Genomic DNA, 57,671 nt, shown 5'->3' with positions numbered 1-57,671 from the left:
CACCAAATTCATTGCCGGTCATGGCACCTCGGTTGGCGGCATCGTGGTTGATTCGGGCAAGTTTGATTGGGAAAAGCACGCCAAGCGCTTCCCGCTTCTTAATGAACCGGACCCCAGCTATCACGGTGCCATCTGGACCGAGGCTGTCAAACCAATCGGCCCGGTGGCATACGCGATCAAACTGCGCTGCACGTTGCTGCGCGATGTTGGTGCGGCAGCCTCCCCGTTCAATTCCTTCCAGACCATTCAGGGTATGGAAACCTTGCCGCTGCGTATGGAACGCCATTGCGAAAACGCGCTCAAGGTTGCCGACTTCCTGGCATCCCACCCGAAGGTCACCAAGGTCATCCATCCCAGCAAACAGGATGGCGAAGCCCGCCGTCGTGCGGACAAATACCTTAACGGTGGTCTGGGCTCTTTGATGGGCTTTGAACTGGCTGGCGGCAAAGATGCCGGCGAGAAATTCATCAACTCGCTGGAGCTGTTCTATCACGTGGCCAATATCGGTGACACGCGGTCGCTTGCCATTCACCCGGCCACCACGACTCACAGCCAGCTCTCAGAGGAAGATCGCCTGTCATCAGGCGTGACCGATGGCTATGTCCGTCTGTCGATTGGCATCGAACATATTGATGACATTCTGGCGGATTTGACCCAGGCGCTTGATAAAGCCTGATAAACCACCGAATGCTGCTTTGCTGCAAAACCGGTCAGACCTTCGTCTGGCCGGTTTTTCTATTGACGATTTTGTATGTCCGGGCTAACCAATATCGGCAATACATGCACAACATGCAAAACAGGCATATCGATGTCGAGCGTTTCAAGCCGTCAGGACGAAATCCAGAAACTTCTGCGCAGCCAGGGCACGGTTCATATCCACGATCTGGCCGCCCTGTTTCACGCATCCCTTGATACCATCCGCCGCGATCTGCGCCAGATGGAAGAAGAGGGTTATTTGCGCCGCATTCATGGGGGTGCCGTCCTGCCCAATTCGGCACAGGAAAGTTACGCGGAACGTGCGCAGGAACTGCAACCCGAACGGACTGCCATCGCCCAAAAGGCCGCACGCGAACTGATCCCCGATGATTGCGTGGCGTTTTTCGATAGCGGCACCACCGTTTGTGAAGTTGCACGCAACCTCAAACCATCCTTTCGCGGCACGGTGATTACCGTCAATCCGATGATCGCGGTCGAACTCGCCAGTCATCCGAACGCCGAAGTCATCATGCTCGGCGGCACGCTTCGCAAAACAGATATGGCGGTTTGCGGTCCGACGACCCTTGATCAACTCAGGAACTTTAATGCCGATATCGCACTGCTTGGCACCTGCGCGCTTCACCCCGAGGCAGGCCTTTCGACCAGCAGCACCGAAGAACGCGCCACCAAGGCGGCCATGATCGCCCAATCGGCCGAGGTCATTGCCATCACCACCGCCGACAAACTTGAAACCAGTTTGCCGCACCGGGTCTGCGACATTGATGCGATTTCCCATCTCGTTACCGGGCGCAAACTTTCAACTGGCTATCTTGCCAATTACACCCGGCGTGGTTTGAACGTCATTCAGGCCTGAACGCCTGCCCTCGCCTTGTGGAGAAACTTGTTAAATGCAAACCCACGCCACTGCCCATAACCGGGTGCGCGCCATCTTCTTTTTGCATGGTGCCGCATTTTCAAGTTGGGTGCCGCATATCCCGCTGGTGCAGGAACGTCTTGGCCTTGGCCATGACGAACTTGGTGGCATTTTGCTGGCGGCGGCCATCGGGGTGCTTGCCGTGATGCCGGTCGCCGGAAGGCTGGCCGACCGGTTTGGCAGCGAACGCGTGGTGCGCTATTCTGGGCTGTTTTATTTCGTCGCGGTTGGTGTGCCCGCGTTCATGCCCGATTATCTCAGCATTTCGATCGCGATGTTCGCCCTTGGCTTTTCCGGTGCCTTTCTGGATGTCGCGATGAATGCCAATGGCCTGCAAGTCGAACGCGTCAAGGGCCGCAGCATCATGTCCGGTTTACATGGTTTCTGGAGTCTCGGCGGTTTTGTCGGAGCGGGGATTGCCGCCGCCTGGTTCGCCCTGCCCATTGGCAATGAATTCCATCTGCCAATCGTTCTCTCGCTGTTTCTGGTCGCGCACATCATCGCACAAGCGGGACTGCTGTCGGATCAGGCGGCTTCGGGACATCTGTCTGGCCCAAAGGATGCCAGCAAAACCACGGTGGCAAAGACCAAGGATCGCAATCTGTTCCTGATGCTGTTGCCGTTCGGGGTCTGCGCCTTTATTGGCCAGTTCGGGGAAGGTGTCCTGACCGACTGGGCGACGGTGTTTATGAATTCCGAACTGTCGTCCGGCCCGACATTGGCCGCCGTCGGCTTTGCCATCTATTCCTTTGCCATGGCCGCCACCCGCTTGTCCGGTGATGCACTGGTGACCCGGTATGGTCGCGTGCCGGTATTGCTGACAAGTTCGGTACTGGCATCCCTTGGTACCCTTGTTTTGACCCTGTCTCCCAATATCGTTGTCGCCTGGATCGGCTGCGGGATTGCCGGCATGGGGCTTGCGGTGATCCTGCCGCTGTTGCTATCTGCGGCATCTCAGACAACGGGCAAAGGTGGCGGTGCGGTTGTTTCGATCATTGCCGCAACCGGCTATTCCGCGATCATGGCCGGGCCACCAGTGATCGGTGCCATTGGTGAAGCCCTCGGACTGGTCACAGCCTTTGCCCTGACATCGGCATTCCTTGCCATGATTATCCCGGTTTACCTGTTAACCATGCGCAGGCGTTTGCAAATTGCGGCCAATGGTTGATCAACGGCGCAATCTGTCCCATAAATTGCCCAGCCTCACAGTATAGAGAATAGATCATGGTCAACAAATTCGCCTATGGCACCTTCCCCAGCACCCGGCAGCGCCGCAACCGCATGACCGACTGGTCGCGTCGCATGGTCGCGGAAACGCGGTTGACCTCCCACGATCTGATCCTGCCTGTCTTTGTCATTGATGGCAAAAACGAACGCACACCGATCCCGTCCATGCCCGGCGTTGAACGCCAGTCGGTCGATATTTTGGTCGAAACCGCCAAACATGCCGAAAAGCTTGGCATTCCGGCCCTTGCCCTGTTCCCCTATATCGATGCCAGCCTGAAAACCAAGGACGCCCGCGAAGCCTATAACCCCGACAACGTCGTGTGCCGCGCGGTCAAGGCCATCAAAGACGCCTGCCCCAATCTCGGTGTCATCACCGATGTCGCGCTTGATCCCTTCAACGCCGACGGACAGGACGGCATTGTTGTCGATGGTCAGATCCTCAATGACGAAACGACCGAGGCCCTTGTCCGTCAGGCCCTTGTTCAGGCGCAGGCAGGCTGTGACGTGGTTGCACCGTCCGACATGATGGATGGTCGCATCGGTGCGATCCGCAAGATTCTTGAGGAAGCAAACCTCAAAAACGTTCAGATCATGGCCTATTCGGCCAAATATGCATCAGCCTTCTATGGTCCGTTCCGTGATGCGATTGGTTCGGCCAGCGCGCTTGGCAAGGCCGACAAGAAAACCTATCAGCTGGATCCGGCCAACAGTGATGAGGCGATGCGCGAAGTCGCCTATGACCTTGATGAAGGCGCAGACTCGGTCATCGTCAAACCGGGCCTGCCCTATCTTGATGTGCTTTATCGCGTCAAACAGGAATTCGGTGTGCCGGTCTTCGCCTATCAGGTATCTGGCGAATACGCGATGATGCGTGCGGCTGGTCAGAATGGCTGGCTTGATTATATCGGCTGCGCCATTGAAACCCTGTCGTGTTTCAAGCGTGCCGGCGCATCCGGTGTTCTGACCTATAGCGCGATTGAAGTTGCCGAGGCACTGGAAGGCTGATTTCACCGCCACCACGACAAGCAATAAAAAAGGGCCTCAATCGAGGCCCTTTTGTTTTGTTAAACACGCATCAAATCATGCGGACTTTGCCGCAATGCCATCCGCATCATCTTCTATGCCATGGCCAATCGCCCGCGCGCAGAAATGCGGACGCAGGCCGGATCGGGCAAACACGCCTTCAATATCCTGCCCATCAAGGAACCCGCCCTGATGGACCAAAAGGGTTTTGATGCCTGACGCCAACCCACCCAGCACATCGGTATGCACCGTATCGCCAACCATCAGCACACGGCTGCGATCAACACCGGGATGGCGTTTCAGGACTTCCTCAAACACGTGGTGATACGGTTTGCCAACGCATTGCGGCATGACACCGGATGCATCGCCTGCCAGATGCGCGAAGTACCCCGACTCAACCGACAGGAAATCACCCATCGGCGCACAGATATCGGGATTACCGACCAGAACCGGCCGCGGACTATCCTTAAGGCTCTGCTCCAGAAGCGCTTGCTGGGTATCGGTCCAACTATCGGAGTCAATCAACAGGAAGCCACCAACCGCATCGTAAAGCGCGCTGTCACTGCCAAGCGGCTCGACCCGGCCGGGCAGAATGTCAAACGGCCAGTCGGTCGGCGCCATTGCGCCCCAATGAGTGATGTCGGCATATTCGCCCATCAGCGGGGCGACAAACTGCTGGCTGCTGATCAGGCTGTTATTGTCGAAATCAAAGCCGCGTTTGCGATGACGCGCCAGAATAGCCTCGCCCGAGCTTGAGGCATCATTGGTGACAACCGCAATCTTCTTGCCCATTTCCTGAAGGGTCGCGACCGTCTTCACCGCACCGGGAATGGCACTTTGTCCGCTATTTAGCACACCAAAGGCATCAAACACGATCAGATCAAACTGATCGGCAATCGCCAAAAGATTATCGACATAATCGGTTGCTTTGGGCACGGCATCGGGTGCGACCTGTGGCAGACGTGGTGCATAGCGCAAATAGGCATCCAGGGCCTGCGCAAAATCCAGTTGCAACCGATTGGCACTCATCGTCATTTCTCCCACACGAACGGCACGTTATTAAAATTCCGGCGTATTCAAACCGATTAGCGCGTTAATTACACCCAAAATTATTCGCAACACCACAAACGCGGATAATCAACCAGAACACATCACGCAACTTCATTACCTATGCGCCATACGCATAGCAATAAAAAGCATCAAATCTGCGTCAGTCATCCACTTTAGAACAGTTAACGAGAGATTTCAGGGATTTCTGCGCTTTTCAATCCGCAGACATGCAAAAAACGCATTGGATTATATCCGCAATCACCCTTAGATTGCCTTCACGAAATGAATAGGACGTATCGACTGATGAATGCGCCACCAAGCAGTTGATCATTCGATACATCCCATGCAAACCGACACGTCAAACCAGCTAACTATTCCTGTGCGGAATATCTCGGTGAGAACATGCCGGTTAACTGAACAGACGCCGAATAATCGGCCGGTTTGAAATAGGTGATGAAATGATCGTAACCAAGATTTTTGCTTTCCTTCGCGCTCTGCGCGTTCAGTACCAGACCCAGACTGCGCTGCGTAAGCTTGACCCGCGCGAACTGGCAGACATCGGTCTGAACCGCGACATGATCGACGATGTAGCACACCGTGTTGCTTTCGGTCGCTAAGCCACGACCGTAGCGTCCATGAGGAAGACCCCGACAGTATCTGTCGGGGTTTTTCTTTGTCCGGATTCTGGGATCGCCGCTAAAAGATCCGCTTTCCCTGCTTCGTCTTAGTTGGCAAACAGGGCCTTGTGCTCTTCACGAAGCACATTCTTCTGCACCTTGCCCATCGCATTACGCGGCAATTCATCGACAAAGAACACGCGCTTGGGCACCTTGAAGTTGGCAAGCTCCGACTTGATCGCACCAATCACGCCCTCTTCGCTTAAGCCACCTTTTACTTCCGGCACGATCACGGCTACAACCGCCTCGCCAAAGTCGGGATGTTGAACGCCAATCACGGCACTTTCAACAACGCCTTCCATCTTGTCGATCAGGGTTTCGATTTCCTTGGGATAAACGTTAAACCCGCCGGAAATGACCAGATCCTTGGCACGCCCGACAATATGGACATAGCCCTTTGCGTCGATCTTGGCGATATCACCGGTGATAAAGAACCCGTCTTTGCGGAATTCCTCGGCGGTTTTTTCGGGCATCTGCCAGTAACCGGCAAAAACGTTCGGCCCGCGGGCTTCCAGCACGCCAATCTCATCCGTACCCAGGACATTGCCGTCTTCATCACACACGCGCACTTCGACGTCTGGCAATGCCGGGCCGACGGTGTGAACGATGCGTTCACCGTCGAGCGGATTGGACGTCGCCATACCCATTTCCGTCATACCATAGCGCTCCAAAAGCGCCTTGCCTGTCCGCTCCTTAAAGGCCGTAAAGGTCTCTGGCAGAAGCGGGGCTGATCCGGAAATGAACAGACGCATGTTTGCGGTGACATCCTTGGTGAAATCATCGCCCGACAACAGACGCACATAGAACGTCGGAACGCCCATCATCACCGTACTGCGCGGTAAAAGCCCCATCACCTCGTCACGATCAAACTTCGGCAGGAAGAACATCTTCGATCCCGACAGCATCACACAATGACAGGCAATGAAAAGCCCATGGGTATGGAAGATCGGCAAGGCATGAAGCAGGCTATCGTTGCCCTTAAAGCCCCACAGCTTTTCAAGCGTTGATGCATTGGACCACAGGTTCATCTGGGTCATCATCGCACCCTTGGGCTTGCCCGTTGTACCCGACGTATAAAGAATAGCCGCCAATTCATCGTCTTCGCACGCGACCGGCGCAAAGTCCGATGCTTGCGATGCCGCCCCGTCCATCAGACTGCCTTCGGCGTTCATGCCGAGCGTCAGAACATGCGCAACGCCCTGCTCGTCCGCAATGGCCTTGACCTCATCTTCGCGATGGGGCTGGCAGATGAAAATCACCGGCGACGCGTTATCCATGAAATAGGCAAGCTCGCCCGCCTGATACGCGGTATTAAGCGGCAAATAAACAAGGCCGGCACGAATGCAGCCAAGATAAAGAAACAGTGCTTCGGGGGATTTATCGACCTGAACGGCAACCCTGTCGCCCTTTTTCGCACCCAGCGACGTCAGAAGACCGGCAATGCGTGCCGATGCTGTGTCGGCATCGCCATAGCTATAGGTCTTGCCATCAGGCGTCTCAATCAGAACTGATGACAGATCGGCCGGAAACCGGTCGCGGATGCGCATGAAAAGGCTGTTGGTCACTGTACTGCTTCCCCGAGAATTCGTTTTGACCGGCAGGTTTCCCCTGCCGGTCTTTTCTGCGGGCAGCATAGTGCAACCAACCATTATAGGTAAACAAGTACCTTTTTACCGCAATGATCGATTTTGTCTGTCAATCAGACTGTGTTGGCCTTGTGACGCTAGTCCAGCGCAACCGACGGGAACTCCCCGTCAATATACGGGAACGCTTCACTGACAGTTACCTGCACCTCGGGGTGGAAGCCGTTGAAATGGGTGGCCAGCGCATTGCTATATGCCCCGATGTGACCAAACTCGATCCAGTCGCCTTCACGGATATCGGCAGGCAAGGTCACGGTCGCCGGCAAGACATCCATATTGTCGCAGGTCGGCCCATAGATGGTGAATTCCAGCGTTTCTTCCGGATCGAAATCACCCTCAATGCGCAGCGGACGCACCGGATAACGCAATTGCCCGGTCACGGTTTCCGACAGGCTGCCGTAAACACCGTCATTAATGAATAGCGTATCTTCCTTGCGCAGGTGAACCTGCGTGATCAGGGAAATACCGCTCGATACCAGCGCCCTGCCCGGTTCGCACATATAGGTCGTATCCGGCATATCAAGCCAACGGATACAATCCTTGATCTCGTCCATGAACTCTTCAAGGCTGGCACCACGCTGGTTCATATACTGGCCGGGGAAACCGCCACCAACGTCGATATGCTTGACCTTCACACCCGAAAAATCAACGACCTGACGGATAAGCTCGACCGCGATCCGATACCCGGTGGGTGTCGTGCATTGCGACCCGACATGGAAACACAGGCCCGCATGGTAACCGTATTCATCAACCTTCTTCAAAAGCTCGGCTGCCACCATCGGACGCGCACCAAACTTGGCTGACAGGTTATAGGTCGCACCGGCGGGCGGGGTCGCAAGGCGCACATGGATCACCAGGTTCGTGTCGCCCTCGGTTTCCTCGCGGATTTTCTCAAGCTCTTCGGCGGTATCGATCACATAGTGATCAATTCCGAACACCCGATAGGCATTGCGGATGGCATCGCGGCTTTTGACCGGATGCATGAAATAGGCCTTCATCCCCGGGAATTGGCGCCGCACGATAGAAATTTCCTCAGGCGAAGCGGTGTCAAAATGACGCACCCCGCCTTCGTGAAGATATCGCATGACCTCCGGATGCGGATTGCATTTCACCGCATACAGGACGTCTCCCGGGAACATTTCGACAAAGCGCTGCGCTGTTTCTCGAAGAATATTGGGTCTAAGGCAATACACCGGATAGGAAGGCTTGAGTTCCTTAACAACATCGAACGTCGTATCGAAATGACGTGGCACAATATACTCCATCGTTTACCAATATCAGGCGCCCAGACACGCACCGCCGCCGGGCTGGCCTTTGAGTTAGGGTAACAGCCCTCTTGCCGCCTGTCATGCGACTTGCATGTGCACGACACCGATTAGGGTACTAATTGCGCTTGATATTGCATCGCCCTGCCGATAATTTGGTAAACCAATACCAAATAACCAATATCGTGCGCCCCGCGCGGTTTACCGCAGATGCACGCCAACCCACAGGGAGCCTGAAATGCCCATCGATCCGATCCTTGATCCATCCGTTCTGGCCAAGGAGCTGTCCGGTTATCATCTGATCAACGGTAAACTTGTCGCCCCGAAAAACGGCAAAACCTTTGATGTTCTTAATCCTGCCACGGGCAAGGTCATCGGTCAGGCAGCCGACGGTGACGCCGATGACGTCGCGATTGCAGTCGCCGCCGCCAAGGCCGCCCAGAAGGACTGGACCGAACGCCCGGCGCGTGAACGCGGCAAGCTGTTGGCCGAATGCGGTCGTATCCTGATGTCACATGCCGAGGAATTGGGACGTCTGGTCGCCCTTGAATCGGGCAAGGCCCTTCGCACCGAAAGCCGGGTTGAGGCATCGGTTCTGGCCGATATGTTCGTCTTTTTCGGCGGACTGGCTTCCGAGCTTAAAGGTGAAACAGTTCCGTTTAACCCGAACATGATGACCCTGACCACCCGCGAGGCCGTTGGCGTTGTCGGCGCGATCATTCCGTGGAACGTTCCGATGATGCTGATGGCGATCAAGGTTGCCCCGGCACTGGTTGCCGGTAACGCAGTCGTCGTCAAATCCGCCGAAGACACCCCGCTTGCGGTTCTGCGCGTGTGTCAGATCATGCAGGAAGTTCTCCCGGCTGGCGTCTTTAACATCCTGTCGGGCTTTGGCCCGTCTTGTGGCGGCCCGCTGGTTGAACACAAGGATGTCAAAAAGGTTTCCTTCACCGGATCGGTTGAAACCGGCCGCACGGTCTATCGCGCAGCTGCCGAAAAACTCATTCCGGTCACCCTTGAACTGGGTGGCAAATCCCCGATGATCGTCATGGGTGATGCCGACCTTGATAAGGCGATTGCCGGTGCGATTGGTGGCATGCGCTTCACCCGTCAGGGGCAAAGCTGCACGGCGGCGTCACGCATGTTGGTGCATGAAAGCCTGCATGACGAATTCGTCAAACGCCTGATTGATAAGGTCAACACCCTTAAAATGGGTGATCCGCTGGATGAAGAAACCGACATCGGCACGATCATCAACCGCAAACAGTTCGACAAGGTCTGTGGCTATATCGAAGTCGGCGAAAAAGAAGGTGCGACCAAAAATGAATTAAGCGCCCTTCCCACCGACAGCACCCTTTCCGATGGCCTGTTTGTCCGTCCGGTGATCTTCACCAATGTCGATCCGAATGCGCGGATTGCCCGTGAAGAAATCTTTGGCCCTGTTGCCTGCGTGTTCAAGTTCAAAACCTTTGAAGAGGCCCTTGAACTTGCCAATGACAGCGACTTTGGTCTGGCGGCGACGGTCTGGACGACGGACCTTAAAACTGCACTTGTTGCCACCAAGCGCCTCGAAGCCGGTTTCGTTCAGGTCAACCAGAACCTTGTTGTCCAGCCGAACCTGTCATATGGCGGTATCAAGCTTTCCGGTCTGGGCAAGGAAGCATCGCTTGAAAGCATGCTCGAACACTTCACCTACAAGAAGACCATTATCCTGAACATGGAATAACCTGTCTGTCGCTTGACACAATTGATTTCAAAAGACCGGGTTGCACGTGACGCAACCCGGTTTTTCTTTTCCGATGCTTGACCTTGCGCGCGCAATCCGCAAAGGTGCGTTTCTCAAACTCATCGAAACCCGGAAAGTACATGGCTATGTCTGCAGCTACTGACATCCCCGCATCACACTCTTGCCCGCCTCTTCGTGCCGGTGTGATCGCCATGATTATGGGTTTTTCCGACCTGCGAATGTGATCCCTGTCATCTGCGGATGACAGGACCGGTTTAATACCGCTATTCACGCCATAAAATATTACTATAGCCATCGCATCAGATTGCGGATGGCCGCAGGAGTACGGAAATCATGACTGTTTCCTATCACGATATTGTTCGCGCCTCGGGCTTGCTCGAAGGCATTGTTGCGAAAACCCCACTGGTCAAATCCTTAACGCTATCAAACATTTGCCAGGCGGATGTTTATCTGAAACTTGAAAATCAGCAATATACCGCGTCGTTCAAGGAACGTGGCGCCTATGTCAAACTGGCAAGCCTGACTCCCAAAGAACGCGAAAAAGGTGTTATCGCCGTATCGGCTGGCAACCACGCACAGGGTGTTGCCTATAACGCCAAACGACTTGGTATTCCGGCCACCATCGTGATGCCGAAAAACACCCCCTACACCAAGGTTCACCACACGCGCTCACACGGTGCCGAAGTTGTTCTGACCGGCAACGTCTTTGCCGAAAGCCTTGAGGCCGCCGGCCGCATCCAGCAAGAACGCGGCCTGACCTTCGTCCATCCGTTTGATGATCCACATATCATCGCAGGCCAGGGCACTGTCGGGCTCGAAATCCTTGATGAAAACAAAGACATCGACACGGTTGTCGTGCCGATCGGCGGTGGCGGACTGGCATCGGGCGTCGTCACCGCGATCAAGTCGCGCCGGCCCGACATCGAAGTGATCGGGGTTGAGACCAAGCTTTACCCGTCCATGTATGAAGGCATACACGGCAAAGAATTCACCGGCGGTGGCGTCACCATTGCCGAAGGCATCGCTGTCAAACAGCCCGGCGGCCTGACGCTTGAAATCTGCAAGGAAAAACTCGATGACGTCGTTCTGGTCGAAGAAAGCTCGATCGAACGCTCCATCCAGATGATGATCGAGATCGAGAAAAGCGTTGTCGAAGGTGCCGGTGCGGCCCCGCTTGCCGCCCTGCTCGATCACCCGGATCGCTTCAAGGGTAAGAAAGTCTGCCTGATTATCAGTGGCGGCAACATTGATACCCGCCTGCTGGCACAGGTTCTGATGCGCGGCATGGCCCGTGAAGGCCGCCTTGTTCGTGTCCGGATCGAAATTCCGGATGTGCCGGGCGCACTTTCAACGATCAGTGCCTTGATCGGCGAAGAAGACGCTAACATCATTGAAGTCTATCACCAGCGTCATTTCTATGATGTCCCGGCAAAACAGACCGATGTCGACATGGTGCTTGAAGTGCGCGACACACAGCATGGGCAACAGGTGATCGACCGCCTGATCAAGGAAGGATTCGGTGGCCGCCTGCTTGGCAACACGTCCCTCGACTAGGGCCCCCTGCATCTAAAAACGACAAAGGGCCGCTGGTGTTTCACCACGGCCCTTTTCTTTTGTGAACTACATCACATCGCAACTGACAAAGTTATTCACCCAGCGTGCGATACCGCCCACCATAATACAGCAACGGCGCACCGGTTTCGCCCATCACCAGTTCCTGAACATGACCAACGATGATGCTGTGATCACCGCCTTCATGCAGGGCGTGACGTTCGCAAGTCAGGGCTGCAACACTGCCTTTGAGGCGCGGCATGCCAAGGCTGTCATCTTCATATGCGACCTTGTCCCAACCATCCTGCCCGGGGGCTGAAAACAGCTCGGACACCTGCTTTTGGCTTTGGCTCAGGATATTGATGCAAAATCGTTTGGCATCCCCCGTGAAGAGCGCGTGAGTCGCCGCACGGTGATCAACCGAAAACAAAACCAGCGCTGGATCAAGCGACACCGAGGCAAAGCTGTTGATGGTAATGCCCGCTTTTGCGCCATCTTGGGCGCGGGTGGTTACAACGGCAACGCCGGTTGTGAATTGACCAAGGCAATCGCGAAAATCGCGCGCAGAGAAAGACATATTGAAGGAAGCTCTCGTATACCAATATGGATGGGTGACGCGTCCCGAATGGAGCTTGGGGAAAATGGCGTCTATTCACCGCGCTGTCAAACCTAACTCGCAGCTAATTTAAACGCGATGTTAATAAGATTAAAACTTAATAAGAGCATATAGATATCAGAAACACGTTCTGCACTGCCGCAGAAGGCAGATGTTTCGATGAACTCGGGGTTGATCGTTCAGGTATCTGGCTTGGGGTAGCGGAGAAGAAAAAAGAATGTTCTTGATCATTGGTTATATCGTCGTAGTCGGCTCTGTCTTGGGTGGCTATCTGCCGCATGGCGACTTTGGCATTCTTGTGCAACCGCTTGAAGTTCTGATCATTTTCGGGGCTGCGTTTGGTGCCTATTTGACTGCCAACCCGCTTGGCATCGTGAAGAAATCCTTCACCTACACCATTCGCGCCATGAAAGGCCCGAAGAAAAAGGCCGCCTATCTGGAACTCCTGATCTGCCTTTATGCGATCTTCCGTCTTGCGAAATCCAAAGGCGATCTTGCGCTTGAAAGCCACGTTGAAAACCCGGAAAGCTCCAGTCTGTTTTCCAGTTTCCCGATGCTGATGAAAGATCATCATGCGATGGAATTCATGTGCGACTATCTGCGCCTGCTCACCCTTGGCACGACCAACGCCTATGAACTTGAAGCCGTGATGGATCAGGAACTTGAAACCCATCACGAAGAAGAACACGCAGTTGCCTCTGCTGTGCAAACGGCTGGTGACGGCCTTCCGGCACTTGGCATTGTTGCCGCTGTTCTTGGCGTTATCGTTACCATGAGCTCGGTGACAGAACCGCCTGAAATTCTTGGTGGCCTGATTGCAGCGGCCCTTGTCGGTACCTTCCTTGGTATTCTTGGTGCCTATGGCTTTGTCGGCCCGACCGCATCGATCATCAAGAATACTGTGGACGCAGACGGCAAATATTACAGCTGCATCAAAGCCGCCCTGGTTGGTCACATGCAGGGCTATGCCCCGCAGGTATCGGTGGAGTTCGCCCGTAAAACCCTCCCGCATAATCTTCGACCCAGCTTCAAAGAGCTTGACGAAGCGCTGCAAGACGCGCCCACGGCTTGATTTTCCGATAAAAGATCTGGTTTAGAGGACAACGCAGCAAATGCCCGATATCGTCATAAAAAAGATCAAAAAAGGTGGGCACGGGCATCATGGTGGTGCCTGGAAAGTTGCCTATGCCGACTTTGTGACGGCGATGATGGCATTCTTCCTGTTGCTGTGGCTGCTTTCCAGCGCGACCGAGGAACAACTGCAAGGCGTGTCGATGTATTTCACGCCCGAAACCATCTCGCAAAATGAATCGGGTTCTGGCGGATTACTGGGCGGCACCAGCCTGGCCGAAGAAGGTGCGCTGCGTTCCGAATTCGGATCACCATCCATCAGCATGGAAATCCCGCCGGTCGAAACACCGGAAGAACGCGAAGCCATCCGTGTTGCCCAGGTGGAAGAACAGGAATTCAACGAGGCACAGGAAGAACTCCTGAAGGCAATCGAAGCCAACGAGGAACTTCAGGGCCTTGAAAAGAACATCCGCATCGAAAACACCGATGAAGGCCTTCGCATCCAGATCCTTGACGAAGACGGCACCGCCATGTTCCCGAGCGGCAGTGCCGCCATGGCCGATCATACCCGCCTTCTGCTGCAACAGGTCGCTGGCGTGATTGAAAACATGCCACAGGATGTCTCGATCGAAGGCCATACCGATGCCGTGCCGTTCAACCGCACGGACGGATATTCCAACTGGGAACTGTCAGCCGATCGTGCGCTGGCGACCCGTCGTGCGCTTGAAGACATGGGGCTTGAAACCGGACGCTTTGCCAAGGTTGCCGGTCTGTCGGATACCGACCCGCTCCTGCCCGAGGCACCGGAAAATGAAAGCAACCGCCGCATCAGCATCACCCTGCTGCGTGGTACCGGCGAACGTTCCGGGCTTGAAGGCACCGGCGAAGCTGGCCAAAACGGACAAACTGCACCGACAGGTGCAGCACCCGCTGGCCCGGCACCATCGCCTGCACAACAACCGTCACAGGGTGAAAACCAGCGCCGCCCGACCTTCTCGGTTCCGTCACAACGGTGATTTGAAATCCGGCAACAGAAATCGGTGCCCTTTTGACCGTCAGGCCTTTAAACTGTCATAAACAACACCTAATCTCATAGAATAGTTCTCTTTGATGTGACCGGGACTGATCGGATCAAATGACAGTTAATCAGCGGCGCTTGACACAGCACTATTTTATGACCGCACCGATGCCGTGCCCTTACCTGCCCGGCCGGTTCGAACGTAAACTGGTCACGGAGTTGCGCGGGCCCGAGGCCAACAACGTCCATGATCTTCTGTCGCGTGCTGGCTTTCGCCGCAGCCACTCCATCGCCTATCTGCCGGCCTGCAGCGATTGCAATGCCTGCGTTCCGGTTCGGGTCCGCTGTGACGGGTTCGAACCCAGCCGGTCTTTCCGCCGCATCAAAAACAGAAACAGTGATCTTGTCCGCAAGGTGATGCCCCCGTCCGCGACACAGGAACAATATCAGCTGTTTAGCACCTATCAGGATGCCCGACATGGCAATGGTGACATGGCGCGCATGGATGCCCGTGATTACCGTGCAATGATCGAAGACAGCACTGTGGAAACCTCGATCTTCGAATATCGCCGGGATGATGACAGCCTGATTGCTGTGGCGCTGGTTGATATTCTGGCCGACGGACTGTCTGCTGTTTACAGCTTCTTTGACCCGGAAGAAGACCGTCGCGGACTGGGCACTTACATCGTGCTTGATCTGATCGACGAAGCCAGAATGCTCTCTCTTCCGCATGTCTATCTCGGCTACTGGATCGGCGATTGCCGCAAGATGTCGTATAAGATGCGCTTCCAGCCCCTTGAAGGATTCCGCGACGGTCAGTGGATCTCGATGGAAGACGCCGATAGCGACGCCGACTAAGCTGTAAAAGTTCGCGTTCTGCACCAATTGCGCGAACCACTTTCCCCAATTAGACTAAAGTACCATACAACAACTCGATCCTCGGTTGCCTGCCCGTAAAGACGCATATAAGCTTCGTCTCAAAGCTGATCATCCAGCTTTTACAGATAAATCATGAGCTTGCATCTTTGGGAGGTTGTAACCAATGAAACGTCGCCAATTTCTTTCCGGCGCTGCCGTAGCAGGTGCGACTGCTGCTGCCGCGTCAACTTTCGCCAAACCGGCAATTGCCCAGGACGTCCGCGAATGGCGGATGGTCACCACCTGGCCGAAAAACTTTCCGGGCCTTGGCACCGGCGCAAACCTTCTTGCTGAATACATCACCAAGGCATCCGAAGGTCGCCTGAAAGTTACCGTTTTTGGCGCAGGTGAAATTGTTCCGGCATTCGAAGCCATCGACGCTGTTGGCAACGGCACCGTCGAAATGGGCCACGGCGCGCCTTACTACTGGAAAGGCAAAGTCGACGCGACCCAATATATCGCAGCAATGCCGTTCGGTCTGAACGCACAGGAACAGAATGCATGGTTCCAGTGGGGTGGCGGTCAGGAACTGGCCGATAAGGTCTATGCGGAACTGAACTGTAAGTTCTTCCCGTCGGGCAACACCGGCACCCAGATGGGCGGCTGGTTCAACAAGGAAATGAACACCATTGACGACTATAAAGGTCTGAAAATGCGTATTCCGGGCCTTGGTGGCGAAGTTGTCAAAGCTGCTGGTGCCAACGTTGTGAACCTTCCGGGTGGTGAAATTCCGCCGGCACTTCAGTCGGGCGCGATTGACGCAACCGAATGGGTTGGTCCGTATAACGATCTGGCCTTTGGTCTCTATAAATCGGCCAAATACTACTACTATCCGGGCTGGCACGAGCCGGCGACCGTTCTCGACAACTTCATCAACCTGGATGCATGGAATGCACTCCCGGATGATCTGAAAGCCATTGTCGAGCAGGCAAACCGCGCTGTGAACCAGATGGTTCTGTCCGAATTCACCGCACGTAACGTTCAGGCACTCGACACCCTGCGTAACAAGCATGGCGTTGATGTTCGTCCGTTCTCTGACGACATTCTGACCGGCCTTGGCAAACTGTCGGGCGAAGTTCTGCGTGATCTGGTTTCGTCGAACCCGCTGTCACAGGAAGTCTTCGAAAGCCTTATCGCCTTCCGTACCCAGTCGATCGCATGGTCGAAATTCTCGGAAGCGGCATTCGCACAGGCACGTGTCCTGCCGTTCAAATACTAAGTTCTCCGAATTCGGAAAACGACAAAGGGCTGGCAAATGCCAGCCCTTTTTATTTGCCTGCTCCGATCTGATCAGCGCGGATCACAGACATAAAAAAAGGCACCCATCACGGGTGCCTTTTTCTTTGATGATATGTCGCTGTCGTTCTTAGAACAGAACGCTCGGAAGCCAGGTTGCCAACCACGGGAAGGCAGCCACAAGGCACAGGCCAAGCATCTGGATAACCACGAACGGAACAATCCCGCGATAGATATCCCACGTCTTGATCGCCGCCGGGGCCACACCGCGCAGATAGAACAGCGCAAAGCCGAATGGCGGTGTCAGGAAGCTGGTCTGAAGGTTGATTGCAATCATCACACCCAGCCAGACCGGATCGACATCAAGCTTAAGCAGGATCGGGCCAACAATCGGGATCACAACAAACACGATTTCGATGAAGTCGAGGAAGAAGCCCATGACGAACATCAGCAACATCACGACCAGCATCGCACTGAACACACCACCCGGAAGGTTGTGCAGCAGTTCTTCAACCAGATGATCACCACCCAGACCACGGAACACCAGCGAGAACACCGACGCCCCCAGCAGGATGACAAACACCATCGCGCTGACCTGAACCGTCTGGCGCACCACATGGCGCAGCACAGGCATATCAAGACGGCGATAGAACGCAGCCAGAATGGTCGCACCGACCGAGCCGAATGCCGCGGATTCCGTCGGCGTTGCAATCCCGGTCAGGATGGAGCCCAGAACCGCCACGATCAGCAATGCCGGTGGCAGCAATGCACGCAGCACTTCACCCCAAAGACCTGCCGGGCGTTTGCCTTCGACCAGTGCGGGTGCTGATTTCGGATCAATCAGGGATTTGATGATGATCCAGCCGATATAAAGCCCAACCAGCATAATTCCAGGAATGAAGGCACCGGCAAACAGATCCATCACCGAAATCGGTTCCGGTGCCCAGTTGCCCAGCGCACGCTGCGCTTCGGCATAGGCCCCCTGCAGGATATCACCCAGCAGAACCAGAACGATCGACGGCGGAATGATCTGACCCAGCGTACCCGATGCACAGATCACACCGGTCGACAGTTTCGGATCATAACCGGCTTTTTGCATCGCCGGCAGGCTGAGCAAGCCCATGGTCACAACCGTCGCACCGACAATACCGGTGGATGCAGCCAGCAACATACCGACGATCACGACCGAAATACCAAGGCCGCCACGCATGGTGCCAAACAGCATGCCCATGGTGGTCAGAAGTTTCTCGGCGATCCGTGCGCGTTCAAGCATCACGCCCATGAACACGAATAACGGGATCGCAACATAAAGCTCGTTGGTCATCACACCGAAATAGCGTGACGGCAAAGAGCCCAGAAGCGGCATATCGAATGTGCCCATGGCGTTGCCAATAAGCGCAAAAGCAAGACCGGTGCCTGCAAGTGAGAAAGCAACCGGAAAACCAAGAAGAAGCACACCGCAAGCTACGGCGAACATCACCAGGCTAAGAATTTCCCCCGTCATCAGACGCCCTCGTGCTCTTCTTCTTTGATTTCAAACTCTTTGTGACCGGTCAGGACCAGAACACTGCGCGCTGCCAAAGACAGCCCCTGCAGCAGCATCAGGACACCAAAGACCAAAATCACAGACTTATACAGGAACAGTCCCGGAAGCCCGCCGGTTTCATGCGATCCTTCCAGACGGTGCCAGCTCGTGACAACGTAAGGATAGCTGTACATCAGGATCATGATAACCACTGGCGCAAGCAGGAACAGGGAACCAAAAAGGTCTACCCATGCCTTGTAGCGCGCAGATGCCGGACGATAGAAAACGTCAACACGCACATGCCCCCCATGCAGCAGCGTGTAACCCGCGCCGACCATGAACATGATGCCGTAAAGCCACATATAGCTTTCCTGCATCGACACCCAGCCGACCGCAAAGCCATAACGCAACGTTGCCACCAAAAATGTGATCACCACCATGGGGATCACCAGCCAGGCTACTCCGCGTCCGATCCAGTCATTAAGACTGTCGACGGCGCGGACGAAATTTCCCAGAAACTTCACTTTTCACTCCCAAGCCCTTTTTTGAATCTCACAGGAAAATTGCGGGCTTCCTGTTAAACAGGTTGGGAAGTTACAGATTAACCACCGAAAACGCTATATCTTTTGCACCGAATTTCGGCCATTTCTGCCGGGAAATGCAACAAATCACAGGTAGTGCATCAATTTTCGTCATTCAGGCAAAGAAAAAGCCGGATGGCTTGGCACCACCCGGCTTTTATCAAGGCGTTTTAACACCCGTTATTCAAACTTGTTGGACCGCGGGAAGCCATTTGGCGGCAGGCGCCCTGCCCCGGCCCGTTTGCCAATCCATTCGGCCAATTCGGTGACTGTGCGGGTACGACCTTCGCTGCCACCCATCGTCCAGCTGAGACCTTCTTCAAGGTTAAACAAGATAAGGTCCGAAAGCCCGCCCTGACGGTATTTCTGCAGGATCACACCGCGGCCACGCGTCATTTCCGGAATTTCCGAAACCGGATAAATCAGCAATTTGCGATTATCGCCCAGAACGGCAACATGATCTTGCTCAACCGGCAGGAAGATTTTGGCAACTTCACCAGTTCCAAGGTTAAGCACCTGCTTGCCGTTTTTGGTCTGGGCAACCACTTCTTTCTCGGCAACCAGGAAGCCGCGTCCACCGGAACTTGCCACCAGAAGGTTTCGGCCTTCCTTGTGCACCACCATCGAAACAATGTCATGTTCCTGCGGCAGATCGATGGAAAGACGGATCGGCTCCCCATGACCACGCCCGCCCGGCAGTTTGTCACACGACATGGTGTAACAACGCCCGGCCGTCGACAGGATCAGAAGCTTGTCAGTGGTGAATGCCTTCAGCGCAAAGCGATGCTCGTCACCATCCTTGAACTTCAGGTCGCTGATATCAGCAACATGGCCCTTAAGCGCACGCACCCAGCCCATTTTCGAACAGATGACCGTAATCGGTTCACGTTCGATCAATGCTTCCAGCGGAACTTCGATTTCTTCCGGTGCATCGCCAATTTCGGTGCGGCGTTTGCCAATGGCAGTCTTCTTGCCAAAGTTTTCACGCATCACCTCGATCTCGTCGCGGATTTTCTCCCAACGCAGGCTCTCGCTGGCCAGAAGTGCTTCAAGGCCCTGCTTTTCTTCGGTCAGCTTGGCATGCTCGTTCTTGATTTCCATCTCTTCGAGCTTGCGCAACGACCGCAGACGCATGTTAAGGATCGCATCGGCCTGCACTTCGGTCAGGTCAAACGCCTTCATCAGGGCGTTTTTCGGCTCATCCTCAAAACGGATGATCCGGATCACTTCATCAAGGTTCAGATAGGCAACAAGATAGCCTTCCAACACCTCAAGGCGATGATTGATCTTGGCCAGCCGATGGTTGGAACGACGGATCAAAACGTCCTGACGATGTGCGAGGAATGCGCGCAGAACTTCGCGCAAGTTCATCACACGTGGCGTGTTGTCGCCATCCAGAACGTTCATGTTCAAACCAAACCGGATTTCCAGTTCGGTATTCTTGAACAGCATTTCCATCAAGTGTTCCGGCTCAACCGCACGGGTACGTGGTTCCAGAACCAGACGAATGATATCGGTCGACTCATCGCGCACATCATTCAAAAGCGGCAATTTCTTTGCCACCATCAGATCGGCGATACGTTCAACCAGCTTGGCTTTCTGAACCTGATAGGGAATTTCGGTAATCACGACCTGATAAAGACCGTGGCTAAGCTTTTCGACTTCCCATTTCGCACGCAGGCGGAATGATCCACGCCCGGTCGCATAGGCTTCCAGAATGTTTTCACGCGGCTCGACCAGAACACCACCGGTCGGGAAATCCGGACCCGGCACGCAACGCACAAGCTGCGCGATCGAGGTTTCCGGATCATCAATCAGTTTGATCAGTGCCGTGCAAAGCTCACCGGCATTATGCGGCGGAATGTTGGTCGCCATACCCACGGCAATACCCGAGGCCCCATTGGCCAAAAGGTTCGGGAAAGCAGCCGGCATCACAACCGGTTCTTTTTCCTCGCCGTCATAGGTCGGGCGAAAATCAACGGCATCTTCGTCAAGGCCATCCATCAACGCCGCGGCAACCGCTGTCATGCGGGCCTCGGTGTAACGCATGGCGGCTGCGTTATCGCCGTCAATGTTGCCGAAGTTGCCCTGACCATCAACAAGCGGATAACGAACCGCAAAATCCTGTGCCAGACGTACCAGCGCGTCATAGACCGACTGATCACCATGCGGGTGATATTTACCGATCACGTCACCGACAACACGCGCACATTTCTTGAACCCCTGTTCCGGGTTCAGTTTAAGCTGACGCATGGCGTAAAGAAGACGACGATGCACTGGCTTAAGGCCATCACGCACATCAGGCAGGGAACGCGACATGATTGTCGACATCGCATAGGCGAGATATCGTTCGCTCAGCGCGTCTGCAAGCCGGGTTTCCCGGATTTGTCCGGCACTGGCCGGATCGGAAGTCTTGGTGCTCATGAACGATTTTTCTTGTTGCTTGTCAAAATGGACATGTGCAAGTGCGTTCGAACCCGAACACCTTACGTTATTGGCAACATACTACGCCGGGCATGGTCTTGGTCAACATATGGCGCGCAAATTGCCTAATTTATTTTTCTGCTCCGATATCCGTGCGCCAGACATGGCTGACAAGCCGGTCGCGCGCAGCAACAGGTTTGATGCCTTTTGCCTCGAAAATATCGCGGTGAATGAAAAAACCGGTCAGTTTCAGACCATCGCGCAATTGTTCCAATAAAGACATTTCCTTGCGCGATTGAGACGCCCGACCAGAAGCAAGAAAGGCCGGCAACGGCAACATGCGGTCACGATACGCCTGCCCTGATGCCTCACCAACGGCACGCCCGCTTTTGGGGGATACAAAGGCAAGGTTTTCGGTCTCGTTGGTCGCGGCACATCGATCCAGTGCCAAGCCGTAACCGAGCTCTTCCAGTAACCCGACTTCCCAACGGATATAGGCAGGCAACCATTGCTCGGACTTAAGGGCCGACATCAACGCGACGGTTCCGCGATAAAGATCAGGATGGGCTTCGCGTTCCGGAAGCGTCGCATCAAGCATCGCACAGGCCGAACTCATCGCCATCAAGGGACCCGCATGCAACAAAAGGTCTGCGGCATGCGCGCCGGTCAGTTCACAGCGAAATTGCCCAAGATGTTCGGCCAACCGGGCGGACCACCCCACCCTGATTTCATTGCCGGGCTCAAGGGTGCCACGCATGGATTTGCTGGTAGCACCCCGCACCAGACCGGCATGGCGGCCATAATCACGGGTCAGGACAGAAAGGCGTACCGAATTTTCGCCCAGCTTGCGTGTCGAAAGAACGATACCGTCATCCCGCCAATCCATCAGCGTGCCTTAGAAAAAACCGCTGGGTACAATTAGGCGGGTGACAAGGAAGAAGAACCCGAGCAGGCAGGACGCAAGACTGAACAACGCCAGACCGAACACAACCTTGCGCAGGATCGGGCGGTTCGGGATTTCTTCGATGGCATCAGAAAGCGGATCAGATGAGTCATTGCGCATTAGGTCGGGCCTCCACCCGTCATGCGCCAGAACAGGCCCAGCACAAAGACGGCGATCGCAATCAGAAGTGCAATCAGGTTAAGTGGTTTGTGCAGGAACGATTTTTCACGTTGCACAGACGCACTGGAATTGCGGTTGCGGAACGGACGTCTGGCGACGCGCGCAACAATCATTGCGGCAGCAGCGCCAACAATGATCATGACAATTCCCCAGACGGATCCGATTTCCATTACTTACCCGGCAATTTGTGGTCACGCAGCATGGGACCAGGCAACGCGATCAGGCGTTGTGATCAAGACCCCACATGGCAAAGCGGTTGGGATCATCGCCCCAGTTTTCACGCACCTTCACGAACAGGAACAAATGTACCCGGCGTTCGAAAATGGCTTCAAGTTCCTTGCGGGCATCGCTGCCAAGCGCCTTGATACGTTTGCCACCCTTGCCAAGGATGATCGCCTTCTGGCCTTCACGCTCGACAAAGATGGTCTGTTCAAGCTTGACCGATCCATCCTTGCGCTCTTCCCAAAGCTCGGTCTCGACCGTTGCCGAATAAGGAAGTTCCTGCTGAAGCTGGTAATAAAGCTTTTCACGGGTAATTTCAGCCGCAAGCAGTCGCAGCGGCATATCCGAAACATCGTCTTCCGGGAACATCCACGGGCCATCGGGCATCTTGGCGGCAAGGAAATTCACCAGATCCTGCGTACCCGCACCCTTTTTGGCCGAAATCATGAAGACGTCGGTAAAGACTTCGTGGGCAAACAGGTCCTGGGACAGACGCAGAAGCTTTTCCTTGTCCGATACCTTGTCGACCTTGTTCAACGCCAGGATCGCCTTGCGGTTCTGTTCCTTAAGCGTCTTGATGATGGCCAGGTCTTCGTCCGTGATGCCGCTTCCGGCATCAATCACCAGAACAACAAGGTCCGCGTCATCTGCCCCATTCCAGGCGGCCTTGACCATCGCACGGTCAAGACGGCGTTTGGGTGCAAAGATGCCCGGCGTATCAATGAAAACAATCTGCGCGTCTTCGGTCATGACAATACCGCGCACGCGCGTTCGTGTCGTCTGGACCTTCGGCGAGACGATGGACACTTTCGTACCAACCAACTGGTTCAAAAGTGTCGATTTGCCGGCATTCGGCGCACCAACGAGGGCCACAAAGCCACAACGTTGCTGATAAGGTAATCTGTCTTCGGCCACCGGTGTGGGAACCTCATTCATCACTAAGTTTATCCAACATCAATTTTGCGGCGAGTTGTTCCGCTTCGCGTTTAGATTTGCCTTCGGCACTGACACTGTCACCGTCGCCGGTCGTCAGTTCGATGGTAAATAACGGCGCGTGGGCCGGGCCTTCACGCCCAACCATCTCGTATTTCGGTAACGGCTTGCCCCGCCCTTGCAGCCATTCCTGCAATTGCGTTTTGGCATCCTGTGGCGGCTTGTTGGCTTCATCCAAAAGCGGCGTCCACAGCTTTTCAATAAAACGCCGTGCCGGTTCAAGACCACCATCAAGATAGAGTGCGGCAATCACCGCCTCCATGCAATCAGATAAAATCGCCGGATTGGTATCCGCCCCTGCTGCACGTTCACCCTTGGCCATCTGGATGTGTTCACCCAGTTTGATCTGTTCTGCCACGCGCGCCAAAGTCTCGCGGCGCACCAGTGCGACAAACCGTTTGGCCATGGCACCTTCGCGCTCGCGCCCGAACCGGGTATAAAGCATCTCTGCCACGACAAGACCCAGCACACGGTCGCCAAGAAACTCAAGGCGTTCGTTGCCGCCGCTTAGCATATCCTTGCCCTTGGCGGCACTGCGATGGGTCAGTGCCACACGCAAAAGGTCGGGATCTGAAAAACCGTGATCAATCTCGGCGATCACCGGCAGGCCGTCGCTCATCAGTTAACCCCCTGAAACAGGCGATCAAATCGGATGCTGCCAAGGTCATAAACCGGCTTGGAGCTGTCCTTGGAATAGAACAGGAATTCTGCACGACCGACCAGGTTTTCAATCGGAACAAACCGGAAGCGCGACGGGAACGCACGGCTGTCTGCCGAATTGTCGCGGTTATCACCCATCATGAAGAAATGACCTTCGGGAACGGTGAAAGCTTCGGTGTTGTCGCTCGGTCCCTGATCGCCAAACATCTCAAGAATGCGATGCACACGGCCATTGGGCAGGGTTTCGATATATTGCGGCACTGCTGCCGATCGCCCGCCACCATCGGTCAGGATGTAATCCTCAATGCGCTCACGCTCGATCATCTTGTTGTTGATGTAAAGGCGGCCCTCTTTAACCTGAACGGTATCGCCCGGCAGGCCGATCACACGCTTGATATAATCCTGCGAGGTATCAGACGGCAGTTTGAAGACAACCACATCGCCACGTTCCGGCTCGCTTTCAAATACACGGCCCGGAATGATCGGCAGGCTGAACGGCATGCTGTGCTTCGAATACCCATAAGAGAATTTCGACACAAACAGGTAATCCCCTACCAGCAAGGTCGGGATCATCGAGCCAGACGGAATATTGAACGGTTCGAAAGCAAAGGTCCGAACCATAAGTGCAATGACAATGGCCCAGAAAACGGTCTTCAAGGTGTCGAGCAAACCACCCGTTTTCTTCTTATGCACAAGCTTTTCCATTCCGTGTTCAACCAATCAATTTTTGTCAATCTGCCGAAATCACAACGACCGCATTGGCCATCGGATATTCGTCCGTCAGGGTCACATACACAGAGGCAGTTTTCCCATCCGGGGTCAATTCTTCAAGTCGTGCTTGCGCACCTTCAATCAAAACCATATCGGGCTTGCCGCTGGGCTGATGTACCACACCCATGGTGTTATGATAAACACCGCGACGAAAACCTGTCCCAAGCGCCTTTGAACAGGCTTCCTTGGCGGCAAACGCCATTGCCAGCGACGAGGCAGTCCGGTGCGGCTTGCGTTTGGCACGCGCAATCTCGATATCGGTAAAGACACGCTTCATGAAACGCTCACCATGGCGTTCAAGAGCAGCCTCTATCCGACGGATATCGCATAAATCTGTGCCAATCCCAATGATCATTTACGCATAACCTGCCTGCGTGCGTGCTTCATCCATCAAACGGCGCATTTCGGCAATCGCCGCTTCAAGCCCGACAAACACCGCCTCACCAATCAGGAAATGCCCGATATTAAGCTCGGCAATTTCCGGCATGGCGGCAATCGGCTTGACGGATTCGAAATTCAAACCGTGACCTGCATGAATTTCAAGTCCGATCCCTGCCCCATATTGCACAGCATGGCGGATACGGTCCAGTTCGCGGGAGCGTTCTTCGTCGGTCTTCGCATCGCAATAGGCCCCGGTATGGATTTCCACCACCGGAGCACCAAGGCTTTTGGCGGCATCAAGCTGTGCTTCGGATGCCTCGATAAACAGTGAAACGCGAATGCCGGCATCACCCAGATCCGAGACAAAACGTTTCAGATGATTATGCCCACCGGCAACATCCAGCCCGCCTTCGGTGGTGCGTTCTTCGCGTTTTTCCGGCACCAGGCAAACCGCGTGCGGCTTGGTCTGAATTGCGATGGCCAGCATTTCATCGGTTGCCGCCATCTCGAAATTCAGCGGCAAATCAACTTCTTCGCGCAGGCGCTGCATATCCGCATCACGGATATGGCGACGGTCTTCGCGCAAATGTGCAGTGATTCCATCCGCACCAGCCGCCTTTGCAAGGGCCGCTGCCCGCACCGGGTCGGGCAAATCGCCGCCGCGGGCGTTTCGAATGGTCGCAACATGGTCAATATTGACCCCGAGGCGCAGCTTCGCATTCATGATGTTTCATCCTGCTTTTTGGTGGCGTGCTTTGCGGCGGTTCCGATCTTTTCCTTGGCACTTTCAAGCATCGGGCCAAGGCCATGACGATCCGTCTTTTTCATCCGTCGCAAGATGCGGTTATGGCGATAAATCACAACCGCACGGCGGATCGGGAAGTAAAACAGTATCCAGATAACAATCGTTGTCGGAATACAGCCAACCACCATCGGCCAGATGATATCAACAATGCTGGCCCAAAGTTGCCCCAGCGCCTGCTGATCGCTGACATCCCAATTACCGAAAATAAGCCCGCCGCCGACATAGTTCAGCCCTAGGACAACAAATTCCCACAGCACGGCCATATCGAAATGCACCGTCGAACTTGCCGAATGCGCGCCAAGGATCCAGTTGCCGCAGGTATAAAGCCACAACCAGATAAACGGAAACGTCCAGGGATTGCCAACCACCGTCCCCAACAGGGATGCCACCACGTTACTGCGCGTCAAAAGGCTCAGCAGTGTCGAGATAACAAAGTGGAACCCGATAAACGGCGTGAAAGACACCGCCGCCCCGATCGCAAAACCCGATGCGATGCTATAGGGCGATCCGGGCAAACGGGCGACACGATGGGCAAAATACTGCGACGAACGACGCCATCCGCCGCGCGGCCATACCACGTTGCGTACACGCTGAAAGGATGAAGGTTTGCTGCGGCGCCGAAACATGCGGGGTCAGTTCTGGATCTAATCACGTAATGCTGTAAAATCTTGAAGCATATGCGTAAGTGCTGACTGCGCGATTGGCAAGGCTTTTGCGCCAAATTCGCCTAAAAGGTGAAGGCGTTTACAGTTCGCCGTCACCCGCGCGCGCGTTCAACGGCATTGACCACCGGTGTGGCACGCAATGCGGCAATGATATTGGTCAGGTGTTTGACATCGACAACATCGATATCAATCAGCATTTCAAAGAAGTCTGTCGTGCGATTGGTAAAGCGCAGATTGGTGATGTTGCCATGGTTCTTGGCAATCACACTGGTGATTGAACTAAGCGCCCCCTGCTCATGCCCCACGGTCAATCCAAGGCGGCCGATGAAGTGTTCCGGTTCGCCCTCATTATCCCACCCGACATCAAGCCAGCGTTCCGGCTGCTCGGTAAAGGTTTCCAGCGTATCGCAATCAATCGTATGGATCGTCACACCCTTGCCGGTTGTAACAATCCCGACAATCCGGTCCCCCGGCAAAGGATGACAACAGCCGGCATAATGCACGGCCATACCCGGAATAAGGCCCTTGATCGGGATGGCGTGATCATGTTTGCGGGCGCGCACCTTATCCAGCGGCACAACCTTGCGCGCCGTTTCCTTGTCCTTGGTGCCCGGGAACACGGCATGAACAACTTCACGCCCGGTATGATGCCCGGCCCCGACAAGGGTCAAAAGCGCATCAACCGACGGCTGCTTGAAGATTTTAAGAACCCCTTCAAGCGCCTTGTCGGAATAGTCATAGCCTTCCTGACGGAATGCCTTTTGCAAGATCGCCTTGCCAAGATCCTTGTACTGGTCTTCCTGCTGCTGGCGGATAAAGCGGCGAATTCGTGCCCGCGCCTTGCCGGTAACAACAAACCGTTCCCAAGTCGGATTCGGCGTTTGCGCCTTGGAGGTGACAATCTCGACCTGATCACCGTTATTGAGCACCGTGCGCAACGGCACCATCGCCCCATTGACCTTGGCCCCGACACAGGTATCCCCTATGTGGGTATGGATCATATAGGCGAAATCGACCGGGGTTGCGCGGGCAGGAAGGGCGATCACATCGCCCTTCGGGCTAAAGCAGAACACCTGATCCTGGAACATCGCAAGCTTGGTATGCTCAAGGAATTCTTCCGGTTCGGACGCATGTTCCAGAATATCAAGAAGGTCACGCAGCCAACGATACTGCACCCCTTCCTTCTGCTGTCCGGTCGGTGCTTCCTGTTTATAGGCCCAGTGCGCGGCCACACCGTTTTCGTTGACCTCATGCATCTGGCGGGTGCGGATCTGCACCTCGATCCGGTGGTTTTCCGGGCCGAGCACCGTGGTATGGATCGAACGATATCCGTTGGGTTTGGGCGTCGAGATATAATCCTTGAACCGGCCCGGAACCACTTTGTAATTGGCGTGCAGATAGCCCAGCACTTCATAGCAATTGGGCATGTCATCGACGAGCACGCGAAACGCCATGATGTCAGACAGCTCACCAAAGGTGATGTTCTTGCGCTGCATCTTCTGCCAGATCGAATAGGGCCGCTTTTCGCGCCCGTAAATGTCGACCTTAAGCCCCTGACGCGAAATGACTTCGGTCAGTTCGGAAACAATCCGGCTGACGACGTTGTCGTCCTTCTCACGCAGGAATTCCAGACGGGCAAGGATCGAATCACGTGCTTCGGGATTGATATGCTGGAAGGCCAGATCTTCAAGCTCTTCCTTGATGTCATGCATACCGATGCGCTCGGCAAGCGGGGCATAAATCTCAAGCGTTTCAGCAGCGATCCGCACGCGCTTTTCCGGCTTGGAGATATAATGCAACGTCCGCATGTTGTGCAGTCGGTCGGCCAGCTTGACCAGCAACACACGAATGTCTTCGGACATCGCCAAAAGCAGCTTGCGGAAGTTTTCCGCCTGCTTGGAATCAGCGGACTTCAGCTCGATCTGGGTCAGCTTGGTCACACCATCGACCAGCTTCATGATGTTGGTCCCGAAAAGCTTGGTGATCTCTTCGGGCGTCGCATCGGTATCTTCGATGGTGTCGTGCAGAAGGGCCGTGATGATCGTGTCGCAATCAAGCTTGTAATTGGTCAGAATGCCTGCGACTTCAATCGGATGGGAAAAATACGGGTCACCGGATGCGCGCTTTTGCGAACCGTGTTTCTGGGTCGCATAGACATAGGCCCGGTTCAGCGTGGTTTCGCACGCATCGGGGTCGTATGCCTTAACCCGTTCAACAAGTTCGTATTGCCGCATCATTCAGGGGCGTCTCCGCAGTTTCTAGGGTCCAAACTCATTCACATAATCGCTCCGGTCTCCCGGATTTGTGCGGATACGCGAAGCAAAACTGCAGAAAGATATACATCTTTCAAGGTTTTGCGACAAAGTAACCCGTGCAAATCCGGGAGATCCGAAGGACAACTGATATGAGAGAAAGCCTCTGCGTCAAATCCCTTGATCGGGGATCACCCCGTTCTGCGGGCTTTTCCTAGCTTTTTCTCTCATATCAGTTGCCGGATCGGTCATGTGAATGAGTTTCGACCCTAAGGGGATATAATCCATCCCCTTTCATAAGATAGTACGATCTGGACAAAAAAAAGCCACGGAAGATAAACACCGTGGCTCTTCTTTTGGAAAGGTTCAGATCAAAACCAGTCTGACCTTATTCTTCTTCCGACGGAGCAACAACGCCAGCGGAAGCTTCTTCAACAGCTTCAGCAACCAGTTTCGGACCGAAATCGTCTTCGGTTTCTTCCGGCTCATCGGCTTCAACATGCCGCTGCAGACCCTGCACCATGCCATTGCGCAGATCGTCAAAATCAACCGTTACTTCGGCGATTTCACGCAGCGCAACAACCGGGTTCTTGTCGTTGTCACGATCAATGGTCAGTTCTGCACCGGCCGAGATGTTGCGTGCACGCTGAGCTGCAAGCATTACAAGCTCAAAGCGGTTCGGAATCTTGTCAACGCAATCTTCGACGGTAACGCGCGCCATAAATGTCTCCAGAAATACTTTTGGGGTGTCCAGACCGAGCTTTATAGCCTCGGATCACGTGTGTTGCAACAGCGAAACCACTCTTTCGATCAGGTTTTCGCATGCTTTATCAGCCATTCGTTTGTTTGCGAATCTGCTGATCGGCTGGCAGATCCGAAATCAGATCGTCTACTGTGCGGTTCAAAACCGGGTGAACCCAGTCGGCAACCACATCCCGCAAGGGCAGCAAGACAAACGCCCGCTCCGCCATCCGTGGGTGCGGCACCTGAATGCCGCCCTCCTCGCGCACCAGTTCCTGGCCATAGGCAATCAGGTCAAGGTCAATGACGCGCGCGGCATTGCGTTCCCGCCGGACACGCCCGAATTCGGCCTCAACTTCGTGCAAACGTTCAAGCAGATCGTGCGCAGACAGTTCCGTCGAAATGCGTGCAACACCGTTAACGTACCAGGGCTGATCAGAAATCGGCACCGGTGCGGTTTCATAAAACGATGATACCTGATCGATCGAAATGTCGCCATTTTCGGCCAATCGACGCAGTGCGGCTTTCAATGTTTGTGCAGGCGCACCATATTCTTCGGTAGGCAAATTTGCACCGAAAGCAATCAGGATAGCGTCATCCGCGATCATGCTGGTGTCTGACGGTGAAGAATTGCGCACAAAGAAGACCTTCGGTTCGGTGATTGGGCGTATGACAAGGTTCGGAAAGACGGCATATCTAAGGGAGCCACCCTGCTCTGTCCACGATATTTTCGCCTTTCTTTGTCCCGGCGCCCACGGTAAACATGAAAGGTCTGTATTTGAAAGTTCCGTATTTTAGGAACTGCATAATTAAATTTGATGTTTGAGGAATTTAACGATGATTTTTTACCCGCAAGAACGCATCGGGTTATTTATCGACGGCTCCAATCTTTATGCCGCTGCCCGTGCCCTTGGTTTTGACATTGATTACAAACGTCTTTTGGATCTTTTTGCCCAGAAAGGTCAGCTGATCCGGGCCTTCTACTACACCGCCCTGATTGAAGATCAGGAATATTCCCCGATCCGCCCGCTTGTCGATTGGCTGGACTATAACGGCTACACCATGGTCACCAAACCGACCAAGGAATTTACCGATGCCGCCGGTCGCCGCAAGATCAAGGGCAACATGGATATCGAGTTGGCAATTGACGTCATGGAAATGGCGCAGCACCTTGATCATGTTGTTATTTTCTCGGGCGATGGTGATTTCCGCCGTCTGGTTGACGCCGTGCAGCGCAAAGGTGTGCGCGTCACTGTTGTTTCGACCGTCAAATCAAACCCGCCGATGGTTGCCGACGAATTGCGCCGTCAGGCCGATAACTTTATCGAACTGACCGCCCTTGAAGGCACGATTGCGCGCAAGGTTCAGCAACGCCGCGACGACGATCACCCCGATATCGACGATCATCCTGAACATCCCGATCTCGAAGAATTCGATTACGATTGATCGCGACACCGCGTCGCCCGTCACCCTGCCCTGATCACCACCGGTTACAGCCCGCACTGTAACCGGCAAAACGTCAGACTTGCCATGACCGCCTATCAGCAACCCGATATCGATTGTCAGCTTTGCCCGCGCCTTGTTGAATTCCGCCGCAAGAATCAGGAAAAATTTCCCGAATTCTACAACGGGCCGGTGCGTCCGTTCGGGCCGCTTGATGCGCGTCTTCTGATTGTCGGCCTTGCCCCCGGGCTTAAGGGGGCTAATGCCACTGGTCGCCCTTTCACCGGCGATTACGCTGGTGATCTTTTGTACGACACGCTTAAAAAATTCGGTTTTGCAAAGGGCACTTATGACAAACGCCCGGATGACGGCCTTGAACTGCTTGATTGCCGCATCACCAATGCGGTGAAATGCGTGCCCCCGGAAAACAAACCCACCGGGCCAGAGGCCAATACCTGCCGCCCGTTCCTGATTAGCGAATTTGACGCCATGAAGAACCTGTCGGCCATTCTTTGCCTTGGACAGGTAGCCCATCAGGCGATGCTACGCACCTTCGGGCTCAAGCTTTCATCGCTGAAATTTGGCCATGGCGCATCGCATAAAATGGAAAATGGCATCACATTGTTTGATAGCTATCACTGTTCGCGCTACAACACCCAGACCTATCGCCTGACGCCAGAGATGTTTGAAAACGTCTTTGCCGGAATTCGTGCACATCTGGACGGTTAATTTGCCCGATACATTGCCCATGCCCGACCTTCTCGACCGACCTGTACAACGTCAGCCGATTGACGTTCTGCAAGAAGTGTTCGGCTATGACAGCTTTCGTGGCCAACAGGCTGAAATCATTGATCATGTCATAGCTGGAAATGATGCACTGGTCCTGATGCCGACCGGTGGCGGCAAGTCGCTTTGCTATCAGGTTCCTGCCCTGTGCCGTCCGGGAACGGCTGTTGTCGTATCCCCCCTGATCGCGCTTATGAAGGATCAGGTCGATGCGCTTAATCAGCTGGGCGTCAAAGCCGCCTTTATCAATTCGACCCTTGCCCCCGATGCCGCGCGCGAAATTGAAACGCGTGCCGTCGATGGTGATATCGATCTTCTTTATGTGGCGCCGGAACGTTTTGCCTCTGACCGGTTCTTGAACCTGCTCGACCGGATCAGCATTTCACTGTTCGCGATTGATGAAGCTCACTGCGTGTCGCAATGGGGCCATGATTTCCGCCCGGAATATCGCCGCCTTGATTTGCTGCCAACACGCTTTGCCCATGTGCCGCGCATTGCGCTGACGGCAACGGCGGATACACCGACCCGCAAAGACATTGCCGAAAACCTGCATCTGACCGATGCACAGTGCTTTATCACCGGCTTTGACCGCCCGAACATCACCTATCGCATTGAAACCAAGGGCAATGCCAAGCAACGCCTGCTGTCGTTCCTTAATCGCGAACATGCCGAGGACGCCGGGATTGTCTATTGCCTGTCACGACGCAAAACCGAAGACGTCGCGCAATGGCTTTCGGAAAATGGTCGACCGGCCCTGCCGTATCACGCGGGTCTGGCACAGGAAACACGCCAACTTCATCAAGACCGCTTCCTGCGTGAAGACGGGCTGATCATCTGTGCCACTGTGGCCTTTGGCATGGGGATCGACAAACCCAATGTCCGCTTTGTCGCCCACCTCAACCTGCCCAAAAGCATGGAAGCCTATTATCAGGAAACCGGGCGTGCCGGGCGTGATGGACTGCCGGCCAATGCCTGGATGAATTACGATCTGTCCGATATTGTTTCGATCCGAAGCATGGTGGCAGGTTCCGACGCCCCCGAAGCCCAGAAACGCATTGAATCGCGAAAACTTGATGCGCTGGTTGGTCTTGCGGAAACCACCCGTTGCCGCCGTCAGGTGATCCTGTCCTATTTTGGTGAAGATCGCCACGAACCCTGCGGCAACTGCGACACCTGCCTTGAACCGGTTGATACCTGGGATGCAACCCAGGCCTCGCGCAAGGCGCTGTCGGCGGTGTATCGCACCGGCCAACGCTTTGGCCCGGCGCATGTGATCGAAGTCCTGATGGGCCGCAAGACCGAAAAAATCCGCCAAAACGGCCATGACAAGCTTTCGGTCTATGCCATTGGCAAGGATATCGCCCAGCCACAATGGCGCTCGGTCTTCCGACAGCTCCTAGCCATGGGATATCTCGAAGTCGATGTCGAAGGACATGGTGGCGTCTATCTGACCGAGGAGTCCCGACCGGTTCTGCGCGGCGAAAAAGTCGTCGAAATGCGCAAGGATCCCGGCGAAAGCAAACGCGCCATGACCAAGCGTCTGCGCGATTTTGATACAGAGTTCGAAAACGAGGAAGACCGCGATCTTTGGGAACGTTTGCGCACGCTCCGCCGCGAACTGGCCACCAGCCAGAATGTGCCGCCCTATGTGATCTTCAGCGACCGGACACTTTGGGAAATGGTGCGTTTCAAGCCCCGCACCCTTGAAGATATGGCATCCATCAATGGTGTCGGCGTCAAAAAGCTTGATCAGTACGGATTGGCATTTCTTGATGTCATGGACGGACGGCGGTAACCCGCCGTCCCGTCATCAAATCGTCTTTTGGCAGTTTTGCCCTAAAGGCTTGCGCGAATGGCGCTGACAATTTCCTCATCTTCCGGCTTGGTACGGCTGTCAAAGCTTTGAATAAGCTTGCCATCGCGGCCAATCAGATATTTGTGGAAATTCCATTGCGGGGCGTTTTCAGCGCCCAATTCCTGCTCTGCCCATTTATAGAACGGGTGCGCATCCGGGCCCTTGACCGTGGTTTTTGATGTCAGCGGGAAGTCGACATCAAAATTGACCTCACAGAAATCAAGGATATCGGCATCCTCGCTATATTCCTGTCCGCCAAAATCGGCCGACGGTACGCCAAGGACAACAAGCCCCTCGTCACGGTAGTCTTCCCACAGTTTCTGCAGGCCGGTATATTGTGGCGTAAACCCGCACATCGAGGCGGTATTTACCAGCAAAACGACTTTGTCGTTATACTCTGAAAGATGGATTTCACCGGCATCAATCGCCGGGAAAGAAAAGTCGTATGCAGATGGCGCATCATCCGATGCCATTGTCTCCCTCCAGGACAAACTCACGACAACAATAGTAAAGACAAAGAATACAACGAATTGCCGCCTATTCATAGCGCTCCTCCGTCCATGGGTCGGCATTGTTGTGATATCCGCGTTCTTCCCAGAAACCCGGCTTGTCATCACGGGCAAAGGTGATCTTTTTTACCCATTTGGCACTTTTCCAGAAATAAAGCTTCGGGATCACAACACGCAGCGGCCCGCCATGCTCTTCACTCAGCGGCTCGCCTTCCCAATGATGGGCCAACAGCACGTCATCATCCAGAAACTGTTCGATCCGGACATTGGTCGTATAGCCGTCATGGGCGGTAAACAGGACGTGACGCGCAGCGGGTAATGGATCAACAAGCTCTGCCAGCGTTGTGGCCAACACGCCCTGCCAGTGATTTTCGTATCGCGACCAACTGGTCACACAGTGAATGTCGTTTTTGGCCGTCACATGTGGCAAATCAAGCAGATCGGAAAAGCTCAATGTCATCGGCTTTCTGACCTGCCCGTTAATTTCAAGCTGATAGTCATCCGCTGACACATGCGGCGTGATGCCAAGATCCAGAACCGGCCAATCCGTGACAAGGCGCTGGCCCGGCGGCAAACGGTTCGCACGCTCAGTATCCGGTGCGCCGGTCATCAAGCGCCCGTCTTCGGCCCACTTGCGCTTGGCCGCGATCAGTTTGTCTTTGATCTTGCCTGAAAAGCTCTCGGTCACTGGATATTCCTTGGTTGATGATCGACATACGAAAAATGGCGCCAACACGTTCACCATGTCAGCGCCATTTAATCTCTTTTCACAGGGCCACGGCAAGTCACATGCCCGCGACCGATCTTTCAATCAGCCAAAGTCGCGCATCAAACGCGCCTTGTCGCGCTGCCAGTCACGCTCTTTGACCGCTTCACGCTTGTCAGCCTTCTTCTTGCCCTCGGCAATGGCGAGTTCAAGTTTCGCAATACCGCGTTCATTGAAATACAGCTTGACCGGTACAAGGGTGAACCCCTTCTTGTTCAGGGCATCATGCATCTTGGTGATTTCACGCTTATGCAAAAGCAGCTTGCGCGGTCGGCGTTCTTCGTGGCCGAACGGCATTTTGCTTTGATATTCAGGGATATAAGCGTTGATCAGCCACACTTCGCCGTTCTTCGCTTCGGCATAGGATTCCTGAATATTTCCTTTGCCATCGCGCAGCGATTTAACTTCGGTACCACGCAGGGCGATGCCGGCTTCAAACGTTTCCGTCAGGAAAAAGTCAAAGCGGGCCCGCCGGTTCTGCGCGACAATCTTGTTGTTACTTGTTTCTTTCTTGGGTGCCATAAGACGCTTGTTATCGCTTACTGGCCGAGAATACCAGCATTCTTAAGTGCGGCTTCGACCTTGCGTTTGGATTCTTCGGCAATCTCGACCATCGGCAAACGCATATGGCTGCCACACAGGCCAAGAAGCTCTGCTGCGTATTTCACCGGTCCGGGGCTGGATTCACAGAACATCGCCTTGTGAACCGGCATCAGTCGATAGTTCAACTCCTGAACCTTCGAAATGTTCCCCGCAGCCCAGGCCGCATGCAGATCAGCACACAATTTCGGCGCGATGTTCGAAGTCACAGAAATGCAGCCATGACCACCCTGTGCCAGGAACGGCACAATCGTACCGTCTTCACCCGACAGCTGGCAGAAATCGGCACCCGCCGCCAGGCGGGTCAATGCCGGACGTTCCAGATCGCTGGTCGCATCTTTAACACCGACAATGCGCGGTAATTTGGCCAACTGCGCCATGGTATCAACATGCATATCGACGATCGAGCGGCCCGGAATGTTGTAAATCACAATCGGGATATCGGTCGCGTCATGAATTGCCTTGTAATGCGCATACAGGCCTTTCTGGGTCGGCTTGTTGTAATACGGCGTTACCACAAGTGCTGCATCCGCACCGGCATTCTGCGCATGACGGGTCAGCGACACCGCTTCTGCGGTCGAATTCGAACCCGTGCCCGCAATCACAGGACCGCGGCCTTTGGCAACTTCAAGTGCCAGTTCGACAACGCGATGATGCTCGGCATGGCTAAGCGTCGGAGATTCACCGGTGGTTCCGACAGGCACAACACCTGTCGTGCCCTGTTTAAGCTGCCAATCCACAAAAGACTGGAACGCCTTTTCATCAATCGCACCATCTTGCGTGAATGGTGTGATCAAAGCTGTGATTGAACCCTTAAACATAGAGATCTCCAAATTCGGGATATATTGAAAGCGGTCGCGAAAATAGCCGCTGTTGGGGTTTCCCGCAAGCACTGTATCCAATAATCCGGGCGATCCGGGATCGGGTCTGAAAATTCCCGTCAGGACTGTTTGGCTTTTATCAATTTCGCTGCCATAATGCCCGGCTCGAGAGAGCATTCGTTGCCGCAAGGCACAAGGGGAACATCACATGGCGCAAGCGTCTTTCCGCAAGATTTCGATCTGCGCATTGGCACTGGGCTTTTCGATCTTGATACCAGGCAGTTATCAGGTGCAGGCCGCAACGAATGAAGACAACGTTCTTCAGACGCAGCCGCCCTCGCCGCTGTATTCTGCTGTCAGCCGGGCGCGCCTGAACGCCTTTCTGGACGCGGTTGAAGATGGCAAGACCGACATTTTCGAACAACTCCTGACCAACTTCGATGATCCCCTGCTGCAAAAGGCAGCGGAATGGATGCTGCTGACCGCCCCCAATTCCGGGCACAGCTTTGAAGAAATCACCGCCTTCATCGATGCCCATCCGAAATGGCCCAATCAGGCACTGCTGCGACAGCGCGCCGAAGAAGCCATGACCGATGCCGTGCCCGATGACGAAATCCTGGCCTGGTTCAAACGATCCGCCCCCGTGACTGCTGATGGCGCAACGCGCCAGATCAAGGCGTTGCTGGGTGCTGGACAGGAATCGGCGGCCATCGCACTGGTCCGTCACAGCTGGATTAACGAGAATTTCGGCAGCGGTCAGGAACGCCGCTTCCTTGATCGCTATGGCCATTACATTGATCAGGAAACCCATCAACAGCGCCTTGATCGCCTGTTATGGGAAGGTCGCCTGACGACTGCCGCGCGCATGATGAAATATGTCAGCGACGATTACCGTCGCCTGGCCGAGGCCCGCGCAGCCCTTCGCGCCATGAGTGGCGGCGTTGACGGTGCGATCAATCGTGTTCCGGAAAAATACCGCGACGATCCCGGCCTGATTTACGAACGTGTGCGCTGGCGCCGCAAGAAGGACCGCGATCAGGATGCGCGTGATCTTCTGCTCTCGCAGGCCAATGATCTCGCCTATATCTCGATCCGCCCGCAATACTGGTGGCTGGAAAAGGCCATTCTGGCCCGCCGTGCCCTGCAAAAGGGCCATATTACCGATGCCTATCGCCTTGTCGCCAACCACGGGCAGGTTGATCCGGGCGATATCGCCGAGGCCGAATGGTATGCCGGCTGGATCGCGCTTGAATTTTTGGGTGATGCCGACATCGCGCTGACCCATTTCCAAAACCTTTATGATGTCGTTCAATATCCGATCAGCCTGTCGCGCGGTTCTTACTGGGCCGGGCGCGCCAACGAGGCGCTTGGCGATCAGAAACGCGCCAAGGAATGGTACGCAATCGCGGCCGAACATGCCCATACCTTCTATGGGCAGCTTGCCATAGACAAACTGGGCAGCAAACCATCCTATTCGGTTGAACAACCGGTCCCGACCGCCGAACAACGCGCCGAATTCGAAGCACAGGAACTGACCCAGGTCGTTCGCAAGCTCGGCGCAATGGGCCTTGGCAATATCATCCGTCCGTTCATCATGGCCTTGGTTTACGAACATGATGAACCGGAATACCTCGCCATGGCGACCGATCTGGCGCGCGAATATGGTCGCACCGATCTGGGCATCCTTGCCGCCAAACGCAGCATCCGGACTGGCAGTGGCTATCTTGATGCCGCCTACCCGATCCATGAACAGGTCCCGCTGGGCCGCGCCCCTGATCCGGCGCTGGTCCATGCGATCATGCGTCAGGAAAGCCTGTTTAACCCGCAGGCGGTCTCGTCTGCTGGCGCACGTGGATTGATGCAGCTGATGCCCGCGACGGCAAAACGCATGGCACAGTCGCTCAAGCTTGATTACGACACCGATCGCCTGATCGAAGATCCGTCCTTCAACATCGCAGTTGGCCGCGCGTATCTCAGCCGCCTTCTTGATCGTTGGGATGGTCAGGAAGTCCTGACGATTGCCAGCTACAATGCCGGGCCGACCCGTGTGCGCCAATGGATCAACGAATATGGCGATCCGCGCGACCCGGATGTCGATCTGGTCGACTGGATCGAAATGATCCCCTATAGCGAAACCCGAAATTACGTTCAGCGTGTGATGGAAGGAACTTATGTCTATCGCCGGCGTTTTGCCCGGGACGAGATCGCAATGGGCCAAAGCGACGCAGCACAGGATACCGAATAAGGACAGCCGGGGGTATCTTCCGCCTGTCCTGATTTGCGCCTGCGCGCAATTGCCCCATATTTGATCAACACTGCTTGTCAGAAGAGGTCAGCAATATGTCCGATAACGCACTGTCTTCCTGCCGTGCTTTTGTTTTCGATGCCTATGGCACCCTGTTTGATGTCGGCTCTGCCGTTGCCAAATTGCGCGACAGCGTCGGCGACGAGGCAGACCGCCTTTCATCCCTCTGGCGACAAAAGCAACTTGAATACACCTGGCTGCGCAGTCTGATGGGGGACTTTGCCGATTTCTGGACTGTGACAGGTGATGCGCTCGATTATGCGCTCGATCAGATTGGCAAAAAGGATCCGGTTCTGCGTGCCAAGCTGATGGAAACCTATCTGTCGCTTGATACCTTCCCGGAAGTGGTCGAAACGCTGAAAACCCTGAAAAGTCAGGGCCACAAGCTTGCGATCCTGTCCAATGGTGCCAAGCATATGCTGATCTCGGCGGCCAAATCGTCGGGCATTCTGTCGCTGTTTGATCAGATCATATGTGTCGATGATCTTAAAACCTACAAACCGCATCCGGATGTCTATCAGCTTGCCGTCGACAAGCTTGAAGTCGAACCGGCCGAGATTTCGTTCCAGTCGTCGAACGGCTGGGACATTGCCGGGGCCGGGCATTTCGGTTTCCGCACCGCCTGGATCAATCGCGCACACAGCCCGGCCGAACGCCTGTCGCATACCGCCGATGTGGTGCTGAACGGCCTTGATGAGTTGCTGCCTCTGGTTGGCGAACCGCAAAAGGCATAACGTCCGACAGCTTCAATCGCACCCAAACATGAAAAAGGCAGGCCCGAAATCGGTGCCTGCCTTTTTTGGTTTATCTGTCGGTTTTTGCTATGGCCGGACCCGCCACCTAAAAACCGCAACAGAAATCACTGAAGTGATTATTTGTTTTCTTTCTTCACGTTGGCAGCAACCACCTGCCCCGCCTGGATCACCGTCAGGCCGCCTTCGTCGGCAGCACTTTCGATGCGACGGCAGTGGCCTTCAATATGGGCACCCGGCTCGATGGAAAGGCTTTCGTGAAGAATATCACCGATCATGCGGGCGGTATCGGAAAGGGAAACGTCCTTTGCCCGGACCTGACCGATAACAGTGCCGCAAATGCGGATTTTGTCGGCAACGATTTCGCCGCGGACTTCGCCGCTTTGACCGATTGTCAGGGTTCGTGTGCGAATATCGCCATTAACCGAACCATCAACCTGAACATCGGATTCCGAAATCAGATCACCCGTCACACGAAGATCGGCATTGATGACCGACAGGCCACCCTTTTTCTCGGCGCCGTGTGAACCACTTTTATTCGTTGTTTGTGTCGTCTTGCTCGCTTTTGAAAACATAACGTCCCGCCTCAATAAATTTTACAGGATTGACCGGCTTATTATTGACCAGAACTTCATAATGCACATGGCTACCGGTACTGCGGCCCGTGCTTCCCATCAAGGCGATATGGTCCTGGTACTGCACTTCGTCGCCCTTCTTTACGAGGACCTTGTATAGGTGGCCATAACGGGTTCGAATACCGTTTCCGTGATCAACTTCGACCATCTTCCCGTATTTGCCACTCCATCCCGCATGCACCACTTTGCCCGGTGCGGTTGCAAGAATTGGTGTCTTGATCGGTCCGGCAAGATCAACACCGGAATGAAAAGCCCAGCGACCATTGATCGGGTCTTTTCGTTTACCGAACGAGCTCGATAGATAGTATTTCGCCGCCGGTTCCCCGATAGGCGTCTTCTTGATCCTGTCATGCAGGTTGGCAAGGTGATCCATGCGATCATTCAGCGCCAACGCCGTATTGACAAATTCCTCGTCCTGCGGGTGTTCGGGCTCAAACGCCACGAACGGGCCACCAACACCGGGCTGCTGCGGCTTCATCGGCGGCAGAACAAATGTTTCCGGCTGCAGGCCGGTCATTTCAAGCACATTCTCAAGCTCGAGAATGGTGGTATCTGCCGTCTGGGCCACCCGCTGCATGGCTTGTTGCTGGATCGAGTGCAAATCAGCAATACGCTGACGCGCTTCGCTCAGTTCACCCTGAAGCTTTTTCGACCGTTGCAAAGCCTGATCACGTTCACGCATCACACGCGACATGACGGTTTCAACCGTCTCCAATTCGTCGCGCAGCGCAAGGTTGCGGTTGGTGATCCCGTCAATCTGCCCCTGCAACGCATTCATCTGGTTATCCATCGACGTGCGAAGCGATGAAATCCGGACTTTCTCCTTCTCGCTGTCAGCAAGTTTGGAGGTATAATCCTGTACCCGCGCCTGAAGCTGCAGGTTCTTTTCCGCCATCGACAACAGATTACGATGGGTATCTTCCATCTGGGATGTAATCTCGCCAAAACGGCGCTGACTTTCGGTAACCCGGGCGATCAGACGGTTGTACGACAGCTCGCTTCTGAAAAGCTGCTCTTCACGCATTGTAAGGCGCTGATCTAGGTACCAGCTATAACCTGTAACGCCGACCGTCCAGGTTATGGCTGCTGCCCCGAATGAGGCCAGTGCGACCTGCGCGTATTTTCCAAGCCGAAGCTGGTAAACGGAATCATTGGAACGGATAAGCAACTGCCGATCCGGAAACCATTTATCCACCAACCGACGAATGCGTTCAAACGCCGACATATTCAGTGTCTAACCCCTAGTTGCCCGTATGCACGTCCGGTTACCCCGGTTATACAGAGTTTCTTTGACCCCGCCTGAGACATTTTCGCCTTTTCTTTACGCTACCTGTAACTCGGCCTGCAAGCAAGCCCGTTAACACATCCTTAATCGCAAAATTTTCACCTTCTGCTCATATGCTGTGTTACCTATGGCCATCTTCCACATCATATGCGTTTGCTGAGAATGGCGTTTTCCCGATTTATGATCACCTTTGCCGCAACCTGGTTTTATAGCGGCAAAAGCCCGAAGGCACCCGGCACGGCCGGATCGTTCGCCGCCCTGCCCTTTGGCTGGTTGATCTGGGCCTATGGCGGGAACACGGCATTGATCATCGCCAGCATCGCCGTTTTTGCCATCGGCATCTGGGTCGCCCATCTGTACAGCAATATGCTGGGCATCCATGACGCCGGCGAGATCGTCATTGACGAGGTTGTCGGTCAATGGATGTGTCTGCTTGTCGTGCCGCTTGGCGCGGTCTGGATGGATGCTGTGTGGCTGTTGATTGCCTTTTTGGCATTCCGCATATTTGACGTCATCAAGCCTTGGCCGATACGCTGGGTTGACCGGCGCGTGGGCGGCGGGTTTGGCATCATGTTTGATGATGTCCTGGCCGGTGTTTTTGCCATGATTGCGCTTGTCGGCGTTGTTTACCTGACTGGCGACCTGACAGGCTCCTGACGAGCACACCTGATGGACGGATGATCGTGATGATGAATGACTCTGATCTTCTAAATGCGGCAAGTGCCCTGATCGCGCGCTGCAAGGCCAAGGGCGAAATGATCGCCACGGCCGAATCCTGCACCGGCGGTCTGATCACCGGCACCCTGACCGGCGTTGATGGCAGCTCATCGGTGGTCGATTGCGGCTTTGTCACCTATTCGAACGAGGCCAAACACAGCCTGATCGGCGTTGGCAATGACTTGCTCGCTGAACATGGGGCTGTGTCGGAACAGGTTGCGCGTGCCATGTGCGAAGGTGCGCTTGATCGTGCACCCAATGCCACCATCGCCGTTTCGGTCACCGGCATTGCTGGTCCGGGCGGCGGCACGGACACCAAACCGGTCGGGCTTGTTCATTTTGGCTGTGCGGCCAAGGGGCGTGAAACCGTCACGACCCATACGGTCTTTCCCGGCGATCGCCATACCGTGCGCAAGGCAACGGTCCTTAAGGCCTTTGCCCTGATCGAAGAAATGCTGGATCGCTAGGACTGGGAATCAGGCCTGATTTTCCGATGTCGGCAAGTTCGGCTCGCCATACACTTCGCGTGCGCGGGTTTCAAACGCCCCCACCATCATCTTGACGGCCTCGTTAAACACAACGCCGATCATTTTCTGTAAAAGTGCTGATCGAAACTCGAAATCGACAAAGAAATCAAGCGACGTGCCGCCGTCTTCATCCTTTTCAAACACCCAGTGATTGTTAAGGTACTTGAACGGCCCCTGCAGATATTCAACATCGACCCGATCCGGGCGCTGCAGGGTGACTTTCGATGTGTATTTTTCGCGAAACATCTTAAAGCCGATCACAAGATCCGCCTTAAGCACATTGCCTTCACGCTTGCGCACCCGCGATGCGACACACCACGGAAGGAACTCCGAATAGGAATCGATATCCGCGACAAGATCAAAGAGTTGTTCCGGCGTATAGGGCAGCTTCCTGCGCTCTGCATGCGTCGGCACGCGATATCTCCCTTGATCGTCGTGGTCTGTGGCTAAACGGGTGAAAGGATTACTGCGCCGCCGTTACGGTCTGTTCCGCCTTGGCTTTGGCAGCATCGGCAGCAGCCAGCTTCTTCTCGCGCGCTTCACGAAGCTGCTCGAAATCGCGGTCCGCATGATAGCTCGACCGTGTTAGCGGCGTTGCCGATACCATCAAGAAGCCCTTGCCACGTGCCATCGATGCATATTCGTTAAACTCATCAGGTGTCACAAACTTGTGGACCGGCTCGTGCTTGAGCGTCGGCTGCAGATACTGGCCAATCGTCAGGAAGTCGACATCGGCCACACGCAGGTCATCCATCACCTGTGCCAGTTCCTTGCGTTCCTCACCCAAACCAACCATCAGGCCGGATTTGGTAAAGATCGTTGGGTCAATCTGTTTGACGCGATCAAGAATACGCAGCGACTGGTAATAGCGCGCCCCCGGACGAATATTGGTATAAAGCCGCGGAACGGTTTCAAGATTGTGGTTGAACACGTCCGGACGGGCCTTGGCAACGATTTCAACCGCACCCGGCTTGTCACGGAAGTCCGGGGTCAGGATTTCAATCGTGGTTCCCGGCGACTTGTGACGGATCGCCTCAATAACGCGGGCAAAATGCGCTGCCCCGCCATCGGCCAGATCATCACGGTCAACAGACGTGATCACAACATGCTTAAGCTGCATGTCGGCAACCGCCATCGCCAGGTTTTCCGGCTCGAACGGGTCAAGCGCGTTCGGCATCCCGGTTTTGACGTTACAGAACGAACATGCACGCGTGCAGGTATCGCCCATGATCATGAAGGATGCGTGTTTCTTCTGCCAGCATTCGCCGATATTCGGGCATGCGGCTTCTTCACATACAGTATGAAGGTTCAGGCCACGCGCAAGGTCGCGGGTTTCCTGATACCCCTTGGAGGTCGGAGCCTTGACCCTGATCCAGGACGGTTTGCGCCCCGACGGGCGATCTGGCCGTTTCTGTTTTTCCGGGTGACGAACGGGTTTCTGTTCGCTGGGCGCCGTCGACATAGAGTTACCTCCGAAGGATTGGACGGGCGGCAATTTGCCGCCACGCCGCGCATTTGTCAAACCGACATTCGTAAAAGGTGATCATACCGGGCATGTCCGCCCGGCACGACACAATATCTCAAGCTCTAGAAGTGGATCGCACGGCCATAGGCGTCAAGGACCGACTCATGCATCATTTCCGAAAGCGTCGGATGCGGGAAGACCGTATGCATCAGATCTTCCTCGGTCGTTTCAAGACCCATCGCAACCACAAAGCCCTGGATCAGCTCGGTCACTTCCGCACCAACCATGTGCGCACCAAGCAATTCACCGGTCTTGGCATCAAACACGGTCTTGACCAGACCTTCGGCCTCGCCAAGGGCGACCGCCTTGCCATTACCAATGAACGGGAACTTGCCGACCTTGACTTCATAACCGGCATCTTTGGCCTTGGCTTCGGTCAGGCCGACACTTGCGACCTGCGGATGGCAATAGGTGCAACCCGGGATCTTGCGCGGATCAAGCGGATGAACGCCTTTGACACCGGCAATCTTTTCAATGCAGATGACACCTTCGTGCTCGGCCTTGTGTGCGAGCATCGGCGGCCCGGCAACGTCACCAATGGCATAGATGCCCGGTTCCGCGGTTGCCGAATACTCGTCGGTATCAATCACGTTGCGATCAACCTTGACCTTGGTGGTTTCAAGACCAAGACCTTCGGTATTGCCGATCACACCAACAGCCGAAATCACGCGATCAACGGTCAATTCCTGTTTCTTGCCGTCCTTGGTTTCCACCGTGACAACAACGTTATCGGAATTGCGCTTAAGGTTCGCGACCTTGGCTTCGGTCAGGATCTTCATCCCGTCCTTGGTCATCATCTTCTGCGCCAGGCCTGCGACTTCCTTGTCTTCAACCGGCATGATCTGCGGCATGATTTCCACCACGGTCACATCCGCACCCATGGTGTGATAGAAGCTGGCAAACTCGATCCCGATGGCACCGGACCCCACCACAACAAGGCTTTTAGGCATCTTGTCAGGCGTCATCGCCTTTTTGTAGTCCCAGACAACCTTGCCGTCGGCCTCAAGACCCGGCAATGAACGGGCGCGCGCACCGGTCGCGATGATATAATTCTTCGCGGTATAGGTGCCCTTGTCCTTGCCTTCGACCACGATCTTTTTCGGGCCGTCGAACTTGGCTTCACCGTTGATCACGGTCACCTTGTTCTTTTTCAGCAAATGACCAACACCACCGGCAAGCTGCTTGGACACACCGCGCGAACGCTGAATCACCGCATCCAGATCAAAGGACGGCTTTTCACATGAAAGACCATAATCCTTTGCGTGGTGCATGTTGCGATAAACTTCGGCCGAACGCAGCAGCGCCTTGGTCGGGATGCAGCCCCAGTTCAGGCAAATACCGCCAACATGTTCACGTTCGACAACAGCCGTTTTCAAGCCAAGCTGGGCCGCACGGATTGCAGTTACATAACCACCCGGGCCTGCGCCAATCACGATTACGTCGAAATTGTTATCCGCCATCGTAGGATCTCCTTCGCCTGCCCATTAATGGTTACAGGTCTTTTAAATTCAAATGCTTGCGGGGACTTGTTAAAGCCCCCGCGCAACTTTGGACCCTAGAGCAACATGCTCAGCGGATCTTCAATAAGCTTTTTGAATTCGGCCATGAATTCCGCACCGACTGCGCCATCGACCGCGCGATGGTCAACAGAAAGGGTGCAGGTCATGACAGTGGCGATTGCCAGTGCACCGTCCTTGACGACCGGGCGCTGTTCACCCGCACCAACTGCAAGGATGCAGCCCTGCGGCGGATTGATAATCGCCGAGAAGTCCTTGATGCCGAACATGCCCAGGTTGGAGACCGAGAAGGTCCCGCCCTGATAATCTTCCGGCTTCAGTTTGCCGTCGCGTGCCTTGCCAGCCAGTGCCTTCATCTCGCCTGAGATTTCAGCAAGGCCTTTCGAACCGGCATCGCGAACAACCGGCGTGATCAGGCCACCTTCGATGGCAACCGCCACCGAGATATCCTGTTTCTTGCACTGCAGGGTCGCCTTGTCGGTCCAGATGGAGTTCGCAGCCGGAACCTTTTTCAGCGCCAGCGAAACCGCACGGATGACGAAATCATTGACCGAAATCTTGACACCCTCGCCCGCCTTTTCATTGAGCTGCTTGCGGGTGGCCAACAGATTGTCGAGTTCGCAATCCACCGTCAGGTAGAAGTGCGGAACCTGCTGCTTGGATTCGGTCAGGCGACGCGCGATGGTTTTTCGCATGCCGCTGTTCGGGATTTCTTCGTATTCCGGAAGACCGGTAAGATCCGGGTTCCAGCCAGATGCGGCCGGTGCACTTGCTGCTGCCGGTGCATCTGCCGATTTCTTGTCTTCGGATGCGGCGGATTTTTCGGCCGGTTTCGACGACAGAGCCGCCTCAATATCGCGTTTCACGATACGACCACGCGGGCCCGAACCGGAAACATCAGAAAGCTCGACACCTTCGTTGGCTGCAATACGACGCGCAAGCGGGCTTGCCTTGATGCGCTTGCCACCGGAAACCGGGGCTGCCGGTGCCGGCTTGTCGTCACCAGAAGCCGGTTTCTCGGCTGCTGCTGGTGCTTTTTCCTCTTTGGCGTCGTCCTTGGCCGGCGCACTTTCACCGCCGCCAGACGTGCTGGCAGCAGACGTGTCTGCACCTTCAAGCGCGCTTTCGTCTTCGTCTTCCTCAAGCAGCAACGCGATAACTTCGTTTACCGCAACGTTTTCGCTGCCTTCGGAAACAAGAATTTTACCGATCTTGCCTTCGTCGACGGCTTCGACTTCCATCGTGGCTTTGTCGGTTTCGATTTCGGCGATGACGTCACCCGATTCAACGGTGTCGCCTTCCTTGACGTGCCATTTCGCCAAGGTGCCTTCGGTCATGGTCGGCGACAAGGCCGGCATCAATACTTTTACAGGCATGAACGCATTCTCCCGGTAACGGGGCGGCGCGGTATAACCCGCGACCAGCCCCTGTCCGTCTTACTTAGCGATAGCAAACGGCCTTGGCCGCGGCGACGATGTGGCTGTCCTGCGGAAGCGCAAGCGCCTCCAGGTTGGCAGCATACGGCATCGGAACGTCTTCGCCGGTTACACGGGCAACCGGTGCATCGAGGTAATCAAATGCATGTTCCATCGCAACAGACGCGATTTCCGCACCAATACCCGAGAAGTGCCAGCCTTCCTCAACAGTCACCAGACGGTTGGTCTTCATGACCGAACGCACGATGGTGTTCACATCCAGCGGACGGATGGTGCGCAGGTTGATGACCTCTGCCGAGATGCCCTGCTCTGCCAGTTGCTCGGCCGCCTTAAGCGCCTTGCCCACCATGATCGAGAAAGCAACGATGGTAACATCGGTCCCTTCGCGTTCGATCTTGGCCTGACCAATCGGCAGGACGAAATCTTCGTCGTCAGGCACTTCAAAGCTCTGACCGTACATGATTTCGTTCTCAAGGAAGACAATCGGGTTCGGGTCGCGAATTGCCGCCTTCAGAAGGCCTTTGGCGTCTGCGGCCGACCACGGTGCAACAACCTTGAGACCCGGGCAATGTGCATACCAAGATGCATAGCACTGCGAGTGCTGGGCACCGACGCGCGATGCGGCACCGTTCGGGCCACGGAACACGATCGGGCAACCAAGCTGGCCACCAGACATATACAGCGTCTTCGCAGCAGAGTTGATGATCTGGTCAATCGCCTGCATTGCGAAGTTAAAGGTCATGAATTCCAGAACCGGCTTAAGGCCCATAAAGGCCGAGCCGGTTGCAAGGCCGGTGAAACCGTGCTCGGTGATCGGAGTATCGATCACGCGCTTGTCACCGAATTCATCCAAAAGACCCTGGGTAACCTTGTAGGCACCCTGATACTGCGCAACTTCTTCACCCATGACGAAGACGTTTTCGTCAGAACGCATTTCTTCGGCCATTGCATCACGCAGGGCTTCACGAACGGTCTGGGTTTTAAAGCTGGTATAGGTCTTTTCGTCCTGGGTCGCGTTCATCACGCTCATTGCGCGCGGCTCGGCGTCAGAACGTTCAATCGCACCACTGGCAGAAACCGGTGCGGCATTCGAAGATGCCGATGCCGGTGCTTTGTCAGATGATTCTTCCTTGGAAGATTCTTCTTCTTTTGCCGGTGCGGCGTCTTTCTTGGGTTCAGAGGACGCAGAAACGTTATCAAGTGCTGACGCGTCTTCGTCTTCTTCAAGGATATAGGCAATCACCTGATTGACCGCGACATTCTCGGTACCGGCTTCGATAACGAGCTTACCAATGGTGCCCTCGTCTACGGCCTCGACTTCCATCGTGGCTTTGTCGGTTTCGATTTCTGCGATCACGTCACCGGATGCGACAGTGTCGCCTTCCTTGACGTTCCATTTGGCAAGTGTGCCTTCGGTCATGGTCGGCGACAGGGCCGGCATCAAAACTTCAATCGGCATTGTTCCCTCTCTCCCGGGAAATATCGTTCAAAAGCGGTTCGCAGAGCTTGCGATCACGCGTCGATCAGAATGTCGGTAAACAGTTCGGAAACATCCGGTTCCGGGCTGTTCTGCGCGAACTCGGCCGCTTTTGCGACTTCGGCTTTCACTTCCTTGTCGATGTCTTTCAGACCGGCTTCATCAATGATGTCGCCGTCGATCAGGAGTTTTTTGACCATATCAATCGGATCGTGCTCTTTACGCATTTTGTCGAGCTCGTCCTTGGTACGGTATTTCGCCGGGTCGGACATGGAATGCCCGCGATAGCGATAGGTTTTCAGCTCAAGGATATAAGGCCCCTTGCCTGAACGGCAATGTTCCACAGCGCGCTCACCAGCAGCCTTGACCGCCAGAACGTCCATGCCATCAACCTGTTCACCGGGAATGCCATAGGCCTTACCACGTTCATACAGATCCGGGCTCGACGAGTGACGCTGGGTCGAGGTGCCCATCGCATACTGGTTGTTCTCGATGCAGTAAATCACCGGAAGCTGCCAAAGGGCTGCCATGTTGAATGCTTCATAGACCTGGCCCTGGTTGACGGCACCGTCACCCAGATAGGTCATGCAAACCTTGTTTTCGCCACGGTATTTGTAGCTAAAGGCAATACCGGTTCCGAGCGGAACCTGCGCACCCACGATACCATGACCACCATAGAAATTCTTTTCCTTGGAGAACATGTGCATCGAGCCGCCTTTACCGCGGGAATACCCGCCTTCGCGGCCCGTCAGTTCGGCCATCACACCGGCGGCATCCATGCCGGTTGCAAGCATATGCCCGTGATCGCGATAACTGGTGATAACACCATCTTCGTTCGATGCGGCGGCCTGCATGCCGACAACAACGGCTTCCTGCCCGATATAAAGGTGGCAGAAACCGCCAATGAGACCCATGCCATACAGCTGACCGGCTTTTTCTTCAAAGCGACGGATCAGAAGCATTTCACGGTAATATTTGAGGAGATCGTCACTGCTCGCCTGATTGTCGGCGCGCGTCGTGCCGCGTTTGCGTTTTGGTGTGGTCGCCATGTTTCCTCCCGGTGGATGGCTATCGCTTAAGCATCATGTATGAGTGCTTAATTCGGTACTGGACCACCGAAATGACTACCGAAAACAGACCACAAGGGCAAGCAATCTAACCTCGATTAAACTGTTGTTTTGCAACGCACAATCACAAATAAACCTGATTTCAGTTAATCTTTGAGTTTACACGTTTTTACAGAGTTGCAGGATTTTCAGCACCTTGGACGACTGCTTTAAAACTCGTTCATTCCCCTGCGTCACAAATGCTATGCTTTCGCGGGGATAATACCGCATAGCAGCGCAAAACGGAAAACAACCGAAAGAATGCATTGTATATCAATGACCTCTACTCGGTTTGGCAAAATAGCGCCCTAAACCAGAAGTCAGTTTAAACAACGACTTACCCGTTTGCGATTATTGCTGAACACAATTCACAACCCAAAATTTCTGTCAAACTGTGATCTGGTCAACAGTACAGAGCCATTTTACGCAGGGAATTACGATTGTGCCGCCAGCGGATTCTTTCGCACCAGATCCCTCGCCCACTCAAAGCAGGCATCAGGCTCAGTTGGCGTCGGCTGCGGCTGCTGCCGTGATGACATCGCTATAACCATCATGGTGGAAGATGATCACATCGTCGGGATGGGCGGCATTCAGCATCGCGCGTGCCCGCTCATCAAGCAGATCCGGATCAAGGTGGCTGGCACGCAGCGAAAGCACATGTTGTTCAAGCAACTTGCGACGCTCGGTCGTTTCTTCAAGAACCTGGGTGATCTGGCTGACCCGGTCTTGCATCGACCAGTAATTCAAAAGCCCACGTTCGCCTTCGACGCTATGGAAGATGAAATACGCCATCACGGTAAATGCGATTACCGGTGCGACAGCCTGTTTCAGGCGAAGAATGACCGGTGAACTGGACGACATTTACCTTATGCCCCTTGCACATCTGTGCGACGTGATGACCAAATACTTCGTTCCGGCCGCATAACGTAAAAACCACATACGTTATTTCGCTTGTCTGACAATGATTTACCATCGGACAAGTCGGGAAAACCGGCAAGATTACCCGTTACCATGCGCATATTCGGGTAAAAATAGAGTTAAGCAATCTGCGCAAAGCTGCGCGATTACGCTCAATTCACTAATCCTGATATTCGAATTTATCCCTTGTCGCACAAGCAAAACAGGCCGCCTCCGGATCGGGAAGCGGCCTGTTACGCAGTCGAAATATCAGCAGCCCTTACTTCAGGATCGAACGACCCGGGAAGTGTGCGCCGGCATCAAGAAGTTCCTCGATGCGGATCAGCTGATTGTATTTTGCCATACGGTCAGAACGCGACAGCGAACCGGTTTTGATCTGACCACAGTTGGTGGCAACCGCCAGATCAGCAATGGTCGCATCTTCGGTTTCGCCCGAACGGTGCGACATCACAGCGGTGTACCCGGCACGGTGTGCCATTTCGACGGCTTCCAGCGTTTCCGAAAGCGTGCCGATCTGGTTGACCTTGACGAGGATCGAGTTGGCAACACCCTTTTTGATGCCATCTGCCAGACGTTTCGGGTTGGTGACAAACAGGTCATCGCCCACAAGCTGGGTCTTGGCACCGATGGCGGCTGTCAGTTCTGCCCAACCATCCCAATCGTCTTCGGCCATGCCGTCTTCGATGGAGAAGATCGGGTATTTGCCCACAAGGTCGGCCCAGTATTTGACCATCTGGCTCGGATCAAGGGATTTGCCCTCGCCGGCCAGAACATATTTGCCGTCCTTGAAGAACTCGGTCGATGCCGCGTCAAGGGCGAGTACAACGTCTTCTTCCGGGCGATAGCCAGCAGCCTCGATCGACTTCATGACATAGCTGATCGCAGCCTCGGTCGATGCGATGTTCGGCGCAAAGCCGCCCTCGTCACCAACGTTGGTGTTCAAACCATCTGCCGACAACGCCTTTTTCAGGTTGTGGAAGATTTCCGCACCCATGCGGATCGCGTCCGAGCACGTCTCGGCCGAAACCGGCATGATCATGAATTCCTGAACGTCGATCGGGTTATCGGCATGCTCGCCGCCATTGATGATGTTCATCATCGGCACCGGCAACGTGCGGGCAAACGACCCACCGACATAACGATAAAGCGGAAGACCGGCGTCCTCGGCGGCGGCCTTCGCAGTCGCCAGCGACACGCCCAGAATGGCGTTTGCGCCCAGACGGCCTTTGTTTTCGGTGCCATCAAGGTCGATCATGACATTGTCGACGGCAAGCTGGTCTTCGGCATCCATGCCAGCCAGCGCCTCAAAGATTTCACCGTTTACGGATGCAACCGCCTTGGTCACACCTTTGCCAAGGTAACGGTCTTCCTTGTCGCGCAGTTCGACGGCTTCGTGTGCACCGGTGGATGCGCCCGAAGGAACGGCAGCACGACCAAAGGCGCCATTTTCCAGGGTGACATCAACTTCGACCGTCGGGTTACCACGGCTGTCAAGGATTTCGCGGCCGCGAATATCGATAATAGCGGTCATGACAGAAACGTTCTCCTCACTGGTAGGAACCATACCTGACCATCAGGCATGCAGGTTACAGCAAAAAAGAATGCCGCCAATCACGTGCTGGCGGCATTTGTTATTTACGCGTCAAACATATCCAGACGAACCGGATTGGCTTTTGCCACCTTGTCCAGTTCCATCAGAACCGAAAGAACTTCGGGAAGCTTGTTCAACGGGATTTGGTTCGGGCCATCGGAAATGGCCGTCGCCGGGTTATCGTGGGTTTCGATAAACAGTGCTGCGATACCAACCGCAACGGCCGCACGGGCGAGAACTGGCGCGAATTCGCGCTGGCCACCTGACGAGGTGCCCTGTCCGCCCGGCTGCTGAACCGAATGGGTGGCATCGAAGACAACCGGATAGCCCTGACGGGCCATGGTGGGAAGTCCGCGGAAGTCCGTGACAAGCGTGTTATAGCCAAAGCTGGTCCCACGGTCACAGAGCATGATGTTTTCATTGCCGGTCGCAGCCAGGTTATTGGCCACATTGACCATGTCCCAAGGTGCCAGGAACTGACCCTTTTTGACATTGACCGCGCGGCCCGTTTTGCCAGCGGCCTGCAACAGATCGGCCTGACGGCACAAGAATGCCGGGATCTGCAGGATATCGGCAACCTCGGCCACCGCCGCACACTGATCTGGCAAATGCACGTCGGTCACGATCGGAAGCCCAGTGACTTCCTTGACCTCGGCCAGGATATCGAGACCTTCCTTAAGGCCGACACCACGTTTGGACGTGGTGCTGGTCCGGTTGGCCTTGTCAAACGAGCTTTTATAAACAAGCCCGATGCCAAGCCCTTCGGACAGTTCCTTAAGGGCTGTGGCCATCTCGAGCGCGTGCTGACGGCTTTCGATCGCGCACGGGCCTGCCAGAACGGCAAACGGCTTGTCGTTGGCGATTTCGATATTGCCGACTTTGACGGTTTTAATTTCGGTCATTGCACTGACTTTCTGTCGATCACTTGTGGCTGTTTGTTCTGGCACTCAGATACCAGGCTTATACCAGACGGCTGCGCTCTTTGGCGGCCTTGATATAGGAAACAAACAGCGGATGCGGATCCAGCGGACGCGAACGCAGTTCCGGGTGGAACTGAACACCGATGAACCACGGATGATCCGGATATTCGACGATTTCCGGCAAACGACCATCCGGCGACAGCCCTGAGAACTTCAGGCCCTTCTCTTCAAGCTGGCCCATGAAGTTGACGTTCACCTCATACCGATGGCGGTGACGTTCAAGAACGGTTTCGCTGCCATAAATCTCGCGTGCACGAGTGCCATCAACAAGTTTGCACTCGTAGTTACCCAAACGCATGGTGCCGCCAAGGTCATCGTCATCAGAACGACGCTCGACCGAGCCACCATCTTTCGCCCATTCGGTCATCAGACCGACAAGCGGGGTTTTGGTCGGACCAAATTCGGACGAGGACGCATCCTTAAGCCCGGCAAGGTTACGGGCCGCTTCCAGAACCGCCATCTGCATGCCAAAGCAAATCCCGAAATACGGCACCTTGTTTTCACGCGCATAGCGGGCCGCGGCAATCTTGCCTTCGGTGCCACGCTCGCCAAAGCCGCCCGGAACCATGATCGCATCAAGCTTGGACAGGATTTCGTTGACGTTGCCTTCTTTTTCCAGCTCGTCAGATGCAATCCATTCCAGTTTGACGCGCACCTTGTTGGCGATACCACCATGGGTCAGTGCTTCGGTCAGTGACTTATAGGCATCGGGAAGCTGGATGTATTTACCAACGATGCCGATGGTGACCTCACCTTCCGGATTGCGGATGGTGTTGCAGATATCTTCCCACGGCTGCAGATCGGGTTCCTGCGCCTGCAGGCCGAAGTGATACAGCACTTCGTTATCCAGACCATACTGGTGGTAGCTGATCGGCACCTGATAGATGTTATCAACGTCATAGGCCGGAATAACCGCCGCTTCACGGACGTTACAGAAACGCGCAATCTTGCGACGTTCATTGATCGGAATTTCGCGATCGCAACGGCACAGAAGAATATCTGGCTGAATACCGACACTCTGCAGCTCCTTGACCGAGTGCTGGGTCGGCTTGGTTTTAAGCTCCCCGGCAGACGAAATATAAGGAACAAGCGTCAGGTGCATGAACAAGGCCCGGCCATCGCCAAGGTCATTGCCCATCTGACGGATGGCTTCAAGGAACGGAAGGCTTTCGATGTCACCCACCGTGCCGCCGATTTCGACCAGGACAAAATCCTCGGTCGCATCCGACATGACGAATTCCTTGATCGCATCGGTGATGTGCGGAATGACCTGCACAGTCCCGCCAAGATAATCGCCGCGACGTTCACGCGCGATCACGTTGGAATAGATACGACCGGTGGTGACGTTGTCGGACCGGCGCGATGATACGCCGGTGAAACGTTCATAGTGGCCAAGATCAAGGTCGGTCTCCGCACCATCTTCGGTCACATAGCATTCGCCATGCTGGTACGGGCTCATGGTGCCCGGATCGACGTTGATGTACGGATCAAGTTTACGCAGACGAACTGTAAAGCCGCGTGCCTGCAGGGACGCCCCCAAAGCAGCGGAAGCCAGACCTTTGCCCAGCGAGGAAACCACGCCACCGGTAATAAAGATAAAACGAGTCATTATCTTGGCCTCATCTCAAAGCACAAAGCCTCGGTTCGATGCCATTCAGTGCATCACGAACCGGGGAATTCAACAATCAAAAATTGAGGCGGCAAGTTTGCCGCCTCAGGTCGTCGGTTAATTTGTTTATCGGGTCGGAGCCGCGGGACCGGTGTCCTCGGCAGGCTCGGTGACCGCGGGGGCCGGTTCCGGCGCCTGATCAAGGATCGAAGCCGGCTGGGTGTGGGTATTCGACTGAAGGGCAAGAATGATGCTGGTGATCATGAATGCGCCTGCCAGAATAGCAGTAGTACGGGTCAGCAGGTTCGCAGCGCCGCGTGAGCTCATCACGCCGAAACCACCGCCGCCGCCTCCGCCGCCGCTGTTACCGCCGATACCAAGCCCACCGCCCTCGCTGCGCTGCACGAGAATCACAGCGATCAAGCCGAGCGCAAGAAGAAGGTGGATTACCAGAATGACTGTTTGCATGGTGTCGAAACTCTTGTCCTAATCAACCGATCCAAACGCAATTCGGCCCGGATCGGGCATAAATTTGATGCGTATTTAACGCGTTTTATGGCTGTTGGCTAGACCATATTAAACAAAATCTGCACCGCAGTCGGTCAGGCACAAGATTCAATAATCTGCCAGAAATCTTCAACCTTAAGGCTGGCCCCGCCGACAAGTGCACCATCGACATCTTCGACAGCCATCAATTCCTTGGCATTCGACGGCTTGACCGAACCACCATACAGAATTCGGAACTGATCACCATCCTCAAACCGTGCCATCAGACCTGCACGGATCGCAGCATGCACTTCGGCAACTTCTTCGACACTGGCAGTCCGGCCCGTGCCAATCGCCCAGACCGGCTCATAGGCAACAACCGTGTTTTTCGCCGTCGCCCCATCGGGAAGCGATACCGCCACCTGCCCGTTCACCACCGGCAAAGTTGCACCAAGATCGCGTTCTTCCTCGGTCTCGCCAACGCAAACCACCGCGATCAGACCGGCATCATGGGCCGCAATCGCCTTTTTGCGAATATCGGTTGAACTTTCACCATGATCGGCACGGCGTTCGGAATGACCAACCAGAACATATTGTGCGCCAATATCGGCCAGCATCGGGGCGGCCAGATCACCGGTATGCGCGCCTGAAATCGCCGCATGGCAATCCTGCCCACCGACGGCAACCGCACTTCCCCTGGTCACACCAACTGCCTCGGACAAAAGCGTTGCCGGCGGACAAACAAGAATATCGCAACCAAGCGCCCCTTTTTCAGATGCCTTTGCCGCCAGGCTTGATGCCAGCGCAAGACCGTCTGCACGCAAACAGTTCATTTTCCAGTTTCCGGCAATCAGGGGACGGCGTTGGGTCATGGGAGCTACCTCGTGCTGATCAGGTTCACATTTGTCTGTGTAGTGTCCTTGTTTCAAGACCTTAACAACCGGTTTGCGGTTGATACGATTTGTTACAGGACCTGTTTCGACGCGGGTTTTAGCATGCCATGCCAGCGGGGCCAAGTACCCGAAAACGCCCGATCACGTATTTAGGATGTGATTGCAGTCATCTTCTATACAATCGCCTGTTGCCGCTGATAACACTCGCCATTAAGATGCGCGGCAAATTTGCTCGGGCCTTTTCGTCTATCGCGTCGTCCGGGCGACCATAATGAAACGACGTCAAAGCCTGATTTTGGCGTCAAACCACGGATTGTTAGGCTTATCATATGCTTGCTGGCATTCGCACATTTTCGAAATCAATCTTCGCCAAGATTATCTTTGGCGTGATTGCACTGAGCTTCGTGATCTGGGGCCTGAACGCATCGATGCTCAATCTGGGCACCTCGCGTGAAGTTGCCGAAATCGGCAGCCAACGGATCACCCCGGTCGAACTGGATCGCGCCTTCCAGCGTAGCGTGCAGAATATGCAAAACATGTTCGGACCGAACTTCAACCAGCAGCAGGCCATTCAGATGGGCCTTCTGAACAATACGGTGCAGTCGCTTGTATCTCAGAAGATCCTGCGTGAAGATGCCAAAAACATCGGTATCGGCATCAGCGACGAAGCCGTCCGTGATCAGATCTTCTCGTCTGACAGCTTCAAGGACCCGACCACCGGCCAGTTCAGCCGTGATCGCTTCCTGCAGGCCCTGTATCAGGCTGGCTACACCGAAAACGAATTCATCAACGGTGTGCGCGGCGACATGATGAGCCAGCAGGTTGTCAGCAGCCTGACCAACCCGGCAACGGTCCCAGACATCATGGCGCGTCAGATCGTCGCTTACCGCAATGAACAGCGCAGCGGTTCGTTCTTTACGCTGAACAAGGATGCGTTTTCCGACATCGAACCGGCTGATGACGCGACCCTTCGTGCCTATCACGAAGAAAACGCGGCCCAGTTCACCGCACCGGAAAGCCGCAATGTCACCCTTGCAACGCTGAGTGCCGCTGACCTGATTTCGACCGTCACCGTAACCGACGAAGAAATCGCCGACGCCTATGCACAACGCGAACCGGAATTCCAGACCCCGGAAAAACGCACCGTCGAACAAATCCTGTTTTCGCCGAACGAAGAACAGACCGCCCGTGAAGCCTATAAGCGGCTGACCGAAGGTGCAGACTTCATGACGGTTGCCAAAGAAGACGCGAACATGGACGAAGCCATGGTCAAACTTGGCCAGTTCACGGCGAACGACATCCTGCCCGATCTCCGCG

At 54.9% G+C, this 57,671-nt stretch carries 56 protein-coding genes (2 of these 56 cut by a window edge); 19 read left to right on the top strand and 37 right to left on the bottom strand.

What is annotated here, in order from left to right; translation table 11 throughout:
• From AUQ41_RS17165 to hemB, 4 genes are all read left to right on the top strand, one after another.
• Positions 1 to 676, top strand: partial view of an O-acetylhomoserine aminocarboxypropyltransferase/cysteine synthase family protein gene (locus AUQ41_RS17165; protein ID WP_063089447.1) — the 3' portion only. It extends 611 nt beyond the left edge of the window; only the last 676 of its 1,287 coding nucleotides appear in the window; its start codon lies beyond the left edge, outside the window; it ends in the stop codon at positions 674 to 676.
• Between the two features lie 132 nt (positions 677 to 808).
• Complete coding sequence (locus AUQ41_RS17160) at positions 809 to 1,570, top strand: DeoR/GlpR family DNA-binding transcription regulator (protein ID WP_063089445.1); 762 nt, start codon at positions 809 to 811, stop codon at positions 1,568 to 1,570.
• Between the two features lie 34 nt (positions 1,571 to 1,604).
• Entirely contained in the window at positions 1,605 to 2,798 is a 1,194-nt protein-coding gene (locus AUQ41_RS17155; RefSeq protein ID WP_063089444.1) for an MFS transporter, read from the top strand.
• A gap of 56 nt (positions 2,799 to 2,854) precedes the next feature.
• The gene (hemB, locus tag AUQ41_RS17150; protein WP_008891126.1) at positions 2,855 to 3,862 is read left to right on the top strand and encodes a porphobilinogen synthase; all 1,008 of its coding nucleotides are present in this window, start codon (positions 2,855 to 2,857) and stop codon (positions 3,860 to 3,862) included.
• A gap of 75 nt (positions 3,863 to 3,937) precedes the next feature.
• Here hemB and AUQ41_RS17145 read toward each other — a convergent pair whose 3' ends face one another.
• Positions 3,938 to 4,909 (bottom strand): HAD-IIA family hydrolase, encoded by a 972-nt coding sequence (locus AUQ41_RS17145; RefSeq protein WP_063090107.1) that lies wholly within the window; start codon positions 4,907 to 4,909, stop codon positions 3,938 to 3,940.
• Between the two features lie 479 nt (positions 4,910 to 5,388).
• On the opposite strand from AUQ41_RS17145, the gene AUQ41_RS20590 reads away from it, so the two are divergent.
• A complete protein-coding gene (locus tag AUQ41_RS20590; RefSeq protein ID WP_081579314.1) occupies positions 5,389 to 5,547 on the top strand; it encodes a DUF1127 domain-containing protein in 159 nt (52 codons plus the stop codon).
• A 107-nt stretch (positions 5,548 to 5,654) separates the two neighbouring features.
• Here AUQ41_RS20590 and AUQ41_RS17135 read toward each other — a convergent pair whose 3' ends face one another.
• A complete protein-coding gene (locus AUQ41_RS17135) occupies positions 5,655 to 7,172 on the bottom strand; it encodes a malonyl-CoA synthase (protein ID WP_063090106.1) in 1,518 nt (505 codons plus the stop codon).
• A gap of 158 nt (positions 7,173 to 7,330) precedes the next feature.
• Positions 7,331 to 8,515: a type III PLP-dependent enzyme gene (locus AUQ41_RS17130; RefSeq protein WP_209272184.1), complete on the bottom strand. Its 1,185-nt coding sequence runs from the start codon at positions 8,513 to 8,515 to the stop codon at positions 7,331 to 7,333.
• A 238-nt stretch (positions 8,516 to 8,753) separates the two neighbouring features.
• On the opposite strand from AUQ41_RS17130, the gene AUQ41_RS17125 reads away from it, so the two are divergent.
• Both AUQ41_RS17125 and AUQ41_RS17120 read left to right on the top strand, forming a co-directional pair.
• Positions 8,754 to 10,241 carry an aldehyde dehydrogenase family protein gene (locus tag AUQ41_RS17125; protein WP_063089442.1) on the top strand — a complete coding sequence of 496 codons (1,488 nt, stop codon included), beginning with the start codon at positions 8,754 to 8,756 and terminating at the stop codon, positions 10,239 to 10,241.
• A 354-nt stretch (positions 10,242 to 10,595) separates the two neighbouring features.
• Positions 10,596 to 11,816, top strand: a complete 1,221-nt coding sequence (locus AUQ41_RS17120; protein ID WP_063089440.1) for a threonine ammonia-lyase — start codon at positions 10,596 to 10,598, stop codon at positions 11,814 to 11,816.
• Between the two features lie 91 nt (positions 11,817 to 11,907).
• Here AUQ41_RS17120 and AUQ41_RS17115 read toward each other — a convergent pair whose 3' ends face one another.
• Complete coding sequence (locus AUQ41_RS17115; protein ID WP_008891133.1) at positions 11,908 to 12,390, bottom strand: flavin reductase family protein; 483 nt, start codon at positions 12,388 to 12,390, stop codon at positions 11,908 to 11,910.
• A gap of 256 nt (positions 12,391 to 12,646) precedes the next feature.
• Between AUQ41_RS17115 and motA the strand changes: the two genes are divergently transcribed.
• The 4 genes from motA to AUQ41_RS17095 all read left to right on the top strand — a co-directional run bounded on the left by motA (position 12,647) and on the right by AUQ41_RS17095 (position 16,655).
• Complete coding sequence (gene motA / locus AUQ41_RS17110) at positions 12,647 to 13,501, top strand: flagellar motor stator protein MotA (protein ID WP_063089439.1); 855 nt, start codon at positions 12,647 to 12,649, stop codon at positions 13,499 to 13,501.
• 40 nt (positions 13,502 to 13,541) lie between these two features.
• On the top strand, positions 13,542 to 14,516 hold the full coding sequence (locus AUQ41_RS17105; protein WP_063089437.1) for a flagellar motor protein MotB: 975 nt from the start codon (positions 13,542 to 13,544) through the stop codon (positions 14,514 to 14,516).
• A 119-nt stretch (positions 14,517 to 14,635) separates the two neighbouring features.
• Positions 14,636 to 15,376, top strand: a complete 741-nt coding sequence (locus AUQ41_RS17100) for an arginyltransferase (protein ID WP_063089435.1) — start codon at positions 14,636 to 14,638, stop codon at positions 15,374 to 15,376.
• 184 nt (positions 15,377 to 15,560) lie between these two features.
• Entirely contained in the window at positions 15,561 to 16,655 is a 1,095-nt protein-coding gene (locus AUQ41_RS17095) for a TRAP transporter substrate-binding protein (protein WP_008891137.1), read from the top strand.
• Between the two features lie 147 nt (positions 16,656 to 16,802).
• Here the strand turns inward: AUQ41_RS17095 and AUQ41_RS17090 are convergent, their stop codons facing one another.
• The 15 genes from AUQ41_RS17090 to folK form a co-directional block, all read right to left on the bottom strand.
• Entirely contained in the window at positions 16,803 to 18,176 is a 1,374-nt protein-coding gene (locus AUQ41_RS17090; protein WP_063089433.1) for a TRAP transporter large permease subunit, read from the bottom strand.
• Positions 18,176 to 18,721, bottom strand: a complete 546-nt coding sequence (locus tag AUQ41_RS17085) for a TRAP transporter small permease subunit (RefSeq protein WP_063089431.1) — start codon at positions 18,719 to 18,721, stop codon at positions 18,176 to 18,178. The genes AUQ41_RS17090 and AUQ41_RS17085 overlap by 1 nt, the downstream gene beginning before the upstream one ends.
• 237 nt (positions 18,722 to 18,958) lie before the next feature.
• On the bottom strand, positions 18,959 to 21,202 hold the full coding sequence (gene parC, locus AUQ41_RS17080) for a DNA topoisomerase IV subunit A (protein WP_063089430.1): 2,244 nt from the start codon (positions 21,200 to 21,202) through the stop codon (positions 18,959 to 18,961).
• A gap of 130 nt (positions 21,203 to 21,332) precedes the next feature.
• Entirely contained in the window at positions 21,333 to 22,088 is a 756-nt protein-coding gene (recO, locus tag AUQ41_RS17075) for a DNA repair protein RecO (protein ID WP_063089428.1), read from the bottom strand.
• Between the two features lie 9 nt (positions 22,089 to 22,097).
• A complete protein-coding gene (locus AUQ41_RS20770) occupies positions 22,098 to 22,265 on the bottom strand; it encodes a hypothetical protein (RefSeq protein WP_156518943.1) in 168 nt (55 codons plus the stop codon).
• Complete coding sequence (locus tag AUQ41_RS17070) at positions 22,265 to 22,495, bottom strand: hypothetical protein (RefSeq protein WP_008891142.1); 231 nt, start codon at positions 22,493 to 22,495, stop codon at positions 22,265 to 22,267. The genes AUQ41_RS20770 and AUQ41_RS17070 overlap by 1 nt, the downstream gene beginning before the upstream one ends.
• A gap of 49 nt (positions 22,496 to 22,544) precedes the next feature.
• Complete coding sequence (gene era / locus AUQ41_RS17065; RefSeq protein ID WP_008891143.1) at positions 22,545 to 23,483, bottom strand: GTPase Era; 939 nt, start codon at positions 23,481 to 23,483, stop codon at positions 22,545 to 22,547.
• A complete protein-coding gene (gene rnc, locus AUQ41_RS17060) occupies positions 23,476 to 24,159 on the bottom strand; it encodes a ribonuclease III (RefSeq protein WP_008891144.1) in 684 nt (227 codons plus the stop codon). The genes era and rnc overlap by 8 nt, the downstream gene beginning before the upstream one ends.
• On the bottom strand, positions 24,159 to 24,905 hold the full coding sequence (lepB, locus tag AUQ41_RS17055) for a signal peptidase I (protein WP_063089427.1): 747 nt from the start codon (positions 24,903 to 24,905) through the stop codon (positions 24,159 to 24,161). The genes rnc and lepB overlap by 1 nt, the downstream gene beginning before the upstream one ends.
• 25 nt (positions 24,906 to 24,930) lie before the next feature.
• Positions 24,931 to 25,326, bottom strand: coding sequence for a holo-ACP synthase (gene acpS / locus AUQ41_RS17050; RefSeq protein ID WP_063089425.1), 396 nt, complete (start codon positions 25,324 to 25,326; stop codon positions 24,931 to 24,933).
• Entirely contained in the window at positions 25,327 to 26,076 is a 750-nt protein-coding gene (locus AUQ41_RS17045; protein WP_063089424.1) for a pyridoxine 5'-phosphate synthase, read from the bottom strand. It abuts the gene before it with no gap.
• The gene (locus AUQ41_RS17040; protein ID WP_232308435.1) at positions 26,073 to 26,735 is read right to left on the bottom strand and encodes a DUF2062 domain-containing protein; all 663 of its coding nucleotides are present in this window, start codon (positions 26,733 to 26,735) and stop codon (positions 26,073 to 26,075) included. Before AUQ41_RS17040 ends, AUQ41_RS17045 begins: the two co-directional genes overlap by 4 nt.
• Positions 26,736 to 26,914: 179 nt before the next feature.
• Complete coding sequence (locus AUQ41_RS17035; RefSeq protein ID WP_063089421.1) at positions 26,915 to 29,059, bottom strand: bifunctional (p)ppGpp synthetase/guanosine-3',5'-bis(diphosphate) 3'-pyrophosphohydrolase; 2,145 nt, start codon at positions 29,057 to 29,059, stop codon at positions 26,915 to 26,917.
• Between the two features lie 403 nt (positions 29,060 to 29,462).
• Positions 29,463 to 29,795 (bottom strand): DNA-directed RNA polymerase subunit omega, encoded by a 333-nt coding sequence (gene rpoZ, locus AUQ41_RS17030; RefSeq protein ID WP_008891150.1) that lies wholly within the window; start codon positions 29,793 to 29,795, stop codon positions 29,463 to 29,465.
• Between the two features lie 109 nt (positions 29,796 to 29,904).
• Entirely contained in the window at positions 29,905 to 30,453 is a 549-nt protein-coding gene (folK, locus tag AUQ41_RS17025) for a 2-amino-4-hydroxy-6-hydroxymethyldihydropteridine diphosphokinase (RefSeq protein WP_083952782.1), read from the bottom strand.
• Between the two features lie 199 nt (positions 30,454 to 30,652).
• Here folK and AUQ41_RS17020 point away from each other — a divergent pair, with 199 nt between their 5' ends.
• The 3 genes from AUQ41_RS17020 to recQ all read left to right on the top strand — a co-directional run bounded on the left by AUQ41_RS17020 (position 30,653) and on the right by recQ (position 33,839).
• The gene (locus AUQ41_RS17020) at positions 30,653 to 31,261 is read left to right on the top strand and encodes an NYN domain-containing protein (protein WP_008891152.1); all 609 of its coding nucleotides are present in this window, start codon (positions 30,653 to 30,655) and stop codon (positions 31,259 to 31,261) included.
• An 84-nt stretch (positions 31,262 to 31,345) separates the two neighbouring features.
• Entirely contained in the window at positions 31,346 to 31,987 is a 642-nt protein-coding gene (locus tag AUQ41_RS17015; protein WP_008891153.1) for a uracil-DNA glycosylase, read from the top strand.
• 19 nt (positions 31,988 to 32,006) lie between these two features.
• The gene (gene recQ, locus AUQ41_RS17010) at positions 32,007 to 33,839 is read left to right on the top strand and encodes a DNA helicase RecQ (protein WP_063089420.1); all 1,833 of its coding nucleotides are present in this window, start codon (positions 32,007 to 32,009) and stop codon (positions 33,837 to 33,839) included.
• Between the two features lie 41 nt (positions 33,840 to 33,880).
• On the opposite strand, the gene AUQ41_RS17005 is transcribed toward recQ, so the two are convergent.
• From AUQ41_RS17005 to dapA, 4 genes are all read right to left on the bottom strand, one after another.
• On the bottom strand, positions 33,881 to 34,372 hold the full coding sequence (locus AUQ41_RS17005; protein WP_008891155.1) for a glutathione peroxidase: 492 nt from the start codon (positions 34,370 to 34,372) through the stop codon (positions 33,881 to 33,883).
• 64 nt (positions 34,373 to 34,436) lie between these two features.
• Positions 34,437 to 35,096 (bottom strand): sulfite oxidase-like oxidoreductase, encoded by a 660-nt coding sequence (locus AUQ41_RS17000; protein ID WP_063090100.1) that lies wholly within the window; start codon positions 35,094 to 35,096, stop codon positions 34,437 to 34,439.
• 123 nt (positions 35,097 to 35,219) lie between these two features.
• Complete coding sequence (gene smpB, locus AUQ41_RS16995; protein ID WP_008891158.1) at positions 35,220 to 35,696, bottom strand: SsrA-binding protein SmpB; 477 nt, start codon at positions 35,694 to 35,696, stop codon at positions 35,220 to 35,222.
• A gap of 17 nt (positions 35,697 to 35,713) precedes the next feature.
• Positions 35,714 to 36,595: a 4-hydroxy-tetrahydrodipicolinate synthase gene (gene dapA, locus AUQ41_RS16990; protein WP_040823975.1), complete on the bottom strand. Its 882-nt coding sequence runs from the start codon at positions 36,593 to 36,595 to the stop codon at positions 35,714 to 35,716.
• A gap of 208 nt (positions 36,596 to 36,803) precedes the next feature.
• Here dapA and AUQ41_RS16985 point away from each other — a divergent pair, with 208 nt between their 5' ends.
• Together AUQ41_RS16985 and AUQ41_RS16980 are read left to right on the top strand one after the other, a co-directional pair.
• On the top strand, positions 36,804 to 38,840 hold the full coding sequence (locus tag AUQ41_RS16985) for a lytic transglycosylase domain-containing protein (RefSeq protein WP_063089418.1): 2,037 nt from the start codon (positions 36,804 to 36,806) through the stop codon (positions 38,838 to 38,840).
• Between the two features lie 95 nt (positions 38,841 to 38,935).
• The gene (locus AUQ41_RS16980) at positions 38,936 to 39,634 is read left to right on the top strand and encodes a haloacid dehalogenase type II (protein WP_063089417.1); all 699 of its coding nucleotides are present in this window, start codon (positions 38,936 to 38,938) and stop codon (positions 39,632 to 39,634) included.
• A 137-nt stretch (positions 39,635 to 39,771) separates the two neighbouring features.
• Here the strand turns inward: AUQ41_RS16980 and AUQ41_RS16975 are convergent, their stop codons facing one another.
• Together AUQ41_RS16975 and AUQ41_RS16970 are read right to left on the bottom strand one after the other, a co-directional pair.
• Positions 39,772 to 40,227 carry a polymer-forming cytoskeletal protein gene (locus AUQ41_RS16975; RefSeq protein ID WP_008891162.1) on the bottom strand — a complete coding sequence of 152 codons (456 nt, stop codon included), beginning with the start codon at positions 40,225 to 40,227 and terminating at the stop codon, positions 39,772 to 39,774.
• The gene (locus AUQ41_RS16970; RefSeq protein WP_008891163.1) at positions 40,187 to 41,512 is read right to left on the bottom strand and encodes a M23 family metallopeptidase; all 1,326 of its coding nucleotides are present in this window, start codon (positions 41,510 to 41,512) and stop codon (positions 40,187 to 40,189) included. Before AUQ41_RS16970 ends, AUQ41_RS16975 begins: the two co-directional genes overlap by 41 nt.
• A gap of 222 nt (positions 41,513 to 41,734) precedes the next feature.
• On the opposite strand from AUQ41_RS16970, the gene AUQ41_RS16965 reads away from it, so the two are divergent.
• Positions 41,735 to 42,229 (top strand): phosphatidylglycerophosphatase A, encoded by a 495-nt coding sequence (locus AUQ41_RS16965; protein ID WP_232308434.1) that lies wholly within the window; start codon positions 41,735 to 41,737, stop codon positions 42,227 to 42,229.
• 32 nt (positions 42,230 to 42,261) lie between these two features.
• Entirely contained in the window at positions 42,262 to 42,756 is a 495-nt protein-coding gene (locus AUQ41_RS16960) for a CinA family protein (RefSeq protein ID WP_198155659.1), read from the top strand.
• 9 nt (positions 42,757 to 42,765) lie between these two features.
• Here AUQ41_RS16960 and AUQ41_RS16955 read toward each other — a convergent pair whose 3' ends face one another.
• From AUQ41_RS16955 to tpiA, 12 genes are all read right to left on the bottom strand, one after another.
• A complete protein-coding gene (locus AUQ41_RS16955) occupies positions 42,766 to 43,230 on the bottom strand; it encodes a type II toxin-antitoxin system RatA family toxin (protein ID WP_063089414.1) in 465 nt (154 codons plus the stop codon).
• Between the two features lie 49 nt (positions 43,231 to 43,279).
• Positions 43,280 to 44,278 carry a lipoyl synthase gene (gene lipA / locus AUQ41_RS16950; RefSeq protein WP_063089412.1) on the bottom strand — a complete coding sequence of 333 codons (999 nt, stop codon included), beginning with the start codon at positions 44,276 to 44,278 and terminating at the stop codon, positions 43,280 to 43,282.
• Between the two features lie 125 nt (positions 44,279 to 44,403).
• Positions 44,404 to 45,801 (bottom strand): dihydrolipoyl dehydrogenase, encoded by a 1,398-nt coding sequence (lpdA, locus tag AUQ41_RS16945; RefSeq protein WP_008891168.1) that lies wholly within the window; start codon positions 45,799 to 45,801, stop codon positions 44,404 to 44,406.
• Between the two features lie 95 nt (positions 45,802 to 45,896).
• Positions 45,897 to 47,234 carry a pyruvate dehydrogenase complex dihydrolipoamide acetyltransferase gene (locus tag AUQ41_RS16940; RefSeq protein WP_063089410.1) on the bottom strand — a complete coding sequence of 446 codons (1,338 nt, stop codon included), beginning with the start codon at positions 47,232 to 47,234 and terminating at the stop codon, positions 45,897 to 45,899.
• A 64-nt stretch (positions 47,235 to 47,298) separates the two neighbouring features.
• A complete protein-coding gene (locus AUQ41_RS16935) occupies positions 47,299 to 48,753 on the bottom strand; it encodes a pyruvate dehydrogenase complex E1 component subunit beta (protein WP_008891170.1) in 1,455 nt (484 codons plus the stop codon).
• A gap of 53 nt (positions 48,754 to 48,806) precedes the next feature.
• Positions 48,807 to 49,820: a pyruvate dehydrogenase (acetyl-transferring) E1 component subunit alpha gene (gene pdhA / locus AUQ41_RS16930; protein ID WP_008891171.1), complete on the bottom strand. Its 1,014-nt coding sequence runs from the start codon at positions 49,818 to 49,820 to the stop codon at positions 48,807 to 48,809.
• Positions 49,821 to 50,378: 558 nt separating this feature from the next.
• Complete coding sequence (locus AUQ41_RS16925) at positions 50,379 to 50,738, bottom strand: septum formation initiator family protein (protein WP_008891172.1); 360 nt, start codon at positions 50,736 to 50,738, stop codon at positions 50,379 to 50,381.
• Positions 50,739 to 51,054: 316 nt separating this feature from the next.
• A complete protein-coding gene (gene eno / locus AUQ41_RS16920) occupies positions 51,055 to 52,326 on the bottom strand; it encodes a phosphopyruvate hydratase (RefSeq protein WP_008891173.1) in 1,272 nt (423 codons plus the stop codon).
• Positions 52,327 to 52,430: 104 nt separating this feature from the next.
• On the bottom strand, positions 52,431 to 53,288 hold the full coding sequence (gene kdsA / locus AUQ41_RS16915) for a 3-deoxy-8-phosphooctulonate synthase (protein ID WP_008891174.1): 858 nt from the start codon (positions 53,286 to 53,288) through the stop codon (positions 52,431 to 52,433).
• A gap of 58 nt (positions 53,289 to 53,346) precedes the next feature.
• Positions 53,347 to 54,975, bottom strand: coding sequence for a CTP synthase (locus tag AUQ41_RS16910; protein WP_008891175.1), 1,629 nt, complete (start codon positions 54,973 to 54,975; stop codon positions 53,347 to 53,349).
• Between the two features lie 126 nt (positions 54,976 to 55,101).
• Positions 55,102 to 55,443 (bottom strand): preprotein translocase subunit SecG, encoded by a 342-nt coding sequence (gene secG / locus AUQ41_RS16905; RefSeq protein WP_008891176.1) that lies wholly within the window; start codon positions 55,441 to 55,443, stop codon positions 55,102 to 55,104.
• A 134-nt stretch (positions 55,444 to 55,577) separates the two neighbouring features.
• Positions 55,578 to 56,333, bottom strand: a complete 756-nt coding sequence (tpiA, locus tag AUQ41_RS16900; RefSeq protein WP_063089409.1) for a triose-phosphate isomerase — start codon at positions 56,331 to 56,333, stop codon at positions 55,578 to 55,580.
• Positions 56,334 to 56,683: 350 nt separating this feature from the next.
• On the opposite strand from tpiA, the gene AUQ41_RS16895 reads away from it, so the two are divergent.
• Positions 56,684 to 57,671, top strand: partial view of a peptidyl-prolyl cis-trans isomerase gene (locus tag AUQ41_RS16895; protein ID WP_063089408.1) — the 5' portion only. 908 nt of this gene lie beyond the right edge of the window; 988 of the gene's 1,896 nt are visible here — the first part of the coding sequence; its start codon is at positions 56,684 to 56,686; its stop codon lies beyond the right edge, outside the window.

It is taken from the genome of Thalassospira sp. MCCC 1A02898 (genome assembly GCF_001618185.1).
Lineage (GTDB): Bacteria > Pseudomonadota > Alphaproteobacteria > Rhodospirillales > Thalassospiraceae > Thalassospira > Thalassospira tepidiphila.
This window is presented reverse-complemented; position numbering and strand designations above follow the sequence as displayed.

Coding starts and splice junctions, on each gene's coding strand:
- motA (WP_063089439.1), top strand. CDS start 12,647: ATGTTCTTGATCATTGGTTATATCGTCGTAGTCGGCTCTGTCTTGGGT.
- era (WP_008891143.1), bottom strand. CDS start 23,483: ATGAATGAGGTTCCCACACCGGTGGCCGAAGACAGATTACCTTATCAG.
- AUQ41_RS17145 (WP_063090107.1), bottom strand. CDS start 4,909: ATGAGTGCCAATCGGTTGCAACTGGATTTTGCGCAGGCCCTGGATGCC.
- AUQ41_RS17045 (WP_063089424.1), bottom strand. CDS start 26,076: ATGAATGCGAAGCTGCGCCTCGGGGTCAATATTGACCATGTTGCGACC.
- AUQ41_RS17090 (WP_063089433.1), bottom strand. CDS start 18,176: ATGACGGGGGAAATTCTTAGCCTGGTGATGTTCGCCGTAGCTTGCGGT.
- hemB (WP_008891126.1), top strand. CDS start 2,855: ATGGTCAACAAATTCGCCTATGGCACCTTCCCCAGCACCCGGCAGCGC.
- AUQ41_RS17155 (WP_063089444.1), top strand. CDS start 1,605: ATGCAAACCCACGCCACTGCCCATAACCGGGTGCGCGCCATCTTCTTT.
- AUQ41_RS16980 (WP_063089417.1), top strand. CDS start 38,936: ATGTCCGATAACGCACTGTCTTCCTGCCGTGCTTTTGTTTTCGATGCC.
- AUQ41_RS17070 (WP_008891142.1), bottom strand. CDS start 22,495: ATGGAAATCGGATCCGTCTGGGGAATTGTCATGATCATTGTTGGCGCT.
- AUQ41_RS16910 (WP_008891175.1), bottom strand. CDS start 54,975: ATGACTCGTTTTATCTTTATTACCGGTGGCGTGGTTTCCTCGCTGGGC.
- AUQ41_RS16985 (WP_063089418.1), top strand. CDS start 36,804: ATGGCGCAAGCGTCTTTCCGCAAGATTTCGATCTGCGCATTGGCACTG.
- acpS (WP_063089425.1), bottom strand. CDS start 25,326: ATGATCATTGGGATTGGCACAGATTTATGCGATATCCGTCGGATAGAG.
- AUQ41_RS17105 (WP_063089437.1), top strand. CDS start 13,542: ATGCCCGATATCGTCATAAAAAAGATCAAAAAAGGTGGGCACGGGCAT.
- AUQ41_RS17020 (WP_008891152.1), top strand. CDS start 30,653: ATGATTTTTTACCCGCAAGAACGCATCGGGTTATTTATCGACGGCTCC.
- eno (WP_008891173.1), bottom strand. CDS start 52,326: ATGACCGCTATTATCGATATTCGCGGCCGCGAAATCCTTGACAGCCGT.
- dapA (WP_040823975.1), bottom strand. CDS start 36,595: ATGTTTAAGGGTTCAATCACAGCTTTGATCACACCATTCACGCAAGAT.
- recO (WP_063089428.1), bottom strand. CDS start 22,088: ATGGATTGGCGGGATGACGGTATCGTTCTTTCGACACGCAAGCTGGGC.
- smpB (WP_008891158.1), bottom strand. CDS start 35,696: ATGGCACCCAAGAAAGAAACAAGTAACAACAAGATTGTCGCGCAGAAC.
- tpiA (WP_063089409.1), bottom strand. CDS start 56,333: ATGACCCAACGCCGTCCCCTGATTGCCGGAAACTGGAAAATGAACTGT.
- lepB (WP_063089427.1), bottom strand. CDS start 24,905: ATGGAAAAGCTTGTGCATAAGAAGAAAACGGGTGGTTTGCTCGACACC.
- lipA (WP_063089412.1), bottom strand. CDS start 44,278: ATGTCGACGGCGCCCAGCGAACAGAAACCCGTTCGTCACCCGGAAAAA.
- kdsA (WP_008891174.1), bottom strand. CDS start 53,288: ATGACCGAAATTAAAACCGTCAAAGTCGGCAATATCGAAATCGCCAAC.
- AUQ41_RS16970 (WP_008891163.1), bottom strand. CDS start 41,512: ATGTCGGCGTTTGAACGCATTCGTCGGTTGGTGGATAAATGGTTTCCG.
- AUQ41_RS17015 (WP_008891153.1), top strand. CDS start 31,346: ATGACCGCCTATCAGCAACCCGATATCGATTGTCAGCTTTGCCCGCGC.
- AUQ41_RS16965 (WP_232308434.1), top strand. CDS start 41,735: ATGGCGTTTTCCCGATTTATGATCACCTTTGCCGCAACCTGGTTTTAT.
- parC (WP_063089430.1), bottom strand. CDS start 21,202: ATGAGCACCAAGACTTCCGATCCGGCCAGTGCCGGACAAATCCGGGAA.
- AUQ41_RS17125 (WP_063089442.1), top strand. CDS start 8,754: ATGCCCATCGATCCGATCCTTGATCCATCCGTTCTGGCCAAGGAGCTG.
- pdhA (WP_008891171.1), bottom strand. CDS start 49,820: ATGGCGACCACACCAAAACGCAAACGCGGCACGACGCGCGCCGACAAT.
- AUQ41_RS17100 (WP_063089435.1), top strand. CDS start 14,636: ATGACAGTTAATCAGCGGCGCTTGACACAGCACTATTTTATGACCGCA.
- AUQ41_RS16975 (WP_008891162.1), bottom strand. CDS start 40,227: ATGTTTTCAAAAGCGAGCAAGACGACACAAACAACGAATAAAAGTGGT.
- AUQ41_RS16960 (WP_198155659.1), top strand. CDS start 42,262: ATGAATGACTCTGATCTTCTAAATGCGGCAAGTGCCCTGATCGCGCGC.
- AUQ41_RS16940 (WP_063089410.1), bottom strand. CDS start 47,234: ATGCCTGTAAAAGTATTGATGCCGGCCTTGTCGCCGACCATGACCGAA.
- secG (WP_008891176.1), bottom strand. CDS start 55,443: ATGCAAACAGTCATTCTGGTAATCCACCTTCTTCTTGCGCTCGGCTTG.
- AUQ41_RS16935 (WP_008891170.1), bottom strand. CDS start 48,753: ATGCCGATTGAAGTTTTGATGCCGGCCCTGTCGCCGACCATGACCGAA.
- AUQ41_RS17095 (WP_008891137.1), top strand. CDS start 15,561: ATGAAACGTCGCCAATTTCTTTCCGGCGCTGCCGTAGCAGGTGCGACT.
- AUQ41_RS16925 (WP_008891172.1), bottom strand. CDS start 50,738: ATGTCGTCCAGTTCACCGGTCATTCTTCGCCTGAAACAGGCTGTCGCA.
- AUQ41_RS17120 (WP_063089440.1), top strand. CDS start 10,596: ATGACTGTTTCCTATCACGATATTGTTCGCGCCTCGGGCTTGCTCGAA.
- AUQ41_RS17115 (WP_008891133.1), bottom strand. CDS start 12,390: ATGTCTTTCTCTGCGCGCGATTTTCGCGATTGCCTTGGTCAATTCACA.
- AUQ41_RS20590 (WP_081579314.1), top strand. CDS start 5,389: ATGATCGTAACCAAGATTTTTGCTTTCCTTCGCGCTCTGCGCGTTCAG.
- AUQ41_RS17160 (WP_063089445.1), top strand. CDS start 809: ATGTCGAGCGTTTCAAGCCGTCAGGACGAAATCCAGAAACTTCTGCGC.
- lpdA (WP_008891168.1), bottom strand. CDS start 45,801: ATGGCGGATAACAATTTCGACGTAATCGTGATTGGCGCAGGCCCGGGT.
- rnc (WP_008891144.1), bottom strand. CDS start 24,159: ATGAGCGACGGCCTGCCGGTGATCGCCGAGATTGATCACGGTTTTTCA.
- AUQ41_RS17005 (WP_008891155.1), bottom strand. CDS start 34,372: ATGGCATCGGATGATGCGCCATCTGCATACGACTTTTCTTTCCCGGCG.
- recQ (WP_063089420.1), top strand. CDS start 32,007: ATGCCCGACCTTCTCGACCGACCTGTACAACGTCAGCCGATTGACGTT.
- AUQ41_RS17130 (WP_209272184.1), bottom strand. CDS start 8,515: ATGGAGTATATTGTGCCACGTCATTTCGATACGACGTTCGATGTTGTT.
- AUQ41_RS17035 (WP_063089421.1), bottom strand. CDS start 29,059: ATGATGCGGCAATACGAACTTGTTGAACGGGTTAAGGCATACGACCCC.
- AUQ41_RS20770 (WP_156518943.1), bottom strand. CDS start 22,265: ATGCGCAATGACTCATCTGATCCGCTTTCTGATGCCATCGAAGAAATC.
- rpoZ (WP_008891150.1), bottom strand. CDS start 29,795: ATGGCGCGCGTTACCGTCGAAGATTGCGTTGACAAGATTCCGAACCGC.